The sequence below is a fragment of the Cryptosporangium aurantiacum genome (assembly GCF_900143005.1).
Lineage (GTDB): Bacteria > Actinomycetota > Actinomycetes > Mycobacteriales > Cryptosporangiaceae > Cryptosporangium > Cryptosporangium aurantiacum.
In genome coordinates, this window is the sequence record NZ_FRCS01000009.1 from 283,482 (window position 1) to 340,235 (window position 56,754).

Annotated in this window: 53 protein-coding genes and 2 pseudogenes (2 of these 55 running past the window's edge); 28 read left to right on the top strand and 27 right to left on the bottom strand. The window is 73.3% G+C overall.

Going from position 1 to position 56,754, the window contains the following annotated elements:
• Positions 1-1,823, bottom strand: the 5' portion of a protein-coding gene (locus tag BUB75_RS28220; RefSeq protein WP_178379998.1) for an AfsR/SARP family transcriptional regulator. Its footprint begins 1,468 nt before the window's first position; only the first 1,823 of its 3,291 coding nucleotides appear in the window; it begins with the start codon at positions 1,821-1,823; its stop codon lies beyond the left edge, outside the window.
• A gap of 68 nt (positions 1,824-1,891) precedes the next feature.
• Entirely contained in the window at positions 1,892-2,644 is a 753-nt protein-coding gene (locus tag BUB75_RS28225) for a PIG-L deacetylase family protein (RefSeq protein WP_073261000.1), read from the bottom strand.
• Positions 2,645-2,762: 118 nt separating this feature from the next.
• Between BUB75_RS28225 and BUB75_RS28230 the strand changes: the two genes are divergently transcribed.
• Positions 2,763-3,857: a class I SAM-dependent methyltransferase gene (locus BUB75_RS28230; protein ID WP_073260866.1), complete on the top strand. Its 1,095-nt coding sequence runs from the start codon at positions 2,763-2,765 to the stop codon at positions 3,855-3,857.
• Between the two features lie 124 nt (positions 3,858-3,981).
• Here BUB75_RS28230 and BUB75_RS28235 read toward each other — a convergent pair whose 3' ends face one another.
• Positions 3,982-4,587, bottom strand: a complete 606-nt coding sequence (locus BUB75_RS28235) for a TetR/AcrR family transcriptional regulator (protein WP_073260867.1) — start codon at positions 4,585-4,587, stop codon at positions 3,982-3,984.
• A gap of 96 nt (positions 4,588-4,683) precedes the next feature.
• Here BUB75_RS28235 and BUB75_RS28240 point away from each other — a divergent pair, with 96 nt between their 5' ends.
• A complete protein-coding gene (locus BUB75_RS28240; RefSeq protein ID WP_073260868.1) occupies positions 4,684-6,990 on the top strand; it encodes an MMPL family transporter in 2,307 nt (768 codons plus the stop codon).
• Here the strand turns inward: BUB75_RS28240 and BUB75_RS28245 are convergent.
• Positions 6,938-7,147, bottom strand: coding sequence for a hypothetical protein (locus BUB75_RS28245; RefSeq protein WP_073260869.1), 210 nt, complete (start codon positions 7,145-7,147; stop codon positions 6,938-6,940). The two genes, BUB75_RS28240 and BUB75_RS28245, sit on opposite strands and share 53 nt — an antisense overlap.
• Before the next feature lie 74 nt (positions 7,148-7,221).
• On the opposite strand from BUB75_RS28245, the gene BUB75_RS28250 reads away from it, so the two are divergent.
• Positions 7,222-7,809, top strand: coding sequence for an RNA polymerase sigma factor (locus tag BUB75_RS28250; RefSeq protein ID WP_073260870.1), 588 nt, complete (start codon positions 7,222-7,224; stop codon positions 7,807-7,809).
• Positions 7,806-8,819, top strand: coding sequence for a hypothetical protein (locus BUB75_RS28255; RefSeq protein ID WP_073260871.1), 1,014 nt, complete (start codon positions 7,806-7,808; stop codon positions 8,817-8,819). Before BUB75_RS28250 ends, BUB75_RS28255 begins: the two co-directional genes overlap by 4 nt.
• On the opposite strand, the gene BUB75_RS28260 is transcribed toward BUB75_RS28255, so the two are convergent.
• From BUB75_RS28260 to BUB75_RS28280, 5 genes are all read right to left on the bottom strand, one after another.
• Positions 8,816-9,724: a hypothetical protein gene (locus BUB75_RS28260; RefSeq protein ID WP_073260872.1), complete on the bottom strand. Its 909-nt coding sequence runs from the start codon at positions 9,722-9,724 to the stop codon at positions 8,816-8,818. The genes BUB75_RS28255 and BUB75_RS28260 overlap by 4 nt on opposite strands.
• Before the next feature lie 72 nt (positions 9,725-9,796).
• A complete protein-coding gene (locus BUB75_RS28265; protein ID WP_073260873.1) occupies positions 9,797-11,137 on the bottom strand; it encodes an FGGY-family carbohydrate kinase in 1,341 nt (446 codons plus the stop codon).
• Positions 11,134-12,132, bottom strand: coding sequence for a LacI family DNA-binding transcriptional regulator (locus BUB75_RS28270; RefSeq protein WP_073260874.1), 999 nt, complete (start codon positions 12,130-12,132; stop codon positions 11,134-11,136). Before BUB75_RS28270 ends, BUB75_RS28265 begins: the two co-directional genes overlap by 4 nt.
• Positions 12,129-13,175 carry a 1-phosphofructokinase family hexose kinase gene (locus tag BUB75_RS28275; RefSeq protein WP_143175441.1) on the bottom strand — a complete coding sequence of 349 codons (1,047 nt, stop codon included), beginning with the start codon at positions 13,173-13,175 and terminating at the stop codon, positions 12,129-12,131. Before BUB75_RS28275 ends, BUB75_RS28270 begins: the two co-directional genes overlap by 4 nt.
• Positions 13,176-13,240: 65 nt before the next feature.
• Complete coding sequence (locus BUB75_RS28280) at positions 13,241-13,741, bottom strand: P-loop nucleotide/nucleoside kinase family protein (protein ID WP_073260876.1); 501 nt, start codon at positions 13,739-13,741, stop codon at positions 13,241-13,243.
• A 54-nt stretch (positions 13,742-13,795) separates the two neighbouring features.
• Between BUB75_RS28280 and BUB75_RS28285 the strand changes: the two genes are divergently transcribed.
• From BUB75_RS28285 to BUB75_RS28300, 4 genes are all read left to right on the top strand, one after another.
• Positions 13,796-15,475: a RecQ family ATP-dependent DNA helicase gene (locus BUB75_RS28285; protein ID WP_218617807.1), complete on the top strand. Its 1,680-nt coding sequence runs from the start codon at positions 13,796-13,798 to the stop codon at positions 15,473-15,475.
• 92 nt (positions 15,476-15,567) lie between these two features.
• A complete protein-coding gene (locus tag BUB75_RS28290) occupies positions 15,568-16,287 on the top strand; it encodes an ABC transporter ATP-binding protein (RefSeq protein WP_073260877.1) in 720 nt (239 codons plus the stop codon).
• A complete protein-coding gene (locus BUB75_RS28295) occupies positions 16,284-17,048 on the top strand; it encodes an ABC transporter permease (protein WP_073260878.1) in 765 nt (254 codons plus the stop codon). The genes BUB75_RS28290 and BUB75_RS28295 overlap by 4 nt, the downstream gene beginning before the upstream one ends.
• A gap of 144 nt (positions 17,049-17,192) precedes the next feature.
• Positions 17,193-18,251 carry a WD40 repeat domain-containing protein gene (locus BUB75_RS28300; protein ID WP_073260879.1) on the top strand — a complete coding sequence of 353 codons (1,059 nt, stop codon included), beginning with the start codon at positions 17,193-17,195 and terminating at the stop codon, positions 18,249-18,251.
• Between the two features lie 37 nt (positions 18,252-18,288).
• Here BUB75_RS28300 and BUB75_RS28305 read toward each other — a convergent pair whose 3' ends face one another.
• Together BUB75_RS28305 and BUB75_RS28310 are read right to left on the bottom strand one after the other, a co-directional pair.
• Positions 18,289-18,945 carry a response regulator gene (locus BUB75_RS28305; RefSeq protein WP_073261004.1) on the bottom strand — a complete coding sequence of 219 codons (657 nt, stop codon included), beginning with the start codon at positions 18,943-18,945 and terminating at the stop codon, positions 18,289-18,291.
• A 14-nt stretch (positions 18,946-18,959) separates the two neighbouring features.
• Positions 18,960-20,657, bottom strand: a complete 1,698-nt coding sequence (locus BUB75_RS28310; RefSeq protein ID WP_084741821.1) for a sensor histidine kinase — start codon at positions 20,655-20,657, stop codon at positions 18,960-18,962.
• A 62-nt stretch (positions 20,658-20,719) separates the two neighbouring features.
• Between BUB75_RS28310 and BUB75_RS28315 the strand changes: the two genes are divergently transcribed.
• Both BUB75_RS28315 and BUB75_RS28320 read left to right on the top strand, forming a co-directional pair.
• Positions 20,720-21,655 carry a glycoside hydrolase family 113 protein gene (locus BUB75_RS28315; RefSeq protein WP_073260881.1) on the top strand — a complete coding sequence of 312 codons (936 nt, stop codon included), beginning with the start codon at positions 20,720-20,722 and terminating at the stop codon, positions 21,653-21,655.
• Between the two features lie 62 nt (positions 21,656-21,717).
• Positions 21,718-22,488, top strand: a complete 771-nt coding sequence (locus tag BUB75_RS28320) for an SGNH/GDSL hydrolase family protein (protein ID WP_073260883.1) — start codon at positions 21,718-21,720, stop codon at positions 22,486-22,488.
• An 84-nt stretch (positions 22,489-22,572) separates the two neighbouring features.
• Here the strand turns inward: BUB75_RS28320 and BUB75_RS28325 are convergent, their stop codons facing one another.
• Entirely contained in the window at positions 22,573-23,844 is a 1,272-nt protein-coding gene (locus BUB75_RS28325; protein ID WP_084741822.1) for an MFS transporter, read from the bottom strand.
• 257 nt (positions 23,845-24,101) lie between these two features.
• Here BUB75_RS28325 and BUB75_RS28330 point away from each other — a divergent pair, with 257 nt between their 5' ends.
• The 3 genes from BUB75_RS28330 to BUB75_RS28340 all read left to right on the top strand — a co-directional run bounded on the left by BUB75_RS28330 (position 24,102) and on the right by BUB75_RS28340 (position 26,731).
• Positions 24,102-25,031, top strand: coding sequence for a trypsin-like serine peptidase (locus BUB75_RS28330; RefSeq protein WP_073260885.1), 930 nt, complete (start codon positions 24,102-24,104; stop codon positions 25,029-25,031).
• A complete protein-coding gene (locus BUB75_RS28335; protein ID WP_073260887.1) occupies positions 25,028-26,032 on the top strand; it encodes a hypothetical protein in 1,005 nt (334 codons plus the stop codon). The genes BUB75_RS28330 and BUB75_RS28335 overlap by 4 nt, the downstream gene beginning before the upstream one ends.
• A 393-nt stretch (positions 26,033-26,425) precedes the next feature.
• On the top strand, positions 26,426-26,731 hold the full coding sequence (locus BUB75_RS28340) for a hypothetical protein (protein ID WP_218617808.1): 306 nt from the start codon (positions 26,426-26,428) through the stop codon (positions 26,729-26,731).
• Between the two features lie 103 nt (positions 26,732-26,834).
• Here BUB75_RS28340 and BUB75_RS28345 read toward each other — a convergent pair whose 3' ends face one another.
• Genes BUB75_RS28345 through BUB75_RS28355 form a run of 3 tightly spaced genes read right to left on the bottom strand, consistent with a single transcriptional unit; the run spans position 26,835 to position 29,387 of the window.
• Positions 26,835-27,263: a phosphatase domain-containing protein gene (locus tag BUB75_RS28345; protein ID WP_073260889.1), complete on the bottom strand. Its 429-nt coding sequence runs from the start codon at positions 27,261-27,263 to the stop codon at positions 26,835-26,837.
• Positions 27,264-27,267: 4 nt separating this feature from the next.
• Positions 27,268-28,479, bottom strand: a complete 1,212-nt coding sequence (locus tag BUB75_RS28350) for an NADH:flavin oxidoreductase (RefSeq protein ID WP_073260891.1) — start codon at positions 28,477-28,479, stop codon at positions 27,268-27,270.
• Positions 28,476-29,387: an SDR family oxidoreductase gene (locus BUB75_RS28355; RefSeq protein ID WP_073260893.1), complete on the bottom strand. Its 912-nt coding sequence runs from the start codon at positions 29,385-29,387 to the stop codon at positions 28,476-28,478. The genes BUB75_RS28350 and BUB75_RS28355 overlap by 4 nt, the downstream gene beginning before the upstream one ends.
• Positions 29,388-29,457: 70 nt before the next feature.
• On the opposite strand from BUB75_RS28355, the gene BUB75_RS28360 reads away from it, so the two are divergent.
• Together BUB75_RS28360 and BUB75_RS28365 are read left to right on the top strand one after the other, a co-directional pair.
• Positions 29,458-30,213, top strand: a complete 756-nt coding sequence (locus BUB75_RS28360; protein WP_073260895.1) for an enoyl-CoA hydratase family protein — start codon at positions 29,458-29,460, stop codon at positions 30,211-30,213.
• Positions 30,210-31,310: an NAD(P)H-dependent flavin oxidoreductase gene (locus tag BUB75_RS28365; RefSeq protein ID WP_073260898.1), complete on the top strand. Its 1,101-nt coding sequence runs from the start codon at positions 30,210-30,212 to the stop codon at positions 31,308-31,310. The genes BUB75_RS28360 and BUB75_RS28365 overlap by 4 nt, the downstream gene beginning before the upstream one ends.
• A gap of 30 nt (positions 31,311-31,340) precedes the next feature.
• Here BUB75_RS28365 and BUB75_RS28370 read toward each other — a convergent pair whose 3' ends face one another.
• From BUB75_RS28370 to BUB75_RS28380, 3 genes are read right to left on the bottom strand one after another with little or no spacing between them, the layout of a single operon-like run.
• Positions 31,341-32,492, bottom strand: coding sequence for an acetyl-CoA C-acetyltransferase (locus BUB75_RS28370; protein ID WP_073260900.1), 1,152 nt, complete (start codon positions 32,490-32,492; stop codon positions 31,341-31,343).
• 10 nt (positions 32,493-32,502) lie between these two features.
• Positions 32,503-33,276: an SDR family oxidoreductase gene (locus BUB75_RS28375; protein ID WP_073260902.1), complete on the bottom strand. Its 774-nt coding sequence runs from the start codon at positions 33,274-33,276 to the stop codon at positions 32,503-32,505.
• Positions 33,273-34,442: an acyl-CoA dehydrogenase family protein gene (locus BUB75_RS28380; protein WP_073260904.1), complete on the bottom strand. Its 1,170-nt coding sequence runs from the start codon at positions 34,440-34,442 to the stop codon at positions 33,273-33,275. Before BUB75_RS28380 ends, BUB75_RS28375 begins: the two co-directional genes overlap by 4 nt.
• 110 nt (positions 34,443-34,552) lie before the next feature.
• On the opposite strand from BUB75_RS28380, the pseudogene BUB75_RS28385 reads away from it, so the two are divergent.
• The 6 genes and pseudogenes from BUB75_RS28385 to BUB75_RS28410 form a co-directional block, all read left to right on the top strand.
• Positions 34,553-35,425 (top strand): annotated as a pseudogene (locus tag BUB75_RS28385) (enoyl-CoA hydratase); the annotation flags it as partial.
• A 194-nt stretch (positions 35,426-35,619) separates the two neighbouring features.
• Complete coding sequence (locus BUB75_RS28390; protein WP_084741823.1) at positions 35,620-36,876, top strand: acyl-CoA dehydrogenase family protein; 1,257 nt, start codon at positions 35,620-35,622, stop codon at positions 36,874-36,876.
• Entirely contained in the window at positions 36,873-37,871 is a 999-nt protein-coding gene (locus BUB75_RS28395) for an acyl-CoA dehydrogenase family protein (protein WP_073260906.1), read from the top strand. The genes BUB75_RS28390 and BUB75_RS28395 overlap by 4 nt, the downstream gene beginning before the upstream one ends.
• A gap of 3 nt (positions 37,872-37,874) precedes the next feature.
• Positions 37,875-38,963 carry an acyl-CoA dehydrogenase family protein gene (locus BUB75_RS28400; protein WP_073260908.1) on the top strand — a complete coding sequence of 363 codons (1,089 nt, stop codon included), beginning with the start codon at positions 37,875-37,877 and terminating at the stop codon, positions 38,961-38,963.
• Positions 38,964-38,973: 10 nt separating this feature from the next.
• Complete coding sequence (locus BUB75_RS28405) at positions 38,974-39,843, top strand: CoA-transferase (RefSeq protein ID WP_143175442.1); 870 nt, start codon at positions 38,974-38,976, stop codon at positions 39,841-39,843.
• A gap of 2 nt (positions 39,844-39,845) precedes the next feature.
• The gene (locus tag BUB75_RS28410; protein ID WP_073261010.1) at positions 39,846-40,604 is read left to right on the top strand and encodes a CoA-transferase; all 759 of its coding nucleotides are present in this window, start codon (positions 39,846-39,848) and stop codon (positions 40,602-40,604) included.
• A 76-nt stretch (positions 40,605-40,680) separates the two neighbouring features.
• Here BUB75_RS28410 and BUB75_RS28415 read toward each other — a convergent pair whose 3' ends face one another.
• Entirely contained in the window at positions 40,681-41,310 is a 630-nt protein-coding gene (locus BUB75_RS28415; protein ID WP_073261012.1) for a TetR/AcrR family transcriptional regulator, read from the bottom strand.
• Positions 41,311-41,368: 58 nt separating this feature from the next.
• On the opposite strand from BUB75_RS28415, the gene BUB75_RS28420 reads away from it, so the two are divergent.
• Entirely contained in the window at positions 41,369-42,937 is a 1,569-nt protein-coding gene (locus BUB75_RS28420) for a FadD3 family acyl-CoA ligase (RefSeq protein WP_073260912.1), read from the top strand.
• Here the strand turns inward: BUB75_RS28420 and BUB75_RS28425 are convergent.
• Both BUB75_RS28425 and BUB75_RS45520 read right to left on the bottom strand, forming a co-directional pair.
• Positions 42,836-43,405: a Clp protease N-terminal domain-containing protein gene (locus BUB75_RS28425; protein WP_073260914.1), complete on the bottom strand. Its 570-nt coding sequence runs from the start codon at positions 43,403-43,405 to the stop codon at positions 42,836-42,838. The two genes, BUB75_RS28420 and BUB75_RS28425, sit on opposite strands and share 102 nt — an antisense overlap.
• Before the next feature lie 490 nt (positions 43,406-43,895).
• Positions 43,896-46,268, bottom strand: coding sequence for an MMPL family transporter (locus BUB75_RS45520; RefSeq protein ID WP_073260918.1), 2,373 nt, complete (start codon positions 46,266-46,268; stop codon positions 43,896-43,898).
• 130 nt (positions 46,269-46,398) lie between these two features.
• Between BUB75_RS45520 and BUB75_RS28440 the strand changes: the two genes are divergently transcribed.
• Entirely contained in the window at positions 46,399-47,517 is a 1,119-nt protein-coding gene (locus BUB75_RS28440; RefSeq protein ID WP_073260920.1) for a sensor histidine kinase, read from the top strand.
• A complete protein-coding gene (locus tag BUB75_RS28445; RefSeq protein ID WP_073260922.1) occupies positions 47,514-48,188 on the top strand; it encodes a response regulator transcription factor in 675 nt (224 codons plus the stop codon). The genes BUB75_RS28440 and BUB75_RS28445 overlap by 4 nt, the downstream gene beginning before the upstream one ends.
• Here BUB75_RS28445 and BUB75_RS48895 read toward each other — a convergent pair.
• From BUB75_RS48895 to BUB75_RS28465, 4 genes and pseudogenes are all read right to left on the bottom strand, one after another.
• On the bottom strand, positions 48,167-48,553 hold the full coding sequence (locus BUB75_RS48895; protein ID WP_425430902.1) for a GNAT family N-acetyltransferase: 387 nt from the start codon (positions 48,551-48,553) through the stop codon (positions 48,167-48,169). The two genes, BUB75_RS28445 and BUB75_RS48895, sit on opposite strands and share 22 nt — an antisense overlap.
• Positions 48,554-48,640: 87 nt before the next feature.
• Positions 48,641-49,099, bottom strand: a pseudogene (locus BUB75_RS48900) (DUF3291 domain-containing protein); the annotation flags it as partial.
• 23 nt (positions 49,100-49,122) lie between these two features.
• Complete coding sequence (locus tag BUB75_RS28460) at positions 49,123-49,731, bottom strand: TetR/AcrR family transcriptional regulator (RefSeq protein ID WP_218617811.1); 609 nt, start codon at positions 49,729-49,731, stop codon at positions 49,123-49,125.
• Between the two features lie 37 nt (positions 49,732-49,768).
• Positions 49,769-51,625 carry an AMP-dependent synthetase/ligase gene (locus BUB75_RS28465; RefSeq protein WP_425430903.1) on the bottom strand — a complete coding sequence of 619 codons (1,857 nt, stop codon included), beginning with the start codon at positions 51,623-51,625 and terminating at the stop codon, positions 49,769-49,771.
• 102 nt (positions 51,626-51,727) lie between these two features.
• On the opposite strand from BUB75_RS28465, the gene BUB75_RS28470 reads away from it, so the two are divergent.
• Entirely contained in the window at positions 51,728-52,345 is a 618-nt protein-coding gene (locus tag BUB75_RS28470; protein WP_143175444.1) for a TetR/AcrR family transcriptional regulator, read from the top strand.
• Between the two features lie 33 nt (positions 52,346-52,378).
• Here BUB75_RS28470 and BUB75_RS28475 read toward each other — a convergent pair whose 3' ends face one another.
• Entirely contained in the window at positions 52,379-53,239 is an 861-nt protein-coding gene (locus BUB75_RS28475) for a mycofactocin-coupled SDR family oxidoreductase (protein WP_073260928.1), read from the bottom strand.
• 79 nt (positions 53,240-53,318) lie between these two features.
• Between BUB75_RS28475 and BUB75_RS28480 the strand changes: the two genes are divergently transcribed.
• Both BUB75_RS28480 and BUB75_RS28485 read left to right on the top strand, forming a co-directional pair.
• Positions 53,319-53,867 carry a TetR/AcrR family transcriptional regulator gene (locus tag BUB75_RS28480; RefSeq protein WP_073260930.1) on the top strand — a complete coding sequence of 183 codons (549 nt, stop codon included), beginning with the start codon at positions 53,319-53,321 and terminating at the stop codon, positions 53,865-53,867.
• A 117-nt stretch (positions 53,868-53,984) separates the two neighbouring features.
• On the top strand, positions 53,985-55,559 hold the full coding sequence (locus BUB75_RS28485; protein WP_218617814.1) for a glycoside hydrolase family 18 protein: 1,575 nt from the start codon (positions 53,985-53,987) through the stop codon (positions 55,557-55,559).
• Between the two features lie 74 nt (positions 55,560-55,633).
• On the opposite strand, the gene BUB75_RS28490 is transcribed toward BUB75_RS28485, so the two are convergent.
• Entirely contained in the window at positions 55,634-56,137 is a 504-nt protein-coding gene (locus BUB75_RS28490; RefSeq protein WP_073260932.1) for a hypothetical protein, read from the bottom strand.
• Between the two features lie 120 nt (positions 56,138-56,257).
• On the opposite strand from BUB75_RS28490, the gene BUB75_RS44430 reads away from it, so the two are divergent.
• Positions 56,258-56,754, top strand: partial view of a hypothetical protein gene (locus BUB75_RS44430; protein WP_178379999.1) — the 5' portion only. It continues 553 nt past the right edge of the window; 497 of the gene's 1,050 nt are visible here — the first part of the coding sequence; it begins with the start codon at positions 56,258-56,260; its stop codon lies beyond the right edge, outside the window.

Sequence of the window (56,754 nt, forward strand, 5' to 3'; positions counted from 1 at the left end):
GCCCGGCCGAGCCGCTCCCGGAGCGCGGCGGGCGGCAGCACGGCGAGTTGCCCGGCGGCGAGTTCGATCGCCAGCGGCAGGCCGTCGATGCGGCGGACGACCTCGGCCACCGCGTCCGCGTCACCGGGGGCGAGCGCGAAGGCCGGGTCGCGGCGCCGGGCGTGCTCGACGAACGCCCGGACGCTCGGCTGGTGGGCGAGCTCCGCGATCGGCGCCGCCGCCCGGGGCAACGGCAGCGGCTGCAGGCGGACGACGTACTCCCCCGGTACGTGGAGCGTCACCCGGGACGTCGCGAGGATCCGGACGTCGGGTGCGCGGGTGAGCAGCGCCGCGCCCAGGTCGCGGCACGCGGTGACGACGTGCTCGCAGTTGTCGAGCAGCAGGAGCAGCGGGCGGGCTGCGAGCGCGTCGGCGACCGTGTGCGGGGTGGGGTCGCCGCCGATGCGGAGTCCGAGCGCGGTCGCGACCGCGTCGGTGACCCGTGCGTCGTCGGCGACCTCGGCCAGCGCGACGAACGCGACGTCGGTGCCGCGCTCGGCCGCGTCCGCGGCGACCTCGAGCGAGAGCCGCGTCTTGCCGACGCCGCCCGGCCCGGCGACCGTGACCAGGCGCTGCGTGCCGAGCAGACGGCGCAGCTCCGCGGCGTCCCGGTCGCGGCCGATCAGCGGACCCGCGGGCCGCGCCACCGTCCGCACCGCCCGATCGGCGTGCGCCGGCGCCGTGGCGGGCGCGGGCGCCTGGGGCGCTCCCGGCGCGGACGCGGCACCCGGCGCGGACGCGGCACCCGGCGCGGACGCGGCACCCGGCGCGGACGCGGCACCCGGCGCGGACGCGGCACCCGGCGCGGAAGCGGCACCCGGCGCGGGTGGCGGGCCCGGCGGGGGTGACGGAGGCACGGGCGCCGGGAGCGCGGGTGGGGCGAGGGCGCCGGACGCGATGTGCTGTTCGAGCGCTGCCACCGCCGGCCCGGCGTCCAGGCCGGTCTCCTCGACGATCCGCCGCCGGTACGCGGCGCCGGCCGCGAGCGCGTCGCTCGCCCGGCCCGCTCCGGCCAGCGCGCGCAGCAGCAACAGCGTCGTGCGCTCGCGCAGCGGCTCCTCGGCGGCGGCCGCGGCGGCGTCGGCGGTCACGGTGGGGTCGCCGGTGGCCAGCCGCGCCTCCAGCCCGTCGTCGCGGACCTGCAGGAAGACCTCGCGGAGCCCGACCGCTTCGGCGGCGAGCGCGGCGACGTCCGCGAACTCGGCGAGCGCGGGTCCGCGCCAGAGCGCGACCGCCTCCGCGGCCGCCCTGGCCGCAGCCGCCGGACCCCCGGCCACAGCCGCCGGACCCCCAGCCAGCCCGGTCGCTGGATCTCCGGCTGGCCCGGCCGCCGGATCTCCGGCCAGCCCGGCCGCCGGATCTCCGGGCAGCGCGGCGGCCGACCGGCGGCCCAGGGCGGCGGCCGACCGGTGGGCCAGAACGGCGGCCGACCGGTGGGCCAGGGCGGCGGCCGACTGCCGTGCCAGGGCCCGTAGCCGGGTCGCGTCGACGTCGTCGGGGCCGAGGCGCAGCGCGTAGCCGGCACCGGCCCGCTCTAGCCGGGAAGCGGCCGGACCGAGGTGCCTGCGTAGCCGGGAAAGGTGGCTGTGCACGGCCCGGTGACCGGTCTCCGGCGGATCGTCCGGCCACAGCGCGTCGACCAGCGTCTCGGTCGGCACCACCCGCCCGTCGGCCACCGCGAGCAACGCGAGGACCGCGCGACGGCGGTGCCCGGGCACGTCGACCGGCGCACCGTCGACGAACAGGCACAGTGGCCCGAGGACGTCGATCCGAACCGGTACCACCGCACCACCCCCCGTGCGGCCACTGTGCCCTACGGGGCGGTCACTCCGCAGCAGCTCGAGCCCGGCGCTCACGCCCGCAGGGCGGCGTCCACGAAGCTCTCCACGCCGACCCAGGCGGAGTAGCGCTCGACGCCGAGGTAGTCGACCAGGACCGCGGTCTGGCTGTGGTGCGCGCGCAGCGCGCCCAGCTTCCGGTCCAGCAGGTCGCCGGAGAGTTCGAGCCGCACCGCGAGCTCCGCGGGTTCGCAGATCCGGGGCTCGCCGAGTGAGTAGACGCCGAACAGGTCGGCGATCTCGCGGCCCGCGGCCCGGTCGTCGGCGGTGAGCACCGGGTGCAGCAGCCGGCCGCGCCAGCCGAGGTCCCGCAGCGCGCGTCGGGTCCACAGGCCGACCGCGACGTGGTCCGGGTGGCCGGTGAACCCGTCCAGCCCGAACGTGACGACGGTGTCCGGCCGGACCGCGCTCACTACGCGCTGGACGGCCGCCGCACCGGTGGTGAGGTCGACGTCCGCGCAGCCGCCGTCGGCGAAGCCGAGCTGGTGGTGGTCGGAGACGCCGAGCCGGCGCAGCGCCGCCGCCAGCTCGTCGGCGCGCGAGGGCGGCGGCAGGTCGGCGAACCCCGGCCGCGGCGCCGGACCGGACAGCCCGGCTTCGCCGAGCGTCGCGGTGACGACCGCGGTGTGGCGGTCCGCGGCGTGCAGGGCGGCGAGCAGCCCGGCGCCGAGGTACGACTCGTCGTCCGGGTGAGCCCAGACGCACAGCGTGGTCCCGAGGGCGGCAACGGTGTCCGCGCTGAGCGTGGAGATCAGAGAGGTGTCCATGCCGGCGAGCGTGCGCGGCGCCGGTGTCACGGGTGTGTCACCGATCGCGGCACCGCGGTGACACCGGCAGCGGGCACGGTCGTCGGGACGCAACGCACAACGTCCGAAAGGCAAGAACATGACGACGACGACGATCGACTTTGACCGGGTCCAGGAATTCGCGACGAAGGTCGCCGGTGACCAGGCCGTGGCCGCCAACGCGCTGCTGGCCTACCTGGGCGACCGCCTGGGGCTGTGGCGGGCGCTAGCCGCCACCCCCCGCACCACCAGCGCAGACCTGGCCGCGCAGACCGGGCTCGCCGAGCGGTATCTGCGGGAGTGGCTGGCCGCCCAGGCCGCCGCCGGATACGTGGAATACGACCCGGCCACCCGCACGTATACGCTGCCCGCCGAGTACGCCGCGGTGTTCGCCGACGACGACTCGCCCGCGTCCCTGGCCGGTGTGTTCGAGTTCATCGCCGCCACCTGGGCGTCGTCCGACCGGCTCGCCCACGCCTTCGCCACCGGAGAGGGCATCGCCTGGCACGAGCAGGACCCCCGGCTCACCACCGCGGTCGAGCGCAACTTCCGTCCGTTCTACACCGGTTATCTGCTGCAGGAGTGGCTGCCCGCGCTGGACGGCGTCGAGGACCGGCTGCGGGCGGGCGCCCGGGTGCTCGACGTCGGCTGCGGGCTGGGCACCGCGACGCTGCTGCTGGCCGAGGCGTTCCCGGCGTCGGTGTTCACCGGTGTCGACGCGGACACCGAGTCGATTCGCCGGGCGCGGACCGCTGCCGCGTCCCGTGGCCTCGCCGACCGGGTGACGTTCCGCGAGGCGTACGCGGGGGCGTCCCCGGACGACCGGCAGGACGAGGAGGAGACCGAAGGCGAGTGGGACCTGGTCTGCTTCTTCGACGCGCTGCACGACCTGGGTGACCCGGTCGGCGCGCTGCGGCAGGCTCGCGCGTCGCTCGCGCCGGGCGGCACCCTGCTGGCGGTCGAGCCGTTCGCGGGCGACCGGGTCGAGGAGAACCTCAACCCGGTCGGGCTGACGTGGTACGTGTCGAGCGCGCTGGTGTGCGTCCCGAACAGCCTGGCGCAGCCGGGTGGCGCGGCGCTGGGCGCACAGGCCGGGCCCGAGCGGCTGCTCGCCGCGTTCCGCGCGGCCGGTTTTCCGCAGGCACGGATCGCGGCGACGTCGCCGTTCAACCTGGTGATCGAGGCCAGGGCCTGAGCGGTGGCGGCGTGCCGCTCCGGTGAGCGACGAGAGATGGATGTGGCGCCTTCCGGGTAACGCCCGCGATGGATGTGGCCGATTCCGTGTTATGGCACGGAATCGGCCACATCGACGCGTGCCGTCACACGGAAAGTGCGTCGATCGGGGCGAGGTAACCGACGAGCGCGCGGCGCAGCTCGCCGATCAGCACCTCGCGTTCGCCCTCGGACGCGGCGACGATCGGCCCCATCAGCGCGCGGACGATGTGGACGGCCACGGTGGCGTAGCGCACCGCTTCGGCGTCCGACAGCTGGGGCGAGCGCGCCGCGAGCACGGCGGCCACGCGGCCGGTGACCGCCTCGTGCAGCGGACGTGTCGCCGCCGCCAGCGCGGCGGGCATGTCGGTGTTGCCGAACAGCGCTTTCGCTCCCGGGTTCGCGACGTTGAACCCGATCAACGGGTCGGTCATCCGCTCGACGAGCTCGGCCAGCGGCAGCTCGACGACGTCCCGGTCGGCGAACGCGTCGGCGTGGGCCGTGCGCAAGGCGTCGACCAGCCGCTCCGACAGCGCCTGCGCGATCTCTTCCTTGTTGCGGAAGAACTGATAGAGCGAGCCGGGCGAGATGCCGGCCCGGGCCGCGATCGCGTTGGTCGACGCGGCGGCGTACCCCACCTCGGCGAACAGTGCGAGCGCGGCGTCGAGGATCTCGGCGATCCGCTGCTGTCCCCGCGCCTGGCGACGGACCACGCGTCACCCCTCCCTTGACTTTTACGAGCAACCGCTCGTACTTTTTGACGAGCGATCACTCGCAAAATACCCCACCCACTGGAGGGCTGCGTCCGCATGCCGTTCCTCGTTCGTCACCGCCTGGCCACGCTGTGGACCGGCCTCGCCGTCGCGCTCGCGCTCACCCTGGTCGCCGCCGGTGCGCTGAACTCGTTCGTGCTGAGCCGCTGGGAGGCCCCCGGCAGCGCGTCCGTCCGCGCCGAGGAGATCCTGGGCCGGGACTTCGCCACCGGGAACGCCAACCTGATCCTGCTGGTCACGGCCCGCGACGGCACGGTCGACGACCCCGACGTGCACGCGGCGGCCACGGCGCTGGGCCGGGAACTCGCCGCGGACCCGCAGGTCGGTGACGTCTGGTCGTACTGGTCCCAGGAGCGCGATCCGACGCTGCGCAGCCGGGACGCCCGGCAGGCCGTCGTGCTCGCCTGGGTGACCGGCGACGCGACGACGACCCGTGCGCACATCCGGGAGACGCTGCTGCCCACGTTCACCCGGACGTCCGGGCCGCTGGACGTCCGGGTGGCCGGCGCCGAGGCGGTGTCGGCGCAGGTGAGCGAACAGGCGTCCCGCGACTTCGTCCGGGCCGAGTTGCTGATCGTGCCGCTGATGCTGCTGCTCCTCGTCGCGCTCTACCGCCGTGTCCGGCCGGCGTTGCTGACGCTCGGCATCGGACTGTTCGCGGTCGTCACCACGCTCGCGGCGCTGCGGTTGCTCACGTCGTTCGTCGAGGTCTCGACGTTCGCCGCGAACATCACGCTGGTGATGGGCATCGGCCTCGGCGTCGACTACTCGCTGTTCCTCATCGCCCGCTTCCGCGAGGAGCTGACCGGTGGCGCCGCCGTACCGGACGCCGTCGCCACGACGCTGCGCACCGCCGGCCGCACGGTCGTGTTCAGCGGCCTCACGGTCGCCGCGTCGCTGGCCGCGCTGCTCGCGCTGCCGTACCCGTTCCTCCGGTCGTTCGGGTACGCCGGGGTCCTGACGGTGCTGTCCGCGATGCTCGGAGCGCTGGTCCTCCTTCCGGCGGCCCTGGCGGTGCTCGGCCACCGCGTCCTGCGACGCCCCCGCCGCCGGCGCCGGACCGCCGACGGCGACCCACGGCCGGCCGACGACGGCGACGACGTGCGCGCGGGCAGCGCTGGCGCGGGCAGCAGCGTCAGCATGGGCGGCAGCAGCGTCGTCGGCGGCGGTGGCGACCGGCTGAGTGGGCGGTTCTGGCGGCGCGCCGGAGAGGTCGTGACCCGCCGGCCGGTCCTGTTCTCGGTCGCCGGGTTGCTGCTGGTCGGCACGCTCGCCGCTCCGGCTGCCGGGCTCCGGATCGGTCTTCCCGACGACCGCGTGCTCCCGCCCTCCGCCTCCACCCGGACGACGTACGACGCGCTGCGCGCCGCGTTCGGCACCGAGGCGAACGACGCCGTCCACCTGATCGCGCCGGACGGACGGAGCACACCCCCGGCCGCGGTCGCCCGGTACGCGGCGGCGCTGTCCGCGGTGCCCGGCGTCGCGCAGGTCAACTCCACCGCCGGTGTCTACGCCGACGGGGAGCGCGTCCGAGCCGCGGTCCGACCCGAGCGGCTGCTGAGCCCGGACGGCGTCCGGCTGGAGGCCGTGCCGACCCGCGCGGTGCTCGCCGGCACCGAAGCCGGACCGTTCCTCGACCGGGTCCGCGCGGTGCCCTCCCCGTTCGGCGACGACCTGCTCGTCGGCGGCTACCCGGCCGAGCTCACCGACTTCCGGGCCGCGCTCGCCGACCGGATCCCGCTCGTCGCCCTGCTGATCCTCGGCGTCACGTTCGTCCTGCTCACCGTCGCCACCCGCAGCCTGCTGCTGCCGGTCAAGGCCACGGTTCTCAACCTGCTGAGCCTGGCGGCGATGTTCGGCGTGCTGGTGTTCGTCTTCCAGAACGGCGCGTTCGCCGACGTGCTCGGCTTCACCCCGATCGGGACGCTGGACCCGGCGTTCCCGATCCTGATGTTCTGCGTCGCGTACGGCCTGTCGATGGACTACGAGGTGTTCCTGCTGACCCGGATCGCCGAGCGGTACCGCGCGACCGGCGACAACCGGCTCGCGGTCCGCGAGGGGCTGGAGCGCAGCGCGCCGCTGGTCACCGCCGCCGCGGTGATCCTCGCCGTGTCGTTCGCGCTCTACGCGACCGGCGACGTGATGTACCTGCAGATGATCGGCGTCGGTACCGCGCTCGCGATCCTGGTGGACGCCACCGTGATCCGCGCGGTGCTGGTTCCGGGGCTGATGGTGCTGGCCGGCCCGGCCAACTGGTGGTTCCCCTCGCGCCGCCGCGGGGTCCCCGCCGCTACCGGATCGTCAGCTCGACGCCCTTGCTTCCGGTCTCGCCGTACAGCGTGATCTTCACGAGCTTCTCGCCGTCGGCGATGTCCCAGACCAGCGTCCGTTCGTACTGTTCGACTTCCTCGCGGGCGAAGGCTGGGTTCGCGGGCGAGGGCTGGTTCGCGGGCGAGGGCTGATTCGGCTCGAGGGGGTTAGCCACGAGCAGGGAACCCACCGTTCTCCGTTCACCACTCCGAGCCCGGTAGGCTAAAACTGCAACACGGTACGGCCTGCCGGTCTCAGGAATATGTGACGACTACTGACCCTCCCGACGACCGCAGGCTCTGGGCAGCCGCGGCCGGAGGCGACCGGGACGCGTTCGGCGTGCTGTTCGACCGGCACGCCCGCGCGGTCTACAACCACTGCTTCCGGCTCGCCGGGAACTGGGCGATGGCCGAGGACGCGACGGCGGCGACGTTCCTCTCCGCCTGGCGGCACCGGAGCGACCTGACGCTGACCCGGGAATCCGCGCTGCCCTGGCTGCTGACCGTGGCCACGAACACGGTCCGCACCGAGCACCGGTCGTTGCGGCGCCAGACCGCGCTGCTCCACCGGGCCGGCCCCCCGGCGCACGTCCCCGACCACGCCGACGACATCGCCGGCCGGATCGACGACGAACGTCGGATGGGCGAGCTGCTCGCCGCGACCCGGACGCTGCCGCGCGCCGAGCGTGAAGCGCTGGCGCTGTGCGTCTGGTCAGGGGTCTCGTACGCCGACGCCGCGGTGGTGCTCGGCATCAGCGAAACCGGCGTGCGCTCCCGGATCAGCCGCGCCAGGGCCCGGCTGAGCGCGATGTTCACCGATCCGGCCCACCCGGAAGCGAGGACTCGGTCATGACGCATCTGCCCCCTCCGCCGCGCGACCTGCCGCCCGGCGTCCACACTGCTCTCCGCGCCCGGGTGCTGGACGGGACCTCCGACGAAGCGGACGTACCCCAGCGGCGCCGGTGGCTGCTCCCGCTCGCGGCGGCCGCCGCCGTGCTGGTCGTGATGTTCGGTGCGATCGGGTTGTTCCGTAGCGACCCCTCGACGCCGGATCCGGTCGCGACGGCTCGCCCGGTCACCGCCCCCACCTCGTTCGACCCGCGGTTCACCCGGGCAACGCCCGGCTGGCTGCCGGACGGTGTCACGGTGGAGACGCACGCGGTGTCCCCCACGATCGAGCGCCTGCGCACCGCCGGCGGTGAGGTGCTGATCGAGCTGATCCCGCGCGACGGGCGCACCGACCTCGACGCCGCACTCGCCGGCGCCTACCGGCCGGGGCCGTCGATCAACGGAAAGCGGTCGGTCTGGCTCCCACCGCACGGCGCGGGGGACACCGCCGGCTGGCTGGGCTGGGAGTGGGCTCCGGGCGCGGGCGCGGTGATCCTGATCCAGGGCGTGCCGGACGGGGAGCGGGTCGCCGCGCGAATCGCGGCGAGCCTGCGGCCCGGCGAACCGAAGCCGCTGGCGCTGCCGTTCACGCTCACCCGCCCCGCTGACCTGCCGCTCGCCTTCCACTCCGTCGCCGCGCGGAAGTCGGGTGGGTACGCGGCCGCGCTCGAGTTCGAGCCGGGCACCGGATCGGTCGTTCACGTCGGCCTCGAGTGGCTTCCGGAGCGGTACGCGGCGAAGACCTATCCGCCCAACGGCACGATCGGCGGACGGGACGCGAACACGCGGGTCGAGGGCGAGGACGTCGTGGTGTGGCAGCGGTTCGGCTCGGACGTCGCCGAGGTGCGGTGCCGGAAGGGCAAGGGCGCGGCGATCGACGTCGTCCGGGCGGAGTGCCAGGCGGTCGCCGCGAGCCTGCGTCCGGCCGGGGAGAACGACGATCCGTCGACGTGGAGCACCGAACCGCTCGGTTAGCGCGCGGCCTCGCGCCAGGAGCGGGCCCGGCCCGCGACCGCGGCGAGGCAGGCCTCCAGACGTGGCCGGGCGGTGTCCGCGAGGAAGCGGGCCCGCCCGGCGGCGTCGAGGCCGACCGCTTCCTTCCAGACCGAGCGTCCGGCGATGAACCCGGACGCTCCGCCCTCGTCGCAGGAGACCGTCAGGACCTGCTGGAACTCCTCGAACGGGACGCCCGCGGACAGCACCGCCCACGGCCCGGTCAGCGCGCCGGCGAGCCGCCTGCAGCCGGACACCGAGCCCGGGTACTCGAGTTTGAGCAGGTCGGGCTGCAGGTCGTCGAGCGCGATCGCGGCCTCGACGATCAGGTCCTCGCGTGCGCGCGCGGTCAGCTCCTCGCCGGGTAACGCGTAGATGAGGTTCTCGACGACCGACGGGATGCCCGCCGTGCGGCAGTCCGCAACGACCTGGCGGACGACGTCGAGCGCCTCGGCCTCGAGGTCGGGCTCACCGGGGGTGCGGTTTCGGTGCGGGCGGTACTGGATCAGGAACTTCACGGCCGTGCCGCCGAGCTCGCGGACCCATTCGCCGTTCTGTTCCGGGTCGCGGGCCGCGCGCGGCTCACCGTTCCAGGTCGGACGCTTCTCCGGTTCGGCCGCGATCAGCAGGCCGCACGTCCCGGCCAGCGCGCCGGTCTCCCGCACCGCCGGTACGCCGATCGTCGGGTCGAGCAGGATTCCGCTGGCCAGCGGCGTGAGCGCGGCGGCGACGTCGGCCTTGGCCCGGTGCAGGTCGGCAAGGGTCGCCTCGACGCCGACGGCGGCGAACATCCGGCGCAGCGTGTTCCGCTGGTCCATCGCGACGATCGAGAAGACGCCGTCCGGGTCGGCGATGTCGTCGAGCGTGCGGGTCAGTGCGGTCTTCACGGGGGCTCCTCGGGGTTAGGTAATCGATTACCTCGGTGCGTAGAACGGGATATTTACGAACTCAAAGGACAGTCAGGCTCGGAGTGCCGCGGCGAAGTCCGCGACCGTGCCGGGGTGGTCCGCCGCCGCCCACGCCGCGAGGACGGCGGCGCCGAACGCACCCGGCTGGTCCAGCGCGCTGAAGCACAGACCGGGCAGCACCGCGCTCTTGCTCTCCCGGATACCGGCGAGCCGGAGCCACCCACCGGCGGCAACCGCCCGCCGGTACGGCCCGGCGACCGGCGTGATGCGGGCGAGCAGCTCCGCGGTGTGGCCGGCCGTGTGCGCGAGGGCGGCGGCCCAGACGTCGGCCGGTGTCGCTCCCTCGTGGAGCCCGATCACGACGTCCTCGGCCCGGATGTCGGCGCCGGTCACGACCGCGCGGGACGCGTTCCCGTGTGCCCAGGCAGCGTCCGGTTCGGACGCCCCGAGCGCCCCCAGCACCCGGCGCAGCACGAGCCCGGCCCGGGACGGGGCGTTGACCAGCGTCGTCCCGGGCAGGATGTGCCGCCCGACCTCGGCCCGGGTGCCGGTGAGGATCCGCCGCTCGTCGGGGGTGACGACCCGCGGGATCGCCCGCAGCAGCGTGTCCGCGGTCCCGCACGAGTTGAACAGGTCGTCGCTGCCGACCGCACCGGCGCCGAACGCGGCGACCGGATGGTCGTGACCGGCGACGCTGAGCGTCGCACCGCGTAACCCGGCCGGCGCCTCGTCACTGCGGACGACGCCCGCCGGCTCCCCCGCGTACCGCCGCTCCGGAACGAACCGGGGGCCGACGCCGAGCAGGTCGAGCGCGGCGGTCCACGGCTCGCCGCTGTCCTGGTCGAGCAGGCCGGTGCGGGACGCCAGCGACGGTTCGGCCACCGGGTCCGCGCCGAGCGCGAACGCCACGTACTCGGGGACATTCAGCCAGCGGTCGCCGGGCCGCAGCTCCAACCCGTGGTCGGCGGCCCAGAGCAGTTTGGCGAGCGTCCACTGCTGGTGGAACGGCAGGCCGGTGGTGACGCCGAACGCGGACCGGACGTCGTCGGGGACCCGGGCGAGCTGCTCGGCGCCGCGCGGGTCGTGCCAGGCGATCACCGGGCCTCGCGGCTGCCCGGCGGCGTCCACGACGACGCCGGACTCCGCCAGCCCGGTCAGGCCCATCGCGGCGACCTCTCCCGCGCGGCCGCCGTCCCCGCACGCGGCCAGCGCGTCGCCGACCACCCCCAGTACCCCGTCGAGCAGCGTCCTGGCCGGCGTCTCGACGTGACCGGAGGGCACATCACGCCAGACCGTGGGCCGCCGCCACACCCCGACCCGGGTGCCGTCGGCCCGCAGGACGAGGACCTTCGTGTCCGACGTACCGACGTCGACGCCGAGCAGCAGCCTCATGTCGGCACCGGCTGTTCCCCGGAACCGCGCGGGATCAGGCGCAGCGGCAGCGTGAGGTCGCGCCCGGTTGCCGGAGCACCGGCCAGCCGCTCGAACATCGTCTCGGCGGCCAACTGCCCGATCGCGAGCGGATCGTGGTCGATCACCGTGACGCCCGGCGCCAGGACGTCGGCCAGCGGGAAGTCACCGAAGCACACCAGCGCGACGTCGGTGCGCTCGCACGCGTGCAGCGCCGCGACCACACCGAGCGAGCAGCGGGTGTTCGACGAGAAGATCGCGGTGGGCGGTTCCGGCAGCGCGAGCAGCTCCAGCGTCGCCGCGCGCCCCTCGTCGGCGGTGTTGCGTCCGATGCGGACCAGGCTCTCGTCGGCCTGCAGACCGGACGCCGCGACCTCGTCCCGGTAGCCCTGCAGCCGGTTGCGGGTGGTCGCGACGTCCATCTTGCCGCCGACGTACCCGACCCGCCGATGCCCCCGCGCGGCCAGGTGCGCCACCGCCCGGCGGGCGCCGTCGTTGTCGTCGACCAGGACCGTCTCACCGTCGAGGCCGTCCGGCCGCCGGTCGACGAACAGCACCGGGCAGGGTGCGTGCGCGAGGTAGGAGTGGTCGGACGCGGTCGGCGCGACGATCAGCCCGGCGACGCGGCGGGCCAGCAGGTCGTCGACGACGGTGGCCTCGATCCGCGGGTCGCGGCCGGTACTGGCGATCATCACGCGCAGGCCGCGGGCGATCGCGAGCCGCTCGATCGTGCCGGTGACGGCGGCGAAGAACGGGTCGGCGATCGAGTCCACGACGATGCCGAGCGTGTCGTCGGTGCCCTTGCGCAGCGAACGGGCGGTCGGGTCGGGTCGGTAGCCGAGGTCGCGGACCGCGGCGAGGATCCGGGCCCGGGTCTCCTCGGCCACCCGGGGGTCGCCGTTGATCACCCGTGACGCGGTCTTCGTGCTGGTGGCGGCCGCTTCCGCGACGTCCTTGAGCCGAACCTGCGCCTTCACCGCACACCCACTTCCGCCGAGAGAGACTCGATCTTGCCGCGCAGTTCCCGCGCGCGGGCGGGGACCACCCCACCGGCGAGCGGCGTCTCGCAGGACGCCGCTGCGGTGGCGACACCACGGACGACGGCCGCGCGCCAGGCGTCCCGCGTCTCCCGGGGACGGCTGCGGAGTTCCAGCGCGAGGCCGCCGACGAACGAGTCGCCGGCGCCGACGGCGCTGACCACGGTCACCGGCACGGACGGCACCCAGTCGGTGGCCTCGGCTGTGCCTCCGGAGGTGCTTCCGGAGGCACAGCCGGAGGTGCCTCCCGAGGTGCTTCCGGAGGTGGCGAACGCGGCGCCGGCCGCTCCGGCGGTCACCACGGCACGGCGCGCACCGGCGTCGACCAGGGCCCGCGCGGCGGCTTCCGCCCGCGCCCGCACGTCGACGCCGTCCGGAACCGGTAAGACGTCGGCCGGCGCGCCGGACAGCGCGGCCTCGGCCTCCTCCAGGTTCGGGGTGACCAGGTCGGGGCGGGCGGGCAGCGCGGCGGCGAGCGCGGCCGGAGCGGCGTCCATCACGATCAGCGCGCCCGCGCGGTGAGCCAGCTCGACCAGCTGCCGGTACCCGTCGGCGGTGACCCCGGCGGGCAGGCTGCCGGCCGCGAGAAACAGGTCGCCCGGCGCCAGCCGCGCGGCCGCAGCGTCGAGGTAGGACAGCCAGGCCCCGGCGGGCACCGGATCCCCCGGCTCGTTGACGACCGTCGTGCGCCCCGCCGCGACCTCGCGGAACACCAGCGCCTGCCGGACCCGGCCCGGCGTCGGCACCGCCACCAGGTCCGCACCCTCGTCGGCGAGCAGCCCGGCCAGCAGCGCACCGTCGTCCGCGCAGAGCAGGCCGAGCAGCGGCACCCGGACGCCGTGCGCCCGCAGCACCCGGGCGACGTTGACCCCCTTGCCGCCGGGCGACAGCTCGGTGCGGCGCGAGCGCATCACGGCGCCGGGCACGATCTCGGCGACCGTGACGAGCCGGTCGAGGGCGAGGTTGGGGTTCGCGATCAGCACGGCCGGCACCCCTTCCTCGCGTTAGGTAATCGTTGTCACGAGACTGCGCCCGGGATTGGACGCTGTCAAGAAAGGGACGCCAGGACGGTGACCAGCTGATTCGCGGGAGTAGCGGTGGCGTCTACCGGGACGTGTGGGACCACCGGCGCACGGAGCAGCTCCGGTCCGAAGAAGCCGGGGTGCTTGCCCGCATCCCGGCTCGCGCCCCGGGCCGCCACCCGCGCGGCCAGGACGTCGGCCGGTGCGGTGAGCCAGACCAGCGTCGTGACGGCTCCCGCGAACCGCTCCACGAGCACGCGGTAGGCGTCCGGATCGGACCGTTCGGTGGTGAACGGCGCGACGAGGACCGCGGACGTCCCCACCGCCAGACAGTCCGCGGCCGTCGCGACGAGTGCGTCGTACCGGGCGTCGCGCAGCGCACCACCGTCCAGGTCGGCGGCGCCGACCAGCGGGCCGGTGAGCACGTCCAGGTCGAGCAGCGCCGCGCCCAGCGCCGCCGCCACCCGGCGCCCCAGCGTCGACTTGCCGGCCCCCGGCGGGCCCGTGATCAGAACGGCGTGCACCACGATGCCATGATCGACGAGGTGTAGCCGACGGGACAGGTGGGGTAACGCGCAGCCGTGACGACAGACAACGAGCGGCGCCGCCGCCGGCGGCGGTCCCCCCTCACCTGGGCCCGCCGCCGTAGCGACCTGAAGAAACTCCGGACGATCGCCGCGAAGCTGTACGGCTGGGACGAACTCCGCCCGGTACAGGCCGAAGCGATGCTGCACCTGGCCAACGGCGTCGACACGCTGGTCGTCGCGCCGACCGGCTCCGGCAAATCCGCGATCTACCAGGTCCCGGCCGTGCTGATCGACGGCCCGACGATCGTCGTCTCGCCGCTGCTGGCGTTGCAGCGGGACCAGATGCAGGCGCTGGCCGAGCACGGCGCGCCCACCGCGGTCGTCGTGAACTCCGACCAGACCGACAGCGAGAACACCGCGGCGTTCGAGGCGCTCCGCGCCGGCCGGGCCGAGTTCGTCTTCCTCTCCCCCGAGCAGCTGAGCAAACCCGACGTGCTGGACGCGCTGGCCGCGGCGAAGCCGTCGCTGTTCGTCGTCGACGAGGCGCACTGCGTCTCCGCGTGGGGCCACGACTTCCGCCCGGACTACCTGCGTCTCGGCGAGGCGATCGAGCACCTGGGCCACCCGACGGTGCTCGCGCTGACCGCCACCGCCGCGCCGCCGGTCCGCAGCGACATCGTCGACGTCCTCGGGCTGCGCGAGCCGGAGGAGGTCATCGGTGGCTTCGACCGCCCGAACCTGTGGCTCGAGGTGTCCCGCCAGGTCACCGCGCCCGGCGTCCGCAAAGCCGTGATCGAACGGGTGGCGTCGGAGACGCCGACCGGACTGCTCTACGTGCAGACGCGTCGCGAAGCGACCGACTACGCGGATGCGTTGCGCGAGCTCGACGTCCCCGCGTACGCGTACCACGCGGGCATGAAGGCGTCCGAGCGCGAGGCCGTCCACGACGCGTTCCGGAGCGACGAGCCGGTGGTCGTCGTGGCGACCTCCGCGTTCGGGATGGGCATCGACAAGCCCGACGTCCGGTTCGTCATCCACGCCGGGCCCGCCGAGTCACTCGACTCGTACTACCAGCAGATCGGCCGGGCCGGACGCGACGGCGAGCAGGCCGTGGCCGCGTTGTACTTCCGCCCGGAGGACCTGCACATCCCCCGTTTCTTCACCGGTGGGACGCCCGACGAGGACCTGCTCGTCCGGGTCGGCACCGGGCTCAAGCACCATCGCGGACCGGTCCGGATCGCCGCGCTCTGCACCGAACTCGAGGTGACCAAGGCCAGGGTGACCCGGGCGGTGAACCTGTTCGAGCAGTCCGGGTCGGTGACCGCCACACCGGACGGGCCGCGGTGGCACGGCCGCCGGACGGTCGAGAAGGCGGTCGAGCTCGCGGTCGAGTGGGCGGCGCAGCGGCGGCGGATCGAGCAGACCCGGGTCGAGATGATGCGCGGGTACGCCGACACCGAGGGTTGCCGCCGGCAGTTCCTGCTCGGCTACTTCGGTGAGGACCTCGCGGACGCGTGCGGCTTCTGCGATACGTGCCGGGACGGGACAGCCGCGGAGACGCCGTCCGGCGACACCGGCTTCCCGGTGCAGTCGCGGGTGCGGCACTCGGAGTGGGGCGAGGGCACGGTCATGCGCGAGGAGGACGACCGGCTCACGGTTCTGTTCGACGAGGAGGGTTACCGGACGCTGTCGCTGGCGGCGATCCGTGAGCACGGGCTGCTCGTGCCGGTGTAGACCGTGCTGCGGCGTCCCTGACTTTCGTCAGGGGCGATCGCTGCCGATCGGCGGCAGTGCGGGCGCCCGCCGGAAACCTAGCGTCGAACACCATGATCACCCTGCGACATGTGACCAAGATGTACGGCGCCAGGGCGGCCGTCGACGACCTCACGGTGGACGTCCGCCCCGGCCGGGTGACCGGCTTCCTCGGCCCCAACGGGGCAGGCAAGTCCACCACGATGCGGATCCTGCTCGGCCTCGACCGCGCGGACGCCGGTGAGGCGCTGATCAACGGCGTCCGGTACGCCGAGTTGGCGTGGCCGCTGCGGGAGGTCGGTGCGGCGCTCGACGCCCGCAGCTTCCACCCGGGCCGCACCGCCCGCGCGCACCTGCTCGGGCTGGCGCGGAGCAACCGCATCCCGCTGCGCCGGGTCGACGAGGTGCTGACCGCGGTGGGGCTCGAGTCCGCCGCCGACCAGCGGGCCGGCCGGTTCTCGCTCGGCATGGGGCAGCGGCTCGGGATCGCCGCCGCGCTGCTCGGCGACCCCGCGGTGCTGGTGTTCGACGAGCCGGTCAACGGCCTCGACCCGGAGGGGGTGCGGTGGGTCCGCGACCTCGCCCGGTCGCTGGCCGCCGAGGGCCGGACCGTGCTGCTCTCCTCGCACCTGATGAGCGAGGCCCAGCTGACCGCCGATCACCTGGTGATCCTCGGTCGTGGACGGTTGCTCGCCGATGCCCCGCTGGCCGAGTTCGTCGCGTCCCACGCGTCGCTGGAGGACGCTTACCTCGCGCTGACCGCGGACGCGGTGGAGTACGGGGCTGCTCGATGAGCGCCGCGCTGGCATTCGAGTGGACGAAACTGCGGACCCTGCGCTCGACGTGGTGGTGCCTGGGCGTCGCGGTGCTGCTCCAGGTGGCATACGCGACGCTGATCGGGCTCGACGCGCGGCTCGACCTGGAGGACAGCGGTGGCTCCTCGCCACTGCCGGTCAGCGACGCGGGCCTGCTGTCGGTGCAGTTCGCCCAGTACGCGCTGATCGCCGCCGCGCTGCTCGCCATCACCGGCGAGTACTCGACCGGGACGATCGGCGTCTCGCTGCGGGCCGTTCCGGCGCGGGGGCGGCTCCTCGCCGCGAAGGCCGCGGTCGTGGCCGGAGGTGCGGCGCTGGTCGGCGTCGTGCTCATGCTGGCCGCGGCGCTGGCCGGCGGTCTCGCCGCCGGGTCACCGGCGGTCTGGGGCGTGGGTGACCTGCTCGCCGACGGCGCGGTCGTCGCCGCGTACGCCGCCGCGATCGCGGTGTTCACGCTCGGGCTCGGCACCGCGCTGCGCAGTGCGGTCGGCGGGCTGACCGCCGTGCTGGTGGTGGCCGTGGTGCTGCCCACGGTGATCGGCCGGATCGGCATCGACGCGGTGGCCGAGGTCAACGACTACCTGCCGGGGTCCGCCGGCGTCGCGGTGCTGTACGGCGCGCTGTCCGACGCCGAGACGAGCCAGCCGTTCGGGCCGGGTGTCGGGCTTCTCGTGCTCACCGTCTGGGCTCTCGCTTCGCTGGGCGCCGGGTACGCGGTGCTGCGCCGCCGCGACGCCTGAGCCTCCGTCCGTCCGCCGCGCGCACTCCTCGAGGGGCGCGGCGGACGGGCGGCACCGGCGTGTCAGGACACGGACACTTGCCGGACCTGCGGCGGGGCGTCCAGACAGGATTGCCGGGACCCGCCGCCTCACGTCAGGATCCCCGTGTCCAGCGCCGCCACGCTCTCCGGTCCGGAACCGTCCACCAGCCCGCTCACCGCACGCCGCCGCACCCGCTGGATCGTCGGGATCCTGCTCGCGGTCGTCCTGGTAGTGGCGGCCGTCGTGACCGTCGTCGTCGTCACCGTCGTCGATGACCCCGACGTGATCTCGCTCCGGATCGCGGACCAGAACTCGGCGTACTCGGTGGCGATCAGCCCGGACAATCGCACGCTCGCGCTGGGGATCGGCAACACCCCCGTAGAGCTCTGGGACGCCACGACCGGCACGTCACGGCGCACGCCGCTCACCGGTCTCGACAACGTCGGCGGCGAGGTGGAGTTCAGCCCCGACGGCACGATCATCGCCGCCGGCGGGGTGCGCACGATCATGCTCTGGGACCCACGAACCGGCGATCCGATCCACCGGATTCCCGGGCACGCGGAGTACGCGATCACCGACCTCGCGTTCAGCCCGGACGGCCGGATCCTCGCGTCGGCCGGCTACGACCAGACCCTCCGGCTCTGGGACGTCCGGACCGGCGCCGCGATCGGAACGCCGTTGAGCGGTCACGGTGCGATCGTGGGCTCGGTCACGTTCAGCCCGGACGGACGCACGCTCTACTACACCAGCGGCCAGGGCGTCGTGCGCTACGACACCGCGACCCGCAGGCAGCTCGGAGCGCCGCTCCAGGACAGCGACGGCGTGACGACGCTCGTGTTCAGCCCGGACGGGTCGGTTCTGGTCGGCGGCGACAACGACGGCGTCCTGCGCCGGTGGGATCCGGTCACCGGCCTGCTGCGCGGTGAACCGTTCGACACGAAGACCGAGGCGGTGGTCGCGCTCGCGTTCCCAGCGAAGGGCGACGTCATCGCGGTCGCCGGGTACTTCAAGGTCGGGCTCTGGGACATCGGTACCGCAGAGCAGGTCGGCGACGACATCACCCGCACCGAGGGCCCGGAGGACGAGGAGGAGTACCACTCGATGGCGATCAGCCCCGACGGCCGCCGGATCGTTGCCTCGACCAGCAGGAGCGTCGTCCAGATCGTGTCGCTGGAGGACTAGGGCGGCCTACTCGGCTCCGGGCTACCTCGGCTCCGGGCTACTCGGCGGCGGCGAGGCCGGCCTCGTGGGCGAGCAGCGCGGCCTGCACCCGGTTCTTGACGCCCAGCCGGCTCAGGATCGCGCTGACGTACGCCTTGACCGTGCCCTCGACGAGGAACAGGCGCCGGGCGATGTCCGCGTTGGACAATCCCGCGCCCACCAGCGACAGCACCTCCCGCTCGCGCTCGGTCAGCTCGGCGATCCGCTCCCGGGCCGCGGCCGCCCGGCCGGTGCGTCCCGCCGTCCAGGTCGCGATCACCCGGTGAGCGACCTTCGGCGACAGGAACGCGGCGCCCTCGGCGGCGGCGTGCACCCCGGCGAGCAGCTCGCGAGGGTCGCCGGACTTGAGCAGGAACCCGGCCGCGCCCGCGGTGAGCGCCCGCTCGATGTACTCGTCCTCGCCGAACGTCGTCAGCACGAGCACCGCCACCGACGGCACCGCCCGCCGGAGCTCCTCGGCCGCCGAGAGACCGTCCATCAGCGGCATCCGGACGTCGAGCAGGACGACGTCCGGGCGGTGCTTGCGGGCCGCGTCCACCGCCTCGCGGCCGTCGGCGGCCTCGGCGACCACCTCGATCTGCGGATCGGTGGTCAGGATGGCCCGGACCCCGGCCCGGATCATCGCCTCGTCGTCGGCCACTACGACCCGGATCAAATTCTGGCCTCCCATCACCCACGGCCTCCTCGTGCTGTTCGTCCCGGGATCAGGTCGATCCCGGCCACTTTTTCGTCGGCGAAGCAGATCCGGTACACGTCCCGGACCGGCGGAAACAGTTCGCCGCTGACGTTGTAGTACTCGCAGCGCGCGCCGGGCGGCCGGGCGGGCTCGCTGACGTTCGGCCGCTCGGTCACCTCGAGGTACGGCAGGATGTCGCGGGCCTCGCTCTCGGCCTGCCCGACGTGCAGGCGGGCCGCGTCGAGCGGTGTGAGCACCGAGCCCCGGGTCTCGACCACGTAGGCCCCGACGACGGTGCCGACCAGCAGGACCGCGGCCGCCGCCGGAACGAGCACGGTGAGGGCCAGGCCCCGGCGCGTGCGACGCCGGGCCCGCGCGAGCCGCCCGGACGCCTCGGCCGGCGCCTCGCTCACCAGCGCGGCCGCCCGGCTCTCCCGGGCGGCGGCTCGGCTCGGTGCGGCGTCCGGGGCGGGGGTGAGCGCGGTCGCGGGTTCGCGGGGAACGGTCGCGGTGAGCGTGAACGTGCCGCCCCCCGTGTCGGTGGTGAGTGTTCCCCCGGCCAGCCGAACCCGCTCCGCGAGCCCGAGTAGCCCGGTGCCGCCGACGGTGCCGGCCCCGGCGCCCCCTGCGGTGGTGCCGATCGCGGGACGTGCGCCGGCCCGATCGGTCCGGCTGCCGTCCTCCTCGCCGGGCGCGAGCGGGTTCGTCAGGACGACGGTCACGGTCTCCGGGGCGATCGTCAGGCGGCCGGTCACCGCGTTCCCCGGTGCGTGCCGGGCCGCGTTGGTCAGTCCCTCCTGCACCACCCGGTACAGCGCCCGGTCCGCGAGCGGCGGCAACCCGCTGTTCGCCTGCTGCCCGGCGTCCACACCGTTGTTGTTCTGAATGCGCCAGTCGATCACCAGACCCGCGCGTCGCACGCGGTCGACCAGCGTGGTGATCGTCTCGTCGGCGGGCTGCAGCGGCGCGTCGGCGCCCGCGCGCAGCACGCCGATCACCGTGCGCAGTCGCTCGGTGGCCGCGGCGGCACCGGCGCGGAGCTCCGCCGCGGCCTCGCGCTGCGCCGGGCCGAGCGACCGGTCGAGCTCCAGCGCTCCGGCCCGCAGAGCGATCAGGCTCAGCTCGTGGCCGAGCGCGTCGTGCATGTCCTCGGCGATCCGCGTCCGTTCCCGCAGCCGCGCGCGTTCGGCGACCAGCGTCTGGCCGCGTTCCAGCTCCTCGGCGAGCGCCCATCCGCCGACCGCGAGTTCCCGGCGCTGGCGCAGGTACCGGCCGACCAGCCACGGGAAGATCCCGCAGAACACGATCTCGGCCACGAGGGAGTAGGCGACCCAGGGGTCGGTGCCGACGAGCGCCGAACGGATCAGCGCGCAGGCCGCCCCGCCTGCGCCGACCGCGGCGAACGTCTGGAGCGCTGAGCGGGGCTGCACCGTGGAGCGTCCGACGAGGAACGCGAGGCCCGCGAACGGAGCCGCCAGCCAGACGTCGAAGACCAGCAGACCGGCCGCGAGCACCAGGGACGTCAGCGGGGCGATCCGGCGCAGGCCGACCGCGACCGCGACGACGAGGCTCGCGAGCGCCAGCCAGTTGACGTAGGTGCCGTCGGCGAGGCGCTCTCCGTTCAGCGGCAGCAGCGCGCACAGCACCGCCCAGAGCAGCACGTCCGCGCCGATTCTTCGCAGCCGGGTCACGGGGCTGACGGTACCGACGGCGGTCCGGCCCGCCCACTGACGAAAGTGACGACAATGCCCCCATGCGTGCACGCGGAATCAACTACGACACCGGGTTCCTGCCCGGCGCCGCCTCCCGGCCGGAGTTCTCGCCGGACGCGGTCCGGCACGACCTGGGCGTGATCGCCCGGAACCTGCACTGCGACGCGGTGCGGATCTCCGGCGGCGACCCCGAACGGCTCCGGGTCGCGGCGGACGCGGCCGCTTCCGAGGGCCTGGAAGTCTGGTTCGCACCGTTTCCAGTCGATTTATCGACCGACGAGGTGCTGCGGTTGTTCGGCGAGTGCGCCGAACTGGCCGCCGACCTACCGGGCGACGTGGTGTTCGTCGCCGGGTGCGAGATGAGCGCGTTCTGCCACGGTTTCCTGCCCGGGGCGACGTACGGCGAGCGGCTGGCGACGCTCGCCGCCGCCGACCTGGAGTGGTGGTCGTCGCTGGGGCCGGTGATCGAGCGCCTCAACGGTTTCCTCGTCGAGGTGGCCGCGACCGTCCGCCGCCGCTTCGACGGGAGGGTCACGTACGCGGCCGCTCCGTGGGAGTTCATCGACTGGACGCCGTTCGACGTCGTCAGCGTCGACGCGTACCGGGCCGCGTACAACGCCGCCACGTTCCGCGACGAGGTGCGCGGGCACTTCGCGCACGGCAAGCCGGTCGCGGTCACCGAGTTCGGCACCTGCGCGTACCGCGGCGCGGCCGACCATGGCGGCATGGCCTGGCAACCGCCACCCGGCGCGGTCCGCGACGAGGACGAGCAGGTGCGGTACTTCACCGAGCTGATGGACGTGTTCGAAGCCGAGGGGGTGGACACCGCGCTGTGGTTCACGTTCGCCGGGTTCGCGCACGTCGGTGAGGCGGACCTCGCGTCGTACGGCGTCGTCCGGATGCTGGACGGCTCGCGCTGGGAGCCGAAGGCGGTGTTCGCGGCGATGGCCGACCGGTACGCGAGACCGGCGTCATAGCGGGCGGTGCGCGCGGCCGCCCCGCACCCGTTGCCGCCGGTGCCTTTGATGCAATACGACGCATGCGGTACGCAGCGATCGGTGACAGCTTTACCGAGGGAGTCGGGGATCCACGGCCGGACGGCACCGTCCGGGGCTGGGCCGACCGGGTCGCGGAGGGGCTGAGCGCGGCGCTCGGGGAGCCCGTGGAGTACGCGAACCTGGCGATCCGGGGACGGCTGCTGCGGCCGATCGTCACCGAGCAGCTCGACGCCGTGCTGGCGCTGGACCCGCTGCCCGACGTGCTCACGCTCAACGGTGGCGGCAACGACATGCTGCGCCCGGGGGTCCGGCTCGACGACCTGCTCGCGCTCACCGAGAGCGCGTTTCGCCGGTGCGCGGACGCCGGCGTCCGGGTGGTGGCGCTCAGCGGGGCGGACCCAACCGCCCAGCTGCCGCTGGGACGCGTGGTGCGGCGCCGGGGCGCCTACCTGACCGCGGGGATCGCCGGCCTCTGCGAGCGGTACGACGTCACGTTCGTCAACGTCTTCGGGGACGCCGAGATCCGGCATCCGCGCTACTGGTCGACCGACCGGCTGCACCTCGCGGCGGCCGGTCACGAGCGGGTCGCCGGGCTCGTGCTGCACGCACTGGGGCACGGGCCGGCTCCGGCGCCCGCTCCCCCGGTGCCGCCGGTGCTTCGCTCGTTCGCGACCACGACGCGCTACTACCGCGAGCACGTGCTGCCGTGGGTGAACCGGCGGTTGCACGGGACGTCGTCCGGCGACCTGCTGGACCCCAAGTACCCGACCTGGCACCCGGTGACGCCGGGCACCGCCACGGCGGCCGACTGACCCCGGCCGCGCGGGTCTTCGCCCGGGATCCCTCGGTCAGCAGGCCGGGAGGTCAGCGGGCCGGGAGGTCAGCGGGCCGGGAGGTCAGCGGGCCGGGAGGTCGGTGAGCAGGGCGTCCGGGTTCGCGGGTGTGCGCACCCTGGCGGCGAGTACGGCGGCCACGAAACACGCCACGGCGCCCACCAGCAGCCCGGCCCTCGGCCCACCCGCGTCGAGAACCCAGCCGGTCACCGCGCTGCCGATCGGCGTCGTCCCGAGGTAGACGAACACCCAGAGCGCCAGGATCCGCCCCCGATACGCCGGGGACGAGTGCAGCTGCAGCGTCGTCGACGCGAGCGTGACGAACGTGAACCCGGCCGCGCCGGTCGCGAACAGCGTCACGAAGGCCACCGCGAGCGTGGGCGCGGCGGCGGTGGCCGCCAGCGCCAGCCCGAACACCAGCGCCGCCGCCATCAGGTAGCGGCGACGCGGATGCCGCACCAGCCCCACCCCGAGCGAGCCGAGCACCGAGCCGACGCTCAGCACCGTCGACATCGCGCCGTACGTCCCGCCGGAGCCGTGGAACGTCTCCTTGGCCAGCACCGGCAGCACCACACCGAAGTTGAACGCGAGCAGGCCGACGATCGCCATCATCGTCAGCGGCAGCCAGAGCTGCTCGCGGCCGCAGGCGTAGTGCAGGGCGTCCCGCAGACCACCTCCGCGCGAGCGTGACACCACGCCGGACAGCGGACGGACCACCGCCAGCGCGGCGAGCACCGCCAGGTACGAGACCGCGTTGACCGCGAAACACGGCGTGGTGCCGACCGCGGCGATCAGGACGCCTGCCACGGCCGGTCCGACGACCCGTGCGCTGTTCATCACGACGCCGTTGAGGCTGACGGCGCTGGCCAGGTCGTCCGGCGGCACCAGCGCGCCGACGAACGCCTGCCGCGCAGGCGAATCCACGACGCCGACCAGCGCCCCGACGACCGTGATCACGAGAACGACCGGCACCGTCGCGTCCCCGTTCGCGGCCAGCAACCAGAGCACGGCGGCCAGCAGGCCGAACGTCGCCTGGGTGACGATCAGCAGCCGACGGAGATCGAACCGGTCGGCGAGACCGCCGCCGAACGGGCCGAACAGCAGCGACGGGATGCCGCCGACCGCCAGCACCAGCCCCAGCGAGGCCGCCGAGCCGGTCAGCTGGAGCACCAGCCAGGCGACCGCGGTCTGCTGGACGAACGTTCCGCTCGCGGACGCGATCTGGCCGGCGAAGTACCAGCGGAACGGCGTCGATCGCAGTGCCCGGAACGCGCCGTGCGGACGCGCGGGCGCCCCGGCCGCCTCCGGAACTACCGTGAGCCCGTCCCGATCCATGCGCGCCGCCTCCCGCTGCCGTGTACCGGCACCGACGCTGCCATCGCGCTGCCTCGCCGACATCAGTCGCGCGACTGCACCGAATCGTGCGGGGCGACGACCACAGAAAAGCGTCTTCCGTGGGCGGCATTCGCGTGCCACCCTCTCGGGCAAGGTTTTCCACGGGGTTTTCATGGGGGAACAATGAATTCTAAATCGGACGAACAGATTCGCTTACGACCGCCGGACGCCATTCCGGGCAGAATTCCGGAGCGGGCATGACGATCATTACGGATGAACAGATCCGCGAGGCGCTGGACGGTACGGCCTGGCGCCGCGAGCCGCTCAACCGCAGAATCGCCTATGCCCGGCGACGGGGAATTCCGGTGGACGGCACTCCGCCGGAAGCCGTGAACGCCGCGCTGGAACGGCTCCTGGAAGGCTCCGACCTGCTGCCGGCCTGGTGGCTCGCCGAGGGAGTCCGGCGGGCGGACGCGGTCGCGCTGGTCAGGACGCCCGAAGGCCCCGGAACCGGTTTCCTCGTCGCGCCCGGTCTGCTGCTCACGAATAACCACGTGCTGCCGGATCCGGACATCGCCCGCGACTCGAATGCCCGATTCCGGTATCAGGAGGACACCGGCGGAAACATCACCGGCGCAAAAGCGTACGACTTCCGCCCGGAACGCTTTTTTGTCACGAGCCCGACCGACGAACTCGACTACACGGTGGTGGCCGTCGAACCGTCCGCGGACGGTTCGCCGCCGGGCGCCACGTACGGCGTGATCCCGTTGATCGCCGCGACCGGAAAAATCATGATCGGACAGCCGGTCAACATCATCCAGCATCCGCGCGGAGATCCACGCGAGATCGCTTTCCGGAACAATCTGCTGCTGACCGTCGACGACGCGACGAAGGTCACGTACCTCACCGATACCGAGCCCGGATCGTCCGGCTCACCGGTCTTCAACGACCAGTGGGAGTGCGTCGCCTTGCATCACAGCGGGGTCCCGGCGCGGGACAGCGCGGGGCGCGAGGTCGACGTCAACGGTGATCCGGTGACCCGGTTCACGCCGGAAGAGCTCCGCCGGTGGGTCGCGAACGAGGGCATCCGCGTCTCCGCGATCGTCGCCGACATCACCGCACGCACGTTCCCGCCCGACCAGAAGGACCTGGTCGACCTACTCCTCGCCCCGGTGGAGGACCCATGAGCACCGGTCTCGTCTTCATCCACGGCCGCGGGCAGCAGCTGTCCCGCGGCCTCCGTGGCGACCAGGACCGCGTCGCCGCGCACGTGGCCGGCCGCAAGCGGTCGTGGCTCGCCGGGCTGTCGAAAGGCCTGGTCCTCGCCCGGCGACCGCCGATCCCGGAGAAGGACGTCTGGTTCCCGTTCTACGGGAACGTGTTCGCCGACCGCATCGACGCCCACGTCGCCTCCGGCGGCCGGACGCCCGACCTGGAAAGCGCGGGCAGTCCGGACGCCGCAGCCGCCGCGACCAAGGAGCGGCTCGTCCTCGAGGCCGCGGCCGAGCTCGGCTTCCAGCCCGACCGGGAACTGGGGTACGGCGACCCCGAGGTGGGGGCGGCCGTCCGCGCTACGGCCGGGGACGCCCAGCCGGCCACCGAGATCGCCTGGGGCAACGTGCTCCGGCTACCGGTAGCGCGCTCGGCGCTGCAGTTCCTCGCCCGCAAGACCGGCGCGCCCGAGTGGGTGATCGAGGAGTTCCTCGACGACGTCGCGTACTACCTGGAGGTCCCGGCGATCCGGCGGACCGTACTGGACGTCGTCCGCAAGGCCGTGCTCGATGCCCGCCAGGTCCACGACGACGTCATCCTGGTCTCGCACAGCCTCGGGACCGTCGTGGCGTACGACTTGTTCGCCGACCTCCCGGCCGACGTCCGGGTGCGCCTGCTGGTCACCGCCGGGTCGCCGCTCGGCTACCCGATCGTCCAGAAGAACCTGCGTCCGGCGGCGTCGCGCGGGATGCCGCACGTGCCGAGGATCCAGCCGGCGACGGACGTCGCCTGGGTGAACGCCTACGACGTCCGCGACTTCGTCGCGCTGGTGCACCCGCTCGGTCCGCGTTTTGACGACGGGCGCACGGCGATCCGGGACGAGGTGACGCACAACGCGTCCGATCCGCACTCGATCGCGGATTATCTGTCCGACCCCGACATCGCCGGCCCGATCGGCGCAGCCGCCAGCGGCTAGTCATGACGCCACCGCCCGACGAGGGGAGGCCGCCCGACGCCGGGGCGCCGTCTCCCGCCGGGGTGCCGCCTCCCGCCGGGGCGGCGGCCGCGGATGGGGAGCACCGGCGGGGGCACGGTCCGGTTCGTGCCGCGTGGCGGGAGGGCACGCTCACCCGCGCGAGCGAGCTCGAGGCGCTCACCGCATGGGTGCTGACGCGCGATCCCGGACCGGGAGCGGACTCGGTCGGGTCAGCGATCCGGGAGAACCTCCGGGCGGCGCGACAGGCCGCCGAGGGCGCCCCGCTGAACCCACCGAAGTGGCTCTGGATCTTCCGGCGCGCCTCGCGGACCGAACGGGCGACGAGCAGGCTGGACACCGCCGAGGTGCTGCTGCTCAACATCGCGCGCCTCGGTGGCCGCCGCGGTCGCGATCCGGGGCATCCGCGGGTCGTCGGAGGCCGTCCACCTACCGGTGCTGCTCGCGCTACTGAAGCTGCCGACCGGCGCGATCACGGCGTTCCTCGGCTTGGTGCTGCTCCGTGGGCAGTTCGTGCCCGGGCTGTCCGCACTGGACACACCCGCGCAGATCCTCGCCTGGGCGCTCGTCTTCGGGTACGCGCAGCAGCTGTTCACCCGCTTCGTGGATCAGCAGGGCCATACGGTGCTCGAATCCGTCCGCGGCGCCGACAAACGCCCCGACACCGGCGCGCCGCCGTGACGGCGGCGCGCCGGTGCCGCTTCGCCGTTGAGCAGATTGCATTTGGAAGGGCTATACGTCTTCCAAATGCAATCCGCCTGGCGCCGGTGGGCAGCGACCCGGCTCAGAAGTTGCCCGGCGCCACCTGGAAGCAGACCAGGCCCAGCTCGCGCCACATCCGCACCACCTGGTCGCGGTCGTCCAGCACGAACTGAACGTCGTACCGGTCGCGGATGTGCCGTTTGTACAGCTCCCGCTTCACAACCGCGTCACGCCGGTTGTCGCGGGCGCGGCGCATCAGCAGCTCGTCGTACGGCACGTCGAGATGGTGGGTCAGCCACGACTCGGTCTGCCGACGGCACTCGTCGTCGCGCCCGGACACCACGACGATCCGGTGCCCGGCGGCGTGGAGCGCCCGCACCACCGTGACGACCGCCGCTACCGGAGCGTCCTCGCCGACCCGGTGCCAGTCGTACGGCGACCGGTCGGTGACCCGGGCGGCGAGCGTGCCGTCGATGTCCACCAGCACCGCGGCGGGGAGGAGGGTGTTCACGCCCTCATTGTGCGGTGGTGGGCGATTGGGTTTCCGGTACCAGCACGCAGCGGCTGCGGCTGAACGTCGTCGGCATGCATTTGTTGTTGTGGTTGCAGAGCGACCGGACGCCCGGGTCGGCCCGTAACCGGTTGATCAGGTCCGGCTCGCGCAGCAGCGCCCGGCCCAGCGCGACGAACTGGAAACCCTCGGCCATCGCGGTGTCCATGATCGTGCGGTTCGTGATGCCGCCGAGCAGGATCATCGGCAGTTTCACGGCGGCCCGGACCTGCCGGGCGTCGTCCAGGAGGTAACCGTCGTGGTACGGGTACTCGCGCAGGTACCGGTGGCCGGCCAGGCGGGCGCCGGTGCGCATCGGTTCGGGGAACACCGCGGCGAACTCCCGCACCGGCGCGTCGCCCTTGAACAGGTACATCGGGTTGAGCAGCGAGCTGCCCGCGGTCATCTCGAGCGCGTCGAGCGTGCCGTCCTGCTCCAGCCACCGCGCGACGACGATCGACTCGTCCAGCCAGAACCCGCCGCGCACACCGTCGTCCATGTTCAGCTTCGCGAGCACCGCGAGCCGGTCGCCCGCGGCGTCCCGGACCGCGCGCATGATCTCCCGCGCGAGCCGCGCGCGGTTCTCCAGCGACCCGCCGTACTCGTCGCGGCGGCGGTTCAGTCGCGGGCTCAGGAACGCGCTCGCGAGGTAGTTGTGGCCCAGGTGGATCTCGACCGCGTCGAACCCGGCCTCGATCGCCAGCCGGACGGCGGTGCCGTACGCGGCGACGATGCGCCGCAGGTCCGCGCGGGTGGCCGGTGTCGAGGCGAACGTCGCCGGGCTGCCGGAGCGGCTGGGCGAGAGCACCGGCTGCCCGAGGCCGCGGGAGATGCCGACGGGTCCGGAGTGGCCGATCTGGGCGGAGGCCGCCGCGCCCTCGGCGTGGACAGCGTCGGTGAGTCGCCGCAGGCCCGGCACCGCCTCCGGGCGCCAGACGATCTGGTGCCGGTCGGTGCGGCCTGCCGGCTCGACCGCGCAGAACGCGACCGTGGTCATGCCGACGCCGCCCGCCGCGTGGGCGACGTGGAACGCGATCAGGTCGTCGGTCACCAGCCCCCGGCGGGCGCGGTTCTCGTACGTCGCCGCCTTGATCGTCCGATTCCGCAACGTCACCGGCCCGAGCCGGGCAGACCCAAAGACGTCCGGCGCGGCCCCGTCGCCGTCGGCCGTGGTCATGAGCGGGCTCCGTACGGCGGTTCGGGGGGCGCCGCCTCCGCGAGCAGCGTCCGCAGCACCGGTCCGACGTCCGCCGCCGCCCAGCGTTCGTCGCGCTCGACGACCGGCCCGTGCCGCCACCCGTCCTCGACGCAGATCCGGCCGCCCTCGATCTCGACGACCCGCCCCGTCACGTCGCCGGCCTCGACGCTGGCCAGCCACGCGACCAGCGGCGACACGTTCCCCGGGTGCGCCCGGTCGAACCCGGAGTCCGGGGCGGCCATCGTCGCGGCGAACGGGCCTTCGGTCATCCGGGTGCGCGCGGACGGTGCGATCGCGTTCACGGTGACGCCGTACGGGGCCAGCTCGGCGGCGGCGACCAGCGTGAGGCCGGCGATGCCCGCCTTGGCCGCCGAGTACGTCCCCTGCCCGACGCTGCCCTGGAGGCCGGCCCCCGAGGAGGTGTTCACTACACGGGCGGCTCGCGGCCGTCCGGCTTTCGCCTCCTGGCGCCAGTAGGCCGCGGCGTGCCGGAGGGGGGCGAAATGCCCCTTCAGATGGACGCGAATCACCGCGTCCCATTCCTGTTCGGACGTGTTGACCAGCATCCGGTCGCGCACGAAGCCGGCGTTGTTGACCAGGACGTCGAGCGCGCCGAACGTCGCGATCGCCTGTTTGACCAGTGCCTCGGCGGCGGCGAAGTCGGCCACGTCGGCGCCGTTGGCCACCGCCTCGCCACCCGCCGCACGGATCGCCGCGACGACCTCTTCGGCCGGGCCGCTCGACGCGCCCTCGCCGGCGCCGGACGTCCCCAGGTCGTTGACGACGACCTTCGCGCCCTGCCGGGCCAGTTCGAGCGCGTGTTCCCGGCCCAGGCCGCGCCCGGCGCCGGTGACGATAGCGACGCGTCCCTCCAGGATGCCGGTCATTTTCCGCAGTCCTCCTCGACGCTTCAGAGGCTGCTACGCTACCAAGCAATCGCTAGGTTAGGAACGCCGCATGCCACTCTCGACAGAGGTCGTCGACGGCACGATCGCGGTCGTCACGATGAACTATCCGCCGGTCAACGCGTTACCGGTCGCCGGTTGGTTCGCGCTGGCCGACCGCCTGCGCGAACTCGGTGCCGACCACAGCGTCCACGTGGTGGTTCTTCGCGCCGAAGGGCGCGGGTTCAACGCGGGCGTGGACATCAAGGAGATGCAGCGCACCGAGGGGTTCGAAGCGATCCTCGGCGCCAACAAGGGGTGTTACGCGGCGTTCAAGGCGGTCTACGAGTGCGCGGTGCCGGTGGTGGCCGCGGTGCACGGGTTCTGCCTGGGCGGCGGCGTCGGCCTGGTCGGCAACTGCGACTCGGTCGTCGCGAGCGACGACGCCTACTTCGGCGTCCCCGAGGTCGACCGTGGCGCGCTCGGCGCGGCCACCCACCTCGCGCGGCTCGTCCCTCAACACCTGATGCGGACGCTGTACTTCACCGGCCGCACGATCCCGGCCACCGCACTCGTGCAGCACGGCTCGGTGGTGGAGACCGTGCCGCGCGCCGAGCTGGACGCCACCGCGCTCGGGCTGGCCCGGGAGATCGCCGCCAAGGACCCGCGGGTCATCCGGGCGGCGAAGGAGGCGCTCAACGGCATCGACCCGGTCGACGTCCACCGCAGTTACCGCTTCGAGCAGGGGTTCACGTTCGAGCTCAACCTCGCCGGGGTGGCCGACGAGCGCCGGGACGCGTTCGTGCAGGACGGTAAGGCCGCGCGATGACCGGGCTGCGCACGCCGCTCACCGAACTCACCGGCGTCGACCACCCGATCGTCCAGACCGGAATGGGATGGGTCGCGGGCCCGCGCCTGGTCGCCGCGACCGCGCGAGCGGGCGCGCTCGGCATCCTCGCGTCCGCCACGATGAGCCTCGACGAGCTCGAGAAGGCGATCCTGGAGGTGCAGGAACGCACCGACCGGCCGTTCGGTGTCAACCTGCGCGCGGACGCGGGCGACGCACCGCAACGGGTCGACCTGCTGATCCGGCACGGGGTGAAGGTCGCCTCGTTCGCGCTCGCCCCGAAACCGGAGCAGATCGCCCGGCTCAAGGAGCACGGGATCGTCGTGATGCCGTCGGTCGGCGCCGCGAAGCACGCGCGGAAGGTCGCGTCGTGGGGCGCGGACGCGGTGATGGTGCAGGGCGGGGAGGGCGGTGGTCACACCGGCCCCGTACCGACGACGCTGCTGTTGCCGTCCGTCCTCGACGCGGTGGACATCCCGGTGGTGGCAGCCGGGGGTTTCTTCGACGGACGAGGGCTGGCGGCGGCGCTCTCGTACGGCGCGGCCGGCGTCGGGATGGGTACGCGTTTCCTGCTCACCCGCGACAACGCGGTGCCGGACGCGGTGAAGCAGGTGTACCTGCAAGCCGGGCTGGACGGCACGGTGGTGACGACGAAAGCGGACGGGATGCCGCACCGGCTGCTCCGGACGCCGTACATCGAGACGCTGCAGCGGGAGAGCGCGCTCGGCCGGGGCTGGCGGACGATCCGCCGGACCGTCGCGTACCAGCGGCTGAGCGGCACCCCGTGGGGGCGGCTGCTCGCCGACGGCCGGGCGATGAAACGCGCGGGCGACCGCACGTGGGGCCAGACGATGCTCGCCGCGAACACGCCGATGCTGCTGCGGGCGGGTCTGGTCGAGGGTGACACGTCCGCCGGGATGCTCGCGTCCGGGCAGGTCGTGGGTCTGCTCGACGATCTGCCGTCGTGCGAGGAGCTGGTCAGCCGCATCGTGGCCGACGCGGTCGCGCACCTGAGCGCGGCGGCTGCTGCGCTCTCTGCCGCGGAACCGGGCTCTCACAGCGCCGTAGAGCCCGGTTAGACGCCAATCCCCGGGCGCCAACCCCGGCTGCTACAACCGCTCGAGGATCGTCACGTTGGCCTGGCCGCCGCCCTCGCACATCACCTGCAGGCCGTAGCGTCCGCCGCGTCGTTCGAGTTCGTGCAGCAGGCTCGTCATCAGCCGGGTCCCGGTCGCGCCGATCGGGTGGCCGAGCGCGATCGCACCGCCGTTGACGTTCACCCGCGAAAGGTCCGCGCCGACCTCGGCGGCCCACGCCAGCACCACCGACGCGAACGCCTCGTTGACCTCGAACAGGTCGATGTCGTCGACCGACAGGCCCGCGCGAGCCAGCGCCCGGCGCGTCGCCGGGATCGGCCCGGTGAGCATCCAGATCGGATCGTCCGCGAGCACGCTCAGGTGGTGCACCCGGGCCCGCGGCGTCAGCCCGTGCTCCTCCACCGCCCGCGGCGACGCGAGCAGCATCGCGCTCGCCGCGTCGCTGATCTGGGACGCGAGCGCCGCGGTGAGGCGCCCGCCCTCACGCAACGGCGCCAGCCCGGCCATCTTCTCCAGCGTGGTGCCCCGCCGCGGCCCCTCGTCGGTCGTGAACTGCCCCACCGGCGCGATCTCGCGCTCGAAGTACCCCGCGTCGATCGCCGCCAGCGCCCGCTGATGGCTCGCGTAGGCGAACTCCTCCATCCGCTCCCGCGACAAACCCCACTTCTCGGCGATCATCTCCGCGGCCCGGAACTGCGACACCTCCTGGTCGCCGTAGCGGGCCTGCCAGCCCGGTGACTCGGCGAACGGCGTCGTGAAGCCGAACTGCGTCCCGACGGCCATCGCCGCCGAGATCGGGATCGCCGACATGTTCTGCACCCCGCCGGCGACGACCAGGTCCGCGGTGCCGGACAGCACGGCCTGCGCGGCGAAGTGCACGGCCTGCTGCGACGACCCGCACTGCCGGTCGATCGTGACGCCCGGCACGTGCTCGGGCAGCCCGGCGACCAGCCACGCGGTGCGGGCGACGTCCCCGGCCTGCGACCCGATCGTGTCGCAGCAGCCCAGGATGACGTCGTCGACCGCGCCGGGGTCGACGCCGGTGCGCTGCATCAGCGCGGTGAGGGCGTGCCCACCGAGATCCGCGGAGTGCACACCGGCGAGCGAGCCGCCGCGCTTCCCGACCGGCGTCCGGACCGCCCCGACGATGTAAGCCTCTGACACGACGAGCTCCTCAGGGATGCTGGCTGCTGACCGACACGACCTCGCCGGTCAGGTAGGACGAGTAGTCGCTGGCCAGGAACGTGACGACGTTGGCGACCTCCCACGGCTCCGCCGCCCGCCCGAACGCCTCCCGCGCGGTCAGCGAAGCGAGCACCTCGTCGCTGGTCACCTTCGCGAGGAACGGGTGCATCGCCAGGCTCGGCGACACCGCGTTGACCCGGATGCCGTGCGGCGCCAGGTCGAGCGCGGAGCAGCGGGTCAGCGCCATCACACCCGCTTTCGCGGCCGCGTAGTGCGCCTGGCCCTCCTGCGCGCGCCAGCCGACGACCGACGCGTTGTTCACGATGACGCCGCCACGGCCGACCATCCGCCTCGCCGCCGCCCGGGTGCACCGCATCGTCCCGGTGAGCGTGATGTCCAGGACCCGGGACCACTGCTCGTCGGTCATCTCCAGGATCGACGCGGTGCCGCCCAGCCCGGCGTTGTTCACCAGCACGTCGACGCCGCCGAACGGATCCGCGGCATCCAGCAGCGCGTCGACCTGGTCGGAACTCGTGACGTCGCACAGCACCGCGGCCACCCGGGAGGCGCCGAACTCGTCACGCAGCGACTCCAGCGCCTCGTCGAGGCGTCGTTTGTGGATGTCGCCGAGCACGACCGCCCGCGCGTCCTCCTCCAAGCAGCGGCGAACCACCGCAGCGCCGATCCCGGCACCCGCCGCGGCCGTCACGACCACCGTGCGATCGGCCAGCAGCGAGTGGCCCGGCACATACGCAGGAATCACGGGCGGGGCTCCTTCGGTAGACCGAGCACCCGCTCGGCGAGAATGTTCCGCTGGATCTCGTCCGAGCCGCCGTAGATCGTGTCGGCGCGGGAGAACAGGTACAAGGTCTGGGCGTCGTCGAGCTCGTACGGTGGTGCGACCGTCAGGCCGGACGGACCCCGGACCTCCATCGCCAACTCCCCCAGCTCGCGGTGCCATCGGGCCCAGAGCAGCTTCTGCACCGACTCCGCGCCCGCGAGCGGTTCGCCGGTCAGCGTCCGCAGCGCGTGTGTGCGCAGCACCTCGAGGCCCAGCTTGGCCCGGGCGATCCGGTCGGCGATCAGCGGGTCGTCGAACGTTCCGTTCGACCGGGCGTCGGCCACGACCGCCGCCAGCTCCCGCGCGAACCCGATCTGCTGCCCGACCGTCGAGACCCCGCGTTCGAACCCGAGCGTCGCCATCGCGACCCGCCACCCGTCGCCGGGTTCCCCCACGACGAGGTCCGCGCGCGTGCGCGCGCCGTCGAAATACACCTCGTTGAATTCGGACGTCCCGGTCAGCTGGCGAATCGGGCGAATGGTGACGCCGGGCTGGCGCAGCGGGACGAGCAGGTACGACAGCCCCGCGTGCCGTCGTGACCCCGGCTCGGTGCGCACCACCGCGAAACACCAGTCGGCGTGGTGCGCGAGCGACGTCCAGATCTTCTGTCCGTCGATCACCCACTCCTCGCCCTCGCGGCGGGCGCGGGTGCGGACGTTCGCCAGGTCGGAACCGGCGTCCGGCTCGGAGTAGCCCTGGCACCACAGCTCGGTGACGTCGACGATCGGCGGCAGGAACCGCGCTTTCTGCTCCGGCGTCCCGAGCGCGATCAGCGTCGGACCCAGGAGTTCCTCGCCGAGGTGATTGACGCGCGCGGGAGCGTTCGCGCGGGCGTACTCCTCGTGGAAGATCACCTGCTGGGAGAGGCTCAGCCCGCGGCCGCCGTGCTCGGCCGGCCAGCCCAGGCAGGTCCAGCCGGCGGCGGCGAGGTGGCGGTTCCAGGCGATCCGCTCGGGGTAGGCCTCGTGCTCCCGGCCGGGGCCGCCGAGCCCGCGCATCGCGCCGAACTCTCCGACGAGGTTGTCCGCGAGCCAGGTCCGAATCTCGGTGCGGAACTTTTCGTCTTCGGGAGAGTGGGTCAGGTCCACCGGCTCCCTCCTCGTCGGCGAGCGGGGTGAGCGAGAAGAACCCTATCCCACCAAGCACTTGGTTGGTAGCGTGCTGTGCATCCCCGGGATCGCGACGGAGGGCGTCCATCATGACGACGTACGAACCGGCCATCGAGGACGGCGAACCGGTCGTCACCTACGAGGTGCGGGGGCCGGTCGCGCTGGTCACCGTCAACCGGCCGAAGTACATCAACGCCCAGAACTCGAAGGTCACCTACGCGCTCGACGCGGCGTTCACCCGCGCGGTCGACGACGACGCGGTGAAGGTGATCGTCCTGGCCGGCGCCGGGAAGCACTTCAGCGGCGGCCACGACATCGGGACGCCCGGCCGCGACATCGACGAGACGTTCGACCGCAAAGCCGTCATCTGGTGGGACCACACCGACAAGGACGGCGTGGACTCGCGGTACGCGCGCGAGTCCGAGGTGTACCTGGGGATGTGCCGCCGGTGGCGGGAGATCCCGAAGCCGATGATCGCGATGGTGCAGGGCGCGTGCATCGCGGGCGGGCTCATGCTGGCGTGGTCGTGCGACTTCATCGTGGCGTCCGAGGACGCGTTCTTCAGCGACCCGGTCGTCCGGATGGGGATCCCGGGCGTGGAGTACTTCGCGCACCCGTGGGTGATGAACCCGCGCGCGGCGAAGGAGTTCCTGTACACCGGCGACCGGTTCCCCGCGCAGCGGGCGCGGGAGCTCGGCATGGTGAACCACGTCGTGCCGCGTGCCGAGCTGGAGTCGACGGTGTTCGCGATGGCCGAGCGGATCGCGACGATGCCGAGGCTGGGGCTGGCGCTGACCAAGAAGGCCGTGAACCAGGCCGAGGACCTGCAGGGCATGCGGACCGGCATGGACTCGGTGTTCGGCCTGCATCACGCCGCGCACGCGCACAACGCCGAGGTGTCGAAGGACTCGCTCGCGGGGCTGGACGCCCGCGCGATGGCCCGCACCGGCAAGGCGGCGGCCGGCGAGGGCTCGGGCGTGTACGGCGCCGCGGCAGAAGCCGCCGGAGCCGCCGCCGCAGGCGCAGGCCCCGGTGCGGTCCCGGCCGCGGGCGCGGCCCCGGCCCCGGCCGCGGGCGCGGGCTCGGGCGGAACCGGCGCCTCCGCTGGCGTCAGCGCGTCCGGGGATGCTTCCGCGGCGCGGAGCGGGGGCCCGGCATGACGTCGGCGCCGCAGGGCGGGCCGGTGTTCCTCGGGGATCCCGACGCGGTCGGCGACCCGGGCTACTTCGGCACGGCCGAATCCGACCTCGACGCGGGAGCCGGGCTCGAGTTCACCGACGCCGAAGACGCGTTCCGCGCCGAGGCTCGCGCGTGGCTCGCCGCACACCGCCCCGGACGGCTGCCGTCGATGGACACCCCCGAGGGAGCCGCCGCCCACCGCGCCTGGGAACACGAGCTCGCGGCCGCCCGCTGGTCGGTCGTGTCCTGGCCCGCCGCGTTCGGCGGACGCGATGCCTCGCTGGTCGAGTGGGTGATCTTCGAGGAGGAGTACTACCGGGCCGACGCACCGACCCGGATCTCCCAGAACGGCATCTCGCTCCTCGCCCCGATCGTGTTCACTTACGGAACCGCTGAGCAGCAGCAACGCATCCTCCCGCCGATGGCCGACGGCACCCACGTCTGGGCACAGGCCTGGTCCGAACCCGAGGCAGGCAGCGACCTCGCCGGCCTCACCAGCCGCGCGACCCGCGACGAGACCCGCGGCGGCTGGATCCTCAACGGGCAGAAGACGTGGAGCTCACGCGCGCCGTTCGCCGACTTCGGCTTCGGCCTGTTTCGCACGGATCCCGACACGGCTCGCCATCGCGGGCTCACGTACTTCCTGTTCCCGCTGGACGCCGACGGCGTCACGGTCCGGCCGATCCCCCAGCTCGACGGCGACCCCGGGTTCGCCGAGATCTTCTTCGCAGACGTGTTCGTTCCGGACTCCGACGTGCTCGGCGGCGTCGGCGACGGTTGGCGGGTGGCGATGAGCACCGCGGGCAACGAGCGCGGTCTCTCGTTACGCGCGCCCGGCCGGTTCCTCGCCGCCGCCGATCGCCTGCTCGGGCTCTGGCGCGAGCGCGGCGACACGGCGCCCCACCTGCGGGACCGGGTCGTGGACGCGTGGATCGGTGCGCAGGCCTACCGCGCGTACACCTGGGACACCGTCGACCGCCTGCGCGAGGGCGGCGAGGTTGGCGCGGCGGGCAGCGTCAACAAGTTGTTCTGGTCGCAGCTCGACGTCGACCTGCACGAGACCGCTCTGGACCTGCTCGGCCCGGAGCAGGAGCTCCGCGGGCCGTGGACCGACGACTACCTGTTCGCGCTCGCCGGACCGATCTACGCGGGCACGAACGAGATCCAGCGGACGATCGTCGCCGAGCGGGTGCTCGGGCTACCCCGGTCCGACGACCGGAAGGCCCGCTCATGAGGTTCGCGCTCTCCGCCGAACAGCGGGCGTTCGCCGCCGCGCTGGACGCGTTGCTCGGCGCCGCCGACGTTCCCGGCGCCGTCCGTCGCTGGGCCGGCGGCGACCCGGCTGACGGCCTGCGCCTCTGGGGGCGCCTGGCCGAGCTGGGCGTCACCGGGCTCCGGGTCCCCGAGGCGTGCGGCGGGGTCGGCGGCACGCCGGTGGACCTCGTCGTCGCCTGCGAGCGGCTGGGGTATCACGGCGTCCCCGGGCCGTACGTCGAGTCGCTCGCGGTGGCTCCGGCGCTGCTCACCGACACCGCGCTGCTCACCGACGTGGCGAAGGGCCTGTCCCGGATCAGCGTCGCCGCACCACCGCACTCCCCCTACGCACTGGACGCCGACACCGCCACCCACGTGTTCATCGTGACCGGACGGACGGTAACCCGCGGCCGGGTGAGCCGCCCCGTCGACTCCGTCGACCCGGCGCGGCGGCTGTCCGAGGTGTCGGCCGGTGAGGTCGTGGCGGACGTCGGGCTGGTGCGCCACGACCGGGCTCTGGACGCCGGCGCGCTCGCCACCGCGTCCTGGCTGGTCGGTGCCGGACAGCGGCTGCTGGACGACACCGTGGCGTACGTGTCCGCGCGTCGCCAGTTCGGGCGGGTCATCGGGGGGTATCAGGCGGTGCAGCACGCGCTCGCCGACGTCCGCGTGGGGTTGGACTTCGCGCGTCCGCTGGTGCTGGCCGCCGCCCGCGCGGCGGCGACGGCGGAGACGGCGTCCGGCTCACTCGCGTCCGAAGCAGAGCGGAACCGGACCGTCTCGGCGGCCAAGGTCCTGGCCGCCGAGGCGGCGCATCGCGCCGCCCGCACCGCGCTGCAGCTGCACGGCGCGATCGGGTACACCCGCGAACTCGACCTGAGCCTGTGGATTCTGCGCGTCCGTGCGCTGATCAGCGCCTGGGGCACCCCGGCGTACCACCGTGGACGGGTCCTCGACGCGCTCACCGGGCGGTGAGGCGTGCGCTTCGACCTGGACGACGACCAGCGGGCGCTCGCCGACACCGTGGACAGCCTGGTGGCCCGGCGCGGCGATCTCCGGGCGGCGATCGAGGCGGGTTACGACACCGCGCTCTGGCGGACGCTCTGCGACCAGATCGGTGTGGCCGGGCTCGCGATCCCCGAGGAGTACGGTGGCGCGGGCTGTACGTACGTGGAGTCGCACGTCGTGCTGGAACGGCTCGGTGCCACGCTCACCCCGTCGCCGCTGCTGGGCTCGGCGGTGCTGACCGCGCAGGCGGTGCTGGCCGCCGCACCGCCCGCCGACCGCGAACGCCTGCTGCCCGACCTCGCCGCCGGCCGTTCGCTCGGCGCGCTGGCTTGGGCGGACGCCGCCGGACGGTGGCGCGCTGACGGCTCGGACGTGACCGCGCGCCCCACCGGCTCCGGCTGGACGCTCACCGGCACCGCGACGCTGGTCCTGGACGGCGCCGACGCCGACCTGCTGCTCGTCGTCGCGGGCACCCGTACCGGCGTCGGGCTGTTCGAGGTGTCGCCGGACGCGACCGGCGTCACCCGGGACGTGACGCCCGCACTGGACCCCACGCTGCGGTTCGCCACGCTGACGTTCCGCGGTGCGCGGGCGAGCGCGCTGTCCACCGACGCCGCGCCCGCACTGCGCCGGGTGCGGGACGTCGCGGCGATCGCGGTCACCGCGCTCCAGGTCGGCGCCGCCCAGCGCTGCCTGGACCTGACCGTGGCGCACCTGCGCGACCGGGTCCAGTTCGGACGGCCGCTCGGCTCGTTCCAGGCGCTCAAGCACCGGGTCGCGGACCTGTTCGTGGAGGTCGAGACCGCCCGGTCGATGTCCTGGGCCGCCGCGTGGGCAGCCGCGCACGATCCGGACGACCTGCCACTGCGCGCCGCGCTGGCGAAAGCCTGGTGTTCGGACGCGTTCACCCATGTCGCCGCCGAGACGATCCAGCTACACGGCGGGATCGCGATCACCTGGGAACACGACGCCCACCTGTACTTCAAACGCGCGCACGCGACCGCCCAGCTGTTCGGCGCGGCCCGCGAGCACCGCCGTCGCCTGCTCGAGTACGTCTAGCCACGGAGTATTGATGGACAAAACCATGCAGCTCGCTGACCTGACGTCCCACGTCGAGTCGGGCATGACGATCGGCATCGGCGGCTGGGGATCGCGCCGCAAGCCGATGGCGCTGGTGCGGCAACTGCTGCGCAGCGACGTCACCGACCTGACCGTGGTGTCGTTCGGCGGCCCGGACGTCGGGCTGCTCTGCGCCGCGGGCAAGGTGCGCCGGGTGATCTACGGGTTCGTATCGCTGGACAGCATCGCGCTCGACCCGCACTTCCGCGCCGCACGCGAACAGCACGGCCTGCCGGTCACCGAGTACGACGAGGGCATGTTCGTCGCGGCGCTGCGGGCCGGGGCGAGCCGGCTGTCGTTCCTGCCGACCCGGGCCGGCCTGGAGAGCGACGTCCTGACGCTCAACCCCGAGCTGCGCACGGTCGCGTCGCCCTACGACGACGAGGTGTACGTCGCCGTGCCCGGGATCCGGCTCGACGTCGCGCTGATCCACCTCAACCGTGGCGACGCGCACGGCAACGGCCAGTACCTCGGCCCCGACCCGTACTTCGACGACGTGTTCGCGATGGCCGCCGACCGGTGCGTGCTGAGCGTCGAGAAAATCGTGGACACCACCGAGCTGACCGCTGCGGCTCCGCCGCAGTCGCTGCTCGTCAGCCGGATGTTCGTGCACGCGGTCGTCGAAGCGCCGAACGGCGCGCACTTCACCTCGTGCGTTCCGGACTATCCGCGGGACGAAGCCTTCCAAAAACGCTATGTGGACGCTGCGGGCAGCGGCGAATCGTGGCGGGCGTTCGAGGCGTCGTACCTGGCCGGGGACGAGGCGCAGTACCAGGAGGCGGTGCGCGCGCTGCGCGTGCCCGAGGAGGTGACGGTGTGAGCGTGCTCGCCGCGACCAGGGCCGAGGTGTGTGTCGTCGCGTGTTCGGACGCGTGGCGCGGTTCCGGGGAGGTGCTGGCGCACGCGGTCGGGACCGTACCGACGATCAGCGCGCGACTGGCCCGGCTGACGCACTCGCCGGATCTGGTGCTCTCCGACGGCGAGGCGTTCCTGATGAGTTCGCCGCCCCCGCTCGGTGGTACGGCTGCGGACGGTGGCACGGTGGAGGGCTGGCTGCCGTTCCGGAGCGTCTTCGACGTGCTGAACGCCGGGCGCAGGCACAGCATGATGGGCGCGAGCCAGATCGACCGGTACGGCAACCAGAACATCTCCCGGATCGGCGACCCGCAGCGTCCGAAGCGGCAGCTGATCGGTGCCCGTGGAGCGCCGGGCAACACCGTCAACCATCGCACCGACTACTGGGTGGCCCGCCACTCGCCGCGGGTGTTCGTCGAGGCCGTCGACGTCGTCTGCGGCGTGGGAAACGACCGCGCGCGAGCGCACCGGACCCGGTCGCTGCGGTTCCACGACCTCGGCGTCGTGCTCACGAACCTCGCGGTGCTCGGCTACGACGCCGAGGGACGGCTGGAGATCCGGACGCTGCACCCCGGCGTGCGGGTGGACGAGGTGCGGGCGCAGACCGGGTTCCCGCTGGCCGGGCCGGTCGACGGGGTGACCCGGGTGCCCACCGACGAGGAGCTGCACCTGATCCGCGAGGTGCTCGACCCGCGCGGGCTCCGTGACCGCGAGGTGCCGGGGTGAAGCGCGCCCTCGCCCTCCGCGGGCCAGCCGCTCGGCACGGCGCGAGCGCGCGATCGGGCTGCGGGGCGGAGCATTGTCAGGCGCGGAGCAGGCCGCCGTAGAGCATCGTGAGGTACTGGTCGGCCAGCGTGCTGTGCGCGAGCTTGCCGTCCGGTTTGTACCAGCCGACCGCGCCCCAGACGCTGTCGCGGATGAACCGGTACACGACGCCGGGCTCCAGGTCGGCCCGGAAGTCGCCGGACTCCTGCCCGGCCGCCAGCACTCCCAGCCAGAGCCCGGTGATGTCCTGGCTGGTGCGGGCCACGAACGTGAAGTCCGGCAGGTGGGCCAGCAGCGCCGACTCGTTCTGGTAGAGCGCCACTGCGTGCGGCCGCTCGTGGATCGTCCCGAACGAGCAGCGGACCAGGCCCTCGAGAACCTGCCGCGGCGACTCTCCGCCCGCGACGATCTCCGCGAACGCCGCGTGGAGGCTGCCCATGAAGTCCCGCAGGATCTCGTCGAGCATCGCCTCTTTGGAGTCGAAGTGGTGGTAGAGGCTGCCGGACAGGATGCCGGCCGCGTCGCCGATGTCGCGGACGGTCGTCTGCGTGTAGCCCTTGGTCGCGAACAGTTCGGCGGCGATCGCGAGCAGCTCGCTGCGGCGGCCCTGCGCCTTGGGGGACGTGGCGCGGCGCTTCGAGCGCGGCACGGACTCCCGAGTGGCCATCTCTCCCCCGATCGTTTCGTTCACCTTACCGAACAAGCATTTGCTCAGGGAGGCGACCATGACCGAGGCCCGCACGATGCCCGAGCTGCTGCGTACGGCGGCGGACCGGTTCGCGGACGGCACCGCGATCGTCGACGGCGCGGTCCGGGTCACCTATACCGAGCTGGCGGATCAGGTGCGGACGGCGGCCCGAGCGTATCTGGCGTCCGGGGTGCGTCCGGGTGACCGGATCGCGATCTGGGCCCCCAACCGCGCGGAGTTCGTCGCCGCGCTGCTCGGCGCGGAGTACGTCGGGATCGCGGTCGTCCCGCTGAACACCCGGTTCCGCGGCCACGAGGCCCGCGAGATCCTCGCACGCTCGCGGGCGGTCGCCCTTGTGGTGGCCGACGGTTTCCTCGGCGCCGACTACCTCGGCATGCTCCGCACCGCAGCCGCCGACACTGTGGACGCGAGCGGCGCCGGGCCCGTGCCGGGGCTGCCGCATTTGCGGCTTGTCGTGGAGCTCGGCGAACCGCGTTCCGGAACCGTCAGCTGGGCCGACCTCCTCGCCGCCGCGGAGCGTGTGCCCGCCTCCGCCGTGGAGGACGCCGCCGGCGGCGTCACGCCCGAGACCGTCTGCGACGTGCTGTTCACGTCCGGGACGACCGGCGCACCGAAGGGCGTGATGAGCAGCCACCGCCAAACGCTCAGCGTGGCCGCGGTCTGGGCCCGAGGCGCGTCGCTCACGCCCGACGACCGGTACGCGGTCGTCAACCCGTTCTTCCACAGCTTCGGCTACAAGGCCGGCATCATCGCGGCGATGACCGCGGGCACCACGATCTACCCGGTCGCGACGTTCGACCCCGAGGCCCTGCTCGGACTGATCGAGCGCGAGCGCATCACCGTTCTCCCCGGCGCGCCCACGATCTTCACGACGCTGATCAACCACCCGAAGCGCGAGACCTACGACCTCTCCTCGCTGCGGTTCGCGATCGCCGGCGCCGCCTCGGTACCCGAGAACCTGTTCCAGCAGATGCGGGACGTGCTCGGCTTCGACACGGTCGCCCAGGCCTACGGGCTGACCGAGTGCGTGGTCGCCACCCAGTCCCGCCCGAACGAGGACCCGGCGCACATCGCGGGAACGACCGGCCCCGCCGTGCCCGGCCTGGAGATCCGGATCGCCGGGCCGGAGGATGAGGTGCAGATCCGCGGCGCGAACGTGATGCTCGGATACTTCGAGGACCCCGACGCCACCGCCGCGGCGATCGACCCGGACGGCTGGCTGCACACCGGCGATCAGGGCCGCCTCGACGAGCACGGCTGCCTCACGATCACCGGCCGGATCAAGGACATGTTCATCGTCGGCGGTTTCAACGTGTACCCGGCCGAGGTGGAAAATGTGCTCGCCGACCATCCGGCGGTGGCCGAAGCCGCGGTGATCGGCGTCCCGGACGAACGCCTGGGCTCGGTCGGCCGGGCCTACGTGACGCTACGGCCTGGTGCGACGCTCGACGAGGACGCAGTGTTGGCGCACTGCCGGGAGCGGCTAGCGAACTTCAAAGTCCCGCGCTCGCTCGTCGTCCTGGACGAGCTTCCGCGCAACGCGGCGGGCAAGATCCTCAAACGCGTCCTCGCCGACAAGCCCTGAGCCCGCCGGCTCTGCGCCCGCCAGCTCTGCGCCCGCCGACTCTGGACCCGCCGACTCTGCGCCCGCCGGCGCTGCGCCCGCCGGCGCTGGGCCCGCGCACGCCGCCGCGAGCACTCTCGCCGCTACGCCTTCCCGCTCGCGCAGCAACCCGAGCAGAAGGTGCTGCGGGCCGACGACGTCGTGACCGAGCGCGCGCGACGCCTCGTCGGCCAGCCGGAGTGCGGCCTTGGCGCCCGCGGTGAACGGACGATGCCCGCGCGGCGTGCCCTCGCCGAAGCCGACGATCGCCTCGACGCGCTGCCGGACGTCGTCCGCAGAGAGGCCGAGCGCGTCCACGGCGTGCGCATCCTCCAGGATCAGCCCGAGCAAGAGGTGCTCGGTGCCGAGGTGAGCGTGCTCGAGATCTCTGGCTTCCTCAGTGGCCAGCGCGAGCACTCGGCGGGCGCGGGGAGTGAAGCGCTCGAACACCCGTCCGTCCTATCTGGTCCAGCGTCGAGAAACTGTCGCTCTCACGACAATAACTCGACGCTGGACCACTGTGGACTGCCCGCCGGCGCACTCAGGAGTTCTCAGCTACGTACGTGTCGGGGTCTTTATCCACGATCGGGACGCCGGTGACGTGCTCGGCCTCGTAGGCGGAGAACACCACCGCGATCCGGTGTTCACCCCCGCCCACCAGCCCTCGGAGCCCACCTCGTGCTTGCCGGCCTCGAGGATGTCGTTGTGGTCGCCGATCGCGTCCTTGGTTTCCTCGACCTCGTCGCCGTCGGTGTGGCGGCCGAGCGCGAGCAGCGCAGGGCGGCGATGCGGTCCCAGAGCGCGCGCAGCGTCCCGGTGTCGGACGGATCGACGTCGTCGAGCATCGCGAACATCCGGCGCTGTTCGGAATGGTCGTTCAGGATCAGTTCGGTGATGTCCACGCCAGTTTCTTCCCCCGGGTCGCACCGCCGAAGCACGCTCAGTGGAGGCGGACCTCGGGGAGGCGGTGTAGCCAGCGGGGGAGCCACCACGCGCGCTCCCCCGCCAGCGCGAACACCGCCGGAACGACCAGGCACCGCACGATGAGCGCGTCGACCAGCACCGCGGCGGCCAGGCCGAGCCCCATCTCGCCGAGCATCCGGTCACCGCTGAGCACGAACGAGCCGAAGACGACGATCATGATCGCGGCGGCGGCGGTGATCACTCCGCCGGTCGTGGCCAGGCCCTCGCGCATGGCGTCGGGGGCGCTCAGACCGCGGCGCCACTCCTCGTGCACCCGGCTGACCAGGAACACTTCGTAGTCCATCGAGAGTCCGAACACCACCGCGAACACGATCACCGGCAGGAACGCCTCGATCGGTCCGGGTTGCGCGCCGAGGTTCCCCTCGCCGTAGACGAACGTCATGACGCCGAGCGCGGCGCCGATGCTCAGCAGGTTCGACACCGCGGCCTGCACCGGCACGAGGACGGACCGGAACACGACGAGCAGCATGAGCGCCGACAGTCCGACGACCGCGGCGATGAACCAGGGCAGCCGGGCGGACACGGTGTCGGCGAAGTCGATCGCGGCCGGGACCGATCCGCCCACGGCGTAGGCGTCTCCGAGGGAGTCCCGCAGCCGGTGCACCAGGTCGGCGGTGCGCTCGTCGGCGGGTCCCCAGTCGGGAACGACGAGCACGCCCTCGGCGACCGGGGTGTGCGGCAACACCGACGCGACCCCTCGGACGGATCGCACGGTCGCGGCCGCCTCCTCCGCCGACGCCTCGTCCGGCGCCAGGACCAGCAGCGGGCCGTTCGTGCCGGGGCCGAACCCCTCGGCGATAAGATCGTAGGCCTCGCGGGTGGTGGAGCCGGGCGGGTCGGTGCCCGCGTCGGCGAAGCCCAGCCGCAGGTTGGCCGCGGGCAATGCGAGGACGATGAGCACGAGCACCCCACCGACCAGCGCCGGCCACGGAAAGCGCTGAATCAACCGCGCGAGAGCCCGCCAGCGCCCCCCACCGCCCGCCGCCGCACCCGGCAACCCCGCGTCCGGAAGCCCCGCGCCCGACCCTGCCGCGCCCGCCGCCGCGCTCGAAAGGCCCACGCCCGGCAACCCCGCGCCCGGCCCTGCCGCGCCCGGAAGCCCCGCGCCCGGCCCTGCCGCGCCCGCCGCCGCGCCCGGCAACCCCGCGCCCGGCCCTGCCGCGCCCGGAAGCCCCGCGCCCGACCCTGCCGCGCCCGCCGCCGCGCTCGAAAGGCCCGCGCCCGGAAGGCCCGCGGCTGGCGCGCCCGCGCCCGGGAGCCCTGCGGCCGGCGCGGCCGGGGCGCGCTTTTGGGCGCGTCGGGCAGCGCGCTCCGTGCGGCGGTGCCACTGGCGCTGGATTCGCGCCTCCAACCTGCGCCCGAACAGCGTCAACAGCGCGGGCAGCAACGTGATCGACGCGATCATCGTCGCCAGCACCGTGAGCGCCACGCTCAACGCCAGCGACCGGAACGCGGCCTGCCCGAGCGTCAGCATGCCGAGCAACGCGACGATCACCGTCGCGCCGGCGAACAGCACCGACCGGCCCGCGGTGTCCAGCGCCCGCTCGGTCGCGGACGACCGGTCAGCGCCCTGCCGGATCTCGTGCCGATACCGGACGAACACCAGCAGCGCGTAGTCGATCCCCACGCCGAGCCCGACCAGCGCCATCATCGCGGTCGCGTAGCTGGGCACCGTGAGCAGATGGGACGCCAGGATCACCGCGCTCACCGCGCTGCCCACCGCGAAGATCGCGGTGACCAGCGGCATCGCCGCGGCCAGCACCGAGCCGAACAGCGGCACGAGGATGATGATCGCGGCAAGTAGCCCGATGCCCTCGGCCGGTCCACCTTGCGCGGTGGCCTCCCGCACCGGATCGCCACCCCATTCGACCCGGTAACCGTCCAGCGAGGTGTCCACCAGCGCAGCCACGTCGTCGGACGACGCGCCGGAGTCGAGGGTGACCGTCGCCATGACCGTGTCGCCATCCTCGGAGACCGACCCCGGCGTCGCGAACGGATCGGAGACCCCGCTCACGGCGGACTCGGCCGCGATCCGGGCCAGCAGGCCCTGTACGGCGGGCTCGTCGAGGCCGTCGTCGCGGTGGACGACGACCGTGACCTCGTCCGGTGCGGGGCCGCCCTCGTGAACGGCGAGCGCGTCGGCGACCCGTTGCGACTCGCTGCCGGGCAGCGTGTTGTCGTCCTCGAACGCACTGCCGACCCGCCCGGCGGCCACGGCGAGCGCGCCCACGACGAGTACCCAGGCGACGATCGCGGCCCAGTGGTGACGGTGCGACCAGCCGGCGAACCGGCTGAGCAGGCTACGGCGGCGGAGCGAAGTGTCGGTCACCCCGGCGACGCTAGGGACGCCACCGCCCGCCCACATCGGACGACGTGCGGCCCGGCAATCGCCCGTCGACGTACCACCGTACGTCGGGAGGCGACAGACATCCCGCGCACGCGTGGTTACGCTCACGAACATGCGGCGCGTGGTCCTGATCGACATCACGCTCGGTGTCCTCACCGCGACCGCGGTCGCGATCGCGATCGCCGCGGACCTCGGCGACCACCGCCGGCCCGGCGTCCTCGCGTACGGGATCGCGGTCGCGCTCGGCGTGGTGCTGCTGGTACGCCGCCGGTTCCCGCGGCTGGTCCTGCTGGTCAGCGCATTCCTGCTGATCGCCTACTACGTGCGCGACTACCCGCCGATCGGCCTGCCGGTCCCGATCGGCGCCGCGCTGTTCTCCGCCGCCGAGGCGGGTCGCACCGGCTGGGCGGCGACGGTCACGGCAGCGCTCCTGGGTATCTCCACCGTGGCTCGGCTGATCGACGACGAGGACGCCGCCTACCTGTTCGGTTACGAGTTGCTGGTCACCGCCACCGCGATGGCGGCCACGATCGCTCTCGGCGACGGCCTGCGCTCCCGGCGCCTCCTCCGCGCCGAACAGCGCGAACGCTCACAACGGGAACGGGAGGCGCACGAGCGCCAGCTGGCCGGCGCGATCCAGGCCGAGCGGCTGGAGGTCGCCCGCGACGTCCACGACGCGGTCGGCCACACGCTGACCGTGGTGTCGCTGCACACCGACGTGGCGCTGGAAGCGGTCGACGAGGATCCGGCCGCGGCCCGGCGCGCGTTGGAGCACGTCCGGACCGCCTGCGACGCGGCCAGCGCCGAGCTGCGCCGCACGCTCGGCCTGATCCGCATCGCGGACGCTCCCGGCCTGCGTGCCCTGCCCGCACTCGCCACCGACCTGGGTCCGGGCATCACGCTCGACGTCCCGGACGACCTGGGCCCGCTGCCGCCGGTCGTCGACGCGGCGGTGTTCCGCATCGTGCAGGAGGCGGTCACCAACGCCCGGCGACACGCCGGCGCCGTGCCGGTCACGGTCCGGCTGCGCCCGGTCGGCGACGAGGTCGAGGTGGAGGTCCGCGACGAGGGTCCGCCGACGAACGGCACGCCCGACGGCGCCGGCCTGGGCCTGGTCGGGCTCACCGAACGCGTCGCGCTGCTCGGCGGCCGGACGGAGATCGGGCCCCACCCCGGCGGCGGCTACCGGGTGTGGGCGATGATCCCGACGACTGCGGTGGCGCCGCGATGAGCGTCCGCATCGTGCTTGTCGACGACCAGGACCTCGTGCGGGCCGGACTGCGTGCGCTCCTCACCCACGACCCTGACCTCGCCGTTGTCGGCGAGGCCTCCGACGGTGCGTCCGGCGTGACGCTGGTACGCCGCCTTCGTCCGGACGTCGTCCTGATGGACGTGCGGATGCCGGGCGTCGACGGAGTGGAGGCGACCACCCGCATCACGTCCGACGAGAACCTCACGGGCACGAAGGTCGTCATGCTGACCACGTTCGACACCGACGAGCACCTGTTCGACGCGCTGCGGGCGGGCGCGTCCGGGTTCCTGCTCAAGGACATCCGGCCCGGCCCGCTGCGGGACGCCGTCCGCACGGTCGCCGCCGGGGAGGCGCTGCTGGCGCCGTCGGTGACACGGCGGGTGATCGAGGCGGCCGCCGCCGGAGCGCCACCGGGCACCGACACCCGGCTGGAGGCCCTCACCGGACGGGAGCGCGAGGTCCTGGCCGAGGTCGGGACCGGGCGGTCGAACGACGAGGTCGCGGCCACGCTGTACCTGAGCCCGGCCACCGTTCGGACCTACGTCAGCCGCCTGCTCGCCAAGCTCGACGCGCGCGACCGGGCCCAGCTCGTCGTGCTCGCGTACGAGACCGGGCTGGTGCGCCGGTCTCAGCCCAGGTCACGCACGTAGCGGCGGCACGGGACGGCGACGGTCGTGCCGTCCTCGGTGAAGGCCCGGTAGTCGAACGGACCGCCGTCGTACCAGCCGCACCGCTCGTAGAAGCGACGCGCGCGCCGGTTGCCGTCGACGACCGCGAGCCAGGCCCGACGGTGGTTCGCCGCGATCACCCGCTCGGCGTGGCGCAGCAGGGCGGTCGCCACGCCGCTCCCCCGGGCCGCGGTGCTCACGTAGAGCTGCTCCAGCTCGTCGTCGTGCGCGACCGCGAAGCCGACGACCTGCTCGTCGACGGTGGCCACCGTCGTCACGTCCAGCCGGATCGGGACCCGGCGGACGAGGTCCTCGAACGTCCGGTGGGCCAGCAGCGCGTCCGGCACGCGTCCGAGGTGCGCGTCGGCCCAGCCGTCGTGCCAGATCTCGGCGATCGTGCGGACGTCGGTGTCCGCACCGGGCCGCAGGGTGAACTCCGGCGGCGGGAACGGCGCCCGGAACGTGAACGCGGTCTCGGTGGGTCCGTGTTTCCGCAGGTGCCGCACCCGTTCCTCAGCTTCCTCGGTCGTCGGACGCTCACCGGCAGGCACCCACCAGAGTGCGGTGTACGCCTCGCTCATCGGGGCGAACCACTCGCGGCGGCGACGCAACACCGTGCGGTGTAACTCTCCGAACGTGAAGTCGGAGAGGGATTCCACCGAGTCCCAGACCGACATGTTCACGATGACGCCCACGCTGTCGGCCGCGTCCCACTCGAACGCGCGGATCGCGGTCGCGTTGCCCTCGTCGGTGGCCAGCCGCCACCGGAAGCCCGGCGCCGCGTCGGCGGCGGCGTTGATCGGGTCGAGTGCGGCCATGAAGTCCGCGAGCACCGGGGAGTCCAGCGGAGCCCGTAACCGGCCGACGTTCACCTGTGCGAGTTCCCACGCCATGGCCCGCACGGTACCCGGCGGAATCACCTCACCAGCGTGCCGTGCAGGAACACGTCGACCGCGGTGGTGATGCTGTGCTCCACTTCGGAGGGTGCCGGCCGGGACGGCGAGTTCGTGAGCAGCCGCATCTGCGGGTCGCCGAGCATGGCCTGATACAGCTGCGCCCCGGCGGCCCTCGCGTCGGCGATCCGGATGAGGCCCTGGTCAGCGGCGGACTGCAGGTAGCGGCCGAGCACCGCCTGTCCGAACGCCGGTCCGTGCTCGAAGAACGCCTGGCCGATCCCCGGGATGCGCTCCGCCTCGGCCGTGACGAGCCGGTGCAACGCGATCGAGGACGGGTCGAGGACGATCGTCGCGAAGTGCCGGCCCAGCGCGACCAGCGTCGCCGCCACGTCCGCATCCTCGGGGGTGAACGAACGTAGCGGCGCCGACTTCTCGTCCAGCAGTGCCTCGACCGCCGACCGGAACAGCTCGGCCTTGTCCGCGAAGTGCCGGTACAGCGTCGACTTGGACCCGCCGACCGCGTGCAGCACGTCCTCCATCGACACGCCGGCGTAGCCGCGGGCGAGGAACAGCTGGCCGGCCGCCCGCAGAATGACCGTCCGCCGCTCCGTGCCCTGTCTGGTTGGCATGGTCCACATCATCGCTCACGGCAGTCCGCGGGTGCCGTCAGCTGCTGTAGTGCGCCTCCAGCAGGTCCGCGTGGCGTCGCTCGACGACCCGGCGCTTCAGCTTCAGCGACGGCGTCAGGTCGCCGTCCTCCACGGTCAGCGGCCGGTCGAGGATCGTGAACTTCTTGATCGTCTCCCACTTGCCCAGCCCGGCGTTGAGCCGCTCGACGTAACCGGCGATCTCCGCCCGCAGCGCCTCCGACCCGGCGATCTCGGCGATCGATGCCCCGGCCAGCCCGTGGCCGGCGGCCCAGGCGGCGGCCGCGTCCGGGTCGAGCGCGACCAGCGCGGTGACGAAGTTGCGTCCCTCGCCGTGGACGACGATCTCGGTGGCCAGCGGGCACATCGCCTTGAACCGCACCTCGATCGGCTGCGGGGCGACGAACTTGCCGCCGGACGTCTTGATCAGGTCCTTCTTGCGGTCGGTGATCTTCAGCGAGCCGCGCGCGGTGACCTCTCCGATGTCACCGGTGTGCAGCCAGCCGTCGGTGAGCGTGTCGGCGGTCGCCTCCGGGAGCTGGTGGTAGCCCTCCATCACACCCGGCCCGCGGACCAGGACCTCCCCGTCCTCGGCCAGCGCCACCGACGTGCCCGGCAGCGGCAATCCGACGGTGCCGAACTCGACATGGTCCGGCCGGTTCACGAACGACGCCGCGGCGGTCTCGGTGAGCCCGTACCCCTCGAGCACGAGCAGCCCGATCGCGTCGAACCACTCGGCGATCTCACCGGACAGCGGCGCGGCCCCGGAGATGAAGTACCGCATCCGGCCGCCGAACCGTTGCCGGATCTTCGTCGACACCAGCCGGTCGGCGATCGAGTGCTGGAACGCCAGGAACGCGGCCGGCCGTTCGCCCCGGTGCCGCGCGCGGGACACCTGACGCCCCACGTCGACCGCCCAGTCGAACAGGCGGGCCTTGACGCCGCCCTCCTGCTGCATCGTCGCGGCGACGCCCGCGTACACCTTCTCGAAGATGCGCGGCACCGCGGGCATCACGGTGGGCCGGACGACCGGCAGGTTGTCGATGATCTTCGTGACGTCGCCGTCCACCACGGACGGGTGCCCGACCGCGAGCTGCCCGCCGAGCAGCGTCTTGCCGAACGCGTGCGCCAGCGGCAGCCACAGGTAGGCCAGGTCGTCGGCCTTGATCAGGCCCACGGCCTGGATCGCGAGGCCCTCGTACACCCACGCCCGGTGGGTCAGCCGGACGCCCTTGGGGCGTCCGGTGGTTCCGGAGGTGTAGATCAACGTCGCGAGGTGCTCGGGCGCGACGGCCGCGGTCGCTTCCTTCACCAGCTGGGGACGCTCGACGAGAACTGCCCGCCCGCGCTCGCGGAGAGCGCCGAGCGTGAGCACCCGGGGGTCGTCCTGCGGCGGCTCGCCGTCGATCAGCACCGCACACTCGATCGGCGACTCGAGCACGCTCGCCAGGTGGGCCGTGGTCTCCACGACCGCGAACCGCGCGCCGGAGTCGGTGAGGATGTGCGCGACGTCGACCGGCGTCGATGTCGGATACACGGTGGTCGTCGTGCCGCCCGCGCACGCCACCGCGAGGTCGGCCTCGATCCACTCGACCCGGGTGGCGGACATCAGCGCGACCCGGTCCTCCGGGCGCAGGCCGAGGTCGAGCAGCCCGGCGGCGAGCTCGGTGACCGTGCGGCCGGTCTCGGCCCAGGTCTGCGAACTCCAGCCGCCGGTGCCGTCGGGGCGGCGGTACGCCTCGGCGTCGGGCGTCCGGCCGACCCGGTCGAGGAACAGCGCACCGAGCGAGGCCGGTGCGGTGGCCTGCAGCTCGGTCAGCAGCGTGGTCTCCGCGTCCGGCGCCGCGCAGGCATCCGAGGCCTGGTACTCGACGATTGATTCCACGGCGTCTCCTCGCTGAGTCGCGGTAACTTACGGGCCGTAAGTTACAGGCCGTCAGTTACGCTCGGAGGCGTTTCGGCGAGAAAGGCGGCGCCCGTGGTCGACGACGACCCACCCCGGCGGCGGCGAATGACCCGCACCGCGCGTGAGCAGCAACTTCTCGACGTCGCCGAGGACCTGTTCCTGACCGCGGGCTACGAGCGGACGTCGATCGAGGACATCGCCAGAGCCGCGGGCATCACCCGGCCGGTCGTCTACGAGCACTACGGCAGCAAGGAAGGCATCTACCTGGCGTGCGTCCGCCGGGCGCGGGTGCCGCTCAACGAGGCTCTGCAGACCGCGTTCGAGAGCAGCCAGGACCCGGCGGAGCAGTTCGCGCGCGGCGTCGACGCCTACTACACGATGCTCGAGGGCGACCCGAGCCGCTGGCGCCTGCTGTTCAGCCCGCACGGGGTGCTCACCGGGCCGCTCGCCGACGACCTCCTCCGCGAGCGATTCCGGACCACGAACCTGATCGCGGATCTGATCGAAGCCCACCTGCCGGACGTCGACCCGCAGCGGATCGACGCGTTCGCGCACGCGATCTCGGGCAGCGTCGAGCAGTTGGGGCGCTGGTGGCTGGCTCACCCCGAAGTGGAGCGCGCCACCGTCGTGGGCTACCAAGTCGCGTTCTTCCTCCCGGCCTTCGAGGCGATGCGCACGTCGTGCCCCTAGGACGGCACGAGGCGCGCATCGCCTCGAACGTGCTCAGCCGGGGGCGTTGGCGGTCGTCGCCGGCAGCAGCGCACCGGCGTCGACCTTGAGCTGCTGGCCGGTCACGTACCGGGCGGCGTCGGACGCCAGGTAGAGCACGGCCTCGCTGATGTCGACCGGGTCGAGCGTGTTCACCGGAAGCTTGTGCATCGAGCCGAACGCGGGCTCGGCGTCCTCGCGGGTCGGGTGCTCCAGGTCGGGCCGGAACACCTTGTACATCATGTCGTTGAGCAGCATCGGCGTCGCGATGTTGCCCGGGTGCACCGCGTTGACCCGGATCGACAGCGGCGCCAGCGTTAGCGCCAGGTCGTGCACCAGGCGGGCGACGGCCTTCTTGGCGTGCGAGTAGCCGGCACCGCCGGGGCCCGCCGAGTCGACCGAGCCGGCCATGAACGCGGCCATCGAGCCGGTGACGACGATCGACGCACCGGCGCCCAGGTGCGGGAACGCCGCCTCGAGCGTGTTGATCACGCCGACCAGGTTGGTCGACACGGTGTCGAACCACCCGATCGTGGGCACCGACGTGCCGATCGGGCTGATGCCCGCGTTCGCGACGACGACGTCGAGGTGGCCCAGCTCGGCGACGCCGGCCTCGACCGCAGCCACCAGCTGGGCGCGCTCCCGGACGTCGGCGACCCGGGTCACCACGCGCCGGTCGAGCGCTTCGACCAGCCGGGCGGTCTCCGCCAGGTCCGCCTCGGACGCCATCGCGTACGGCACCGACTCGAGCTGGGCGCAGATGTCGACCGCGACGATGTCCGCGCCCTCCTCCGCCAGCCGCACCGCATGGCTGCGGCCCTGTCCGCGCGCTGCCCCCGTCACGAAGGCGACTTTGCCTTCCATTCTCCCGGCCATCCGGCTGCTCCTCACCGCTCTACCGACCATTCTGGTCGGGAAAACTACCGCAGTGGTCGGTGGTTCGTAAGATGGTCCGGTGGCGAGAGTTTTCCGGCAGCAGATCGACGAAGGCATCCTCAACCGCGCGGCGACGCTGTTCGCCCGGTACGGCTACGCGCAGACCTCGGTGCAGGCCATCGCCGACGCGGTCGGCATGTCCAAGGCCGGCTTGCTGCACTACTTCCCGACGAAGGACGCGCTGCGGGACGCCGTCGTCGCGCACAGTGCGGCGCTCGCCCAGGAGGTGCTCGACGCGGTCGACGGCGAGCCGCTGGGACCCGCCCGCGACCGCCGGGTCATCGAGGCGCTGGCCGACCAGGCCATCGCCCGGCCCGGCATGGTCGCGTTCCTGGTCAGCTCCACGGCCACCGAGCCGTCGACGCCCGGCGCCGAGCGCATCCACCGCACAGTGTTCCGCGCGTTCGGTGCCGACCCCGACGGGGAGCCCGAGCGCGCGATCCGGGTGCTCGGCGCGCTCGGCGCGCTCTCGATCGTCGTACTGGCCGCTCAGCGCGTCGGCAAGGCGATCCCGTGGCGGTCACACGTCATCGCCACCAGCTTTGACGCCCTGGGGCACCGCATCTGAATCACCCCTAACGAGGCCTTAAAGCTGCCAGATCGGTACTTTGTCTCCGGATCTGGGAGAACAGTGCGGCTCTACGGTTTCTCGGGACAGCACCCGAACCGTCCAGGAGCCCCGACCGTGCCGCCCGTACCTGTGCGTGAGCAACCACCCGACGGTTTCCGGGGTGGGCACCGGCGGCGCAGATCCCGGAAACCGATCCGCCGGCTCGGGGTGGCCGGACTGCTCGCCACCGTCGTCGCGGTCACCGTCGCCACGTTCACCGCGGGGCAGGCTCAGGCCGCCGGGTTCTCGGTGTCCTACGTCCAGTCGGCGCGCTGGGACAGCGGCTACACCGGCGCGTACACGGTGACCAACACCGGCGCGGACGCCGTCGAGAGCTGGTCGCTGGCGTTCACGCTGCCGGACGGCGCCCGGATCACCAGCCTCTGGAACGGCCGGATGAGCGTTTCCGGCCGGGACGTCACCGTGCGCAACGAGACCTGGAACGGGCGGCTCGCCCCGGACGCGTCGGTCGTCGTCGGCTTCGTCGCGGACGCGACCGGCACCGAGCAGGCCGCACCCGACGGGTGCACGATCAACGGCGTGAGCTGCACCGAGAGCACCGGCGAGCCGATCACCGCCGGGCCGTCCGACGCCCCGTCCGCACCGGCGGCTCCGAAACCGACCGCTCCGAACCCGGCCGCGACCTCGACGGCACCGGCGACCTCCGCCGCGCCGGTGGCGCCGGGCCCGCCGGTGATTCCGGGCTCGCCGGTGATGATTCCGGGCACCCCGGCGCCCACCGGCACGGAGTTCGCGCCCTACGTCGACGTGCTGCTCCATCCGCCCTACGACCTCGCGGCAGCCGCCGCGTCGACCGGCGTCCGGCAGTACACGCTCGGGTTCCTCGTCGCGAACGGCGGCTGCACGCCGAGTTGGGGCGGTGTCCTGCCGGTCGGCGACGCCGGGATCGCCCGCCGCGTCAGCGCGCTCCGCGAGGCCGGGGGCGACGTCCGGCTCTCGTTCGGCGGCGCGACCGGCACCGAGCTCGCGACGGTCTGCAGCACGCCCGAGCAGCTCGCCGCCGCCTACCAGAGCGCGATCGACGCCTACGCCGCGACGCGGATCGACTTCGACGTCGAGGGAGCGGCGCTCGCGGACACCGCGGCGAACCGCCGCCGCGCGGAGGCGATCACGATCCTGCGGCAGACCGCGGCCGCGGCCGGGCGACCGCTGGACGTGTCGGTGACGCTGCCGGTGCTCCCGCAGGGCCTCACCCAGGGCGGCGTCGATCTGCTGACCGACGCCCGGGCCGCGGACGTGGTGTTCGACGCGGTCAACGTCATGGCGATGGACTACGGCGACGCCGCCGCGCCGGACCCGGCCGGGCGGATGGGACGGTTCGCGATCGACGCGGTCACCGCGGTGCAGGCCCAGGTGAGGGGCGTCTTCGGGCTGTCGGACGACGCCGCGTGGCGGTCGCTCGCGGTGACGCCGATGATCGGCGTCAACGACGTCGCCACCGAGGTCTTCACGCCTGCCGACGCCCGGATCGTCGCGGAGTTCGCGCGCTCGAAGGAGCTGGCCTGGTACTCGATGTGGTCGGCCGCCCGGGACACGCCCTGCGTCGGCGGCCCGAAGCCGGTCGCGGATCCGACCTGCTCGGGCCTCGCCGAGGAGCCGCTGGCGTTCACCCGCGCGTTCGTCGAGTGAGGACGTGACGTCCTCACTCGAACGTCCGCGTGGTTCAGGTTCAGTCGGTCACGGGGTTCAGTCGGTCAGGGGGTTCAGTCGGTCAGGGCCTTCGCGAGGTCGTCGCGGAACGCGCGCTCGGTCTCGGTGACGGTCTCGCCGCCGAGCCCGAGCACCCCGCCGGACGACGCCGCACCGACGACGCTCTCCGCGACCTCGACCAGCCAGTGCCGGTACGTCTCCGCGTCCGCCTTCTCGGCCTTGGCCCTGAGCAGCGCGTTCGCCTCGGCGGCGCGGCCCAGTACGTCCTGGGCGTACGCGGCGGGGTCGGGGGGTTCGATCACCGGGGCCTCCTCCCCGAGGGTCGGGTCGGCCACTTCGGTGACGATCGAGCCCGCGATCGCGGCCACCAGCGGACTCGCCGAGGCCCGCGCGTCCGCGATGACGTCCAGACCGGCAGCGGTCTCCGCGCGGGTCTTCCGGGTGCTGTCCGGCGTGGCGGCGCTCGCCGCGACGAGTACCGACTGCGGCAGGCCGACGAGCAGCCCCCACTCCGCGTCGGTGAAGCCCAGCGTCGCGTACAGCGGCAATTCGGTCACAGGTGCGTCCTTCTCCCTCGGATCCATGTGCTCCCGCCTATACCCGTACCCCAGCGGGGGTACGCCGAGTGTCCTCGTCAGGGGGACGGTTCGGCGCCGGGGCCGTCCTACCGTCCCGACATGCGAACGACGAGGCAGTTGTGGGACGCGATCCGGCCGCTCACCGGGCAGCAGCGGTTCCTCTGGTGGGCGGGCACCGCGCTGATGCTGTCCGGGGTCGTGCACCTCGGGATCGCGGCCGTCGACGGGCCGTGGGCGGGCTCGGTATCCTGGCGCAAGCCGGCGCTGTTCGGCGAGTCGTTCGGGCTGCTGCTCTGGTCGGTCGCCTGGGTGCTGCGCCACCTGCCGGACCGGCGGTGGGGCTGGCTCCCGACCGGCATCGTCGGCAGCATGTCGGTGATCGAGGTCGTGTTGATCACCGTGCAGCGGTGGCGCGGAGTGCCGTCCCACTTCAACGCGGAGACCTCGGGTGACGCCGCGATCTGGAGCATCATGGGGACCTCGGTGTTCGTGCTGGTGGCGGGCCTCGTCGTGATCCTGCTCCGGGCGCTGTTCACGTTCCGCGGCAGCCCCGCCGCGCGAGTCGCCGTCCTGGCCGGGCTGCTGCTGGTGCTGGC

Bases quoted from the DNA above. Each gene is read 5' to 3' on its own strand.
- BUB75_RS28225 (WP_073261000.1), bottom strand. From the start codon at position 2,644: ATGGACACCTCTCTGATCTCCACGCTCAGCGCGGACACCGTTGCCGCC.
- BUB75_RS28230 (WP_073260866.1), top strand. From the start codon at position 2,763: ATGACGACGACGACGATCGACTTTGACCGGGTCCAGGAATTCGCGACG.
- BUB75_RS28240 (WP_073260868.1), top strand. From the start codon at position 4,684: ATGCCGTTCCTCGTTCGTCACCGCCTGGCCACGCTGTGGACCGGCCTC.
- BUB75_RS28255 (WP_073260871.1), top strand. From the start codon at position 7,806: ATGACGCATCTGCCCCCTCCGCCGCGCGACCTGCCGCCCGGCGTCCAC.
- BUB75_RS28265 (WP_073260873.1), bottom strand. From the start codon at position 11,137: ATGAGGCTGCTGCTCGGCGTCGACGTCGGTACGTCGGACACGAAGGTC.
- BUB75_RS28290 (WP_073260877.1), top strand. From the start codon at position 15,568: ATGATCACCCTGCGACATGTGACCAAGATGTACGGCGCCAGGGCGGCC.
- BUB75_RS28295 (WP_073260878.1), top strand. From the start codon at position 16,284: ATGAGCGCCGCGCTGGCATTCGAGTGGACGAAACTGCGGACCCTGCGC.
- BUB75_RS28315 (WP_073260881.1), top strand. From the start codon at position 20,720: ATGCGTGCACGCGGAATCAACTACGACACCGGGTTCCTGCCCGGCGCC.
- BUB75_RS28320 (WP_073260883.1), top strand. From the start codon at position 21,718: ATGCGGTACGCAGCGATCGGTGACAGCTTTACCGAGGGAGTCGGGGAT.
- BUB75_RS28325 (WP_084741822.1), bottom strand. From the start codon at position 23,844: ATGGATCGGGACGGGCTCACGGTAGTTCCGGAGGCGGCCGGGGCGCCC.
- BUB75_RS28330 (WP_073260885.1), top strand. From the start codon at position 24,102: ATGACGATCATTACGGATGAACAGATCCGCGAGGCGCTGGACGGTACG.
- BUB75_RS28335 (WP_073260887.1), top strand. From the start codon at position 25,028: ATGAGCACCGGTCTCGTCTTCATCCACGGCCGCGGGCAGCAGCTGTCC.
- BUB75_RS28350 (WP_073260891.1), bottom strand. From the start codon at position 28,479: ATGACCACGGCCGACGGCGACGGGGCCGCGCCGGACGTCTTTGGGTCT.
- BUB75_RS28355 (WP_073260893.1), bottom strand. From the start codon at position 29,387: ATGACCGGCATCCTGGAGGGACGCGTCGCTATCGTCACCGGCGCCGGG.
- BUB75_RS28360 (WP_073260895.1), top strand. From the start codon at position 29,458: ATGCCACTCTCGACAGAGGTCGTCGACGGCACGATCGCGGTCGTCACG.
- BUB75_RS28365 (WP_073260898.1), top strand. From the start codon at position 30,210: ATGACCGGGCTGCGCACGCCGCTCACCGAACTCACCGGCGTCGACCAC.
- BUB75_RS28390 (WP_084741823.1), top strand. From the start codon at position 35,620: ATGACGTCGGCGCCGCAGGGCGGGCCGGTGTTCCTCGGGGATCCCGAC.
- BUB75_RS28395 (WP_073260906.1), top strand. From the start codon at position 36,873: ATGAGGTTCGCGCTCTCCGCCGAACAGCGGGCGTTCGCCGCCGCGCTG.
- BUB75_RS28415 (WP_073261012.1), bottom strand. From the start codon at position 41,310: ATGGCCACTCGGGAGTCCGTGCCGCGCTCGAAGCGCCGCGCCACGTCC.
- BUB75_RS28420 (WP_073260912.1), top strand. From the start codon at position 41,369: ATGACCGAGGCCCGCACGATGCCCGAGCTGCTGCGTACGGCGGCGGAC.
- BUB75_RS28440 (WP_073260920.1), top strand. From the start codon at position 46,399: ATGCGGCGCGTGGTCCTGATCGACATCACGCTCGGTGTCCTCACCGCG.
- BUB75_RS28445 (WP_073260922.1), top strand. From the start codon at position 47,514: ATGAGCGTCCGCATCGTGCTTGTCGACGACCAGGACCTCGTGCGGGCC.
- BUB75_RS28460 (WP_218617811.1), bottom strand. From the start codon at position 49,731: ATGCCAACCAGACAGGGCACGGAGCGGCGGACGGTCATTCTGCGGGCG.
- BUB75_RS28475 (WP_073260928.1), bottom strand. From the start codon at position 53,239: ATGGCCGGGAGAATGGAAGGCAAAGTCGCCTTCGTGACGGGGGCAGCG.